The organism is Rathayibacter sp. AY1E2, from assembly GCF_002932325.1.
Lineage (GTDB): Bacteria > Actinomycetota > Actinomycetes > Actinomycetales > Microbacteriaceae > Rathayibacter.
This window is the reverse complement of the sequence record NZ_PSVO01000021.1, coordinates 1-54,348: the sequence shown is the minus strand read 5'-3', so window position 1 is coordinate 54,348 and position 54,348 is coordinate 1. Positions and strand designations below refer to the sequence as shown.

The following is a 54,348-nucleotide window of genomic DNA, read 5'->3' as shown; positions in this document are numbered from 1 at the left end:
GGGGGGGGGCGGGGGGGCGGGCGCGGGGGGGGGCGCGCGGCTGGCGGTGGGCGCCGCCGGTCGAGCCGACGAGGGTGCGCAGCGGCGCCAGGGTGTCGTTCGTGACGAGCCCGGCCCAGACCAGCTCCCACAGGGCCTCGACGAGGCCCGCGTCGTCGGTGGAGCCGACCGCGTCGGAGAGCTGGCGGAAGAAGTAGCCGCCGCCCGAGCCGAGCACGCCGACGATCTCCTGCTGGAGCTCGGTCAGGGTCACGGACTCGGCGGCGGGGACGGGGAGGGTCAGCCCTGCCGTGTCGGCGAGATGGAGGCTCACCCAGCCGTCGTTGCCGGGCAGGGTGCCCGCGCCGGCCCAGAGGACCTCGCCGGTCGCGGTGAGCTCGTCGAGCATCGCGGGGGAGTAGTCGCGCACCCGGGCGGGCAGGATCAGCGACTCCCAGGCGGACGCGGGGATGGGCGCGCCGGCCAGCTGGTCGATCACGGAGGCCACGCCGTCGATACCGCGGAGCGAGCCGCCGACGTGCTGCCAGGCGGGGAGGAAGCGGGCGTACGCGGCCGCGTCCACCGGCTCCACCTCCTTGCGGAGCGCGGCGAGAGAGCGGCTGCGCAGGCGGCGCAGCACCTCGGCATCGCACCACTCGGTCCCGGTGCCTGTGGGGCGGAACTCGCCCTCCGAGACGCGGCGCTCGCCCGCGAGGCGGCGCAGGGTGTCGGTGACGACCGCGACTCCGAGGCCCAGGCGGGTGGCGACGGCGGCGGCGGTGAAGGGGCCGTGGGTGCGCGCGTAGCGGGCGACGAGGTCGCCGAGCGGATCGCGGACCGGGTCGATGAAGGCGACGGGGACGCCGATCGGCAGGGGCACGCCGAGAGCGTCGCGGAGCCGGGAGGCGTCCTCCATCGCGGCGTACCGCTGCTCACCGCCGAGGCCCACGGGCAGGACGCGCTTGGCCTTCACGAGCGCGGCCACGTCGGCCTCGAGCACCGCGCGCTCGATCGCGGGCGCCTTCGCGACGTCCGCCGAGGCGACCGACTCGTCGACCAGGCGCTCCCCGAGCTCGTCGAGCGTCAGCGGGCCGAGCAGCCGGAGCAGGTCGGCGGCGCCCTCGAGCCCGCGGAGGCGGCGCTCGGGCTCGACGCGCTGCAGCTCGCGCTCGATCTGCGCGAGGACGGCCGGGTCGAGCAGCTCGCGCAGCTCCGCCCGGCCGAGCAGCTCGCCGAGGAGCGTCGCGTCGACCGAGAGCGCCGCGGCACGGCGCTCGGCGAGCGGGCTGTCGCCCTCGTACATGAAGGCCGCGACGTAGCCGAAGAGCATGGACCGCGCGAACGGACTGGCGGTCGGCGTCTCGACCTCGAGGATCCGCAGCTCGCGCCCGTCCAGCCGCGCGGCGAGCCGGAGCAGCGCGGGCAGGTCGTAGACGTCCTGGAGGCACTCGCGGACGGTCTCGAGGATGATCGGGAAGGTCGGGTAGGTGCGGGCGACGTCGAGCAGCTGCGCCGCCCGCTGCCGCTGCTGCCAGAGCGGGGAGCGCTTGCCCGGGTTGTACCTCGGGAGCAGGAGCGCCCGCGCCGCGCACTCGCGGAACCGGGCGGCGAAGAGGGCGGAGCCGCCGACCTCGCTCGTGACCAGCTGCTCCAGCTCCTCGCGCTCGAACAGGAACAGCTCGGAGCCCGGCGGCTCCGACTCCGTGTCGGGGATCCGCACGACGATGCCGTCGTCCCCGGCCATGGCCGCTCCGTCGACGCCGTGCCGCTCGCGGACGCGAGCGCCGATGGCGAGCGCCCACGGCGAGTGCACCTGCATCCCGTACGGGGAGTGCAGCACCAGCCGCCAGTCGCCCAGCTCGTCGCGGAAGCGCTCGAGCACGAGGGTGCGGTCGTCCGGGATCTGCCCTGTGGCCAGGCGCTGCTCGTCGAGGAAGGAGAGGAGGTTGTTGGTCGCGTACTCGTCGAGCCCGGCCGCGGTGCAGCGCTCGCGGGCCGTCTCGGGGGCGGCGGCGCCCACCTCGCGGGTGAACGCCCCGATCGCCTCGCCGAGCTCGGCGGGGCGCCCCTGCGAGTCGCCCTTCCAGAACGGGAGGCGCCCGGGCTCGCCGAACGCCGGCGTCACGATCACGCGGTCGTAGGTGATCTCCTGGATGCGCCAGCTGGTGGCTCCGAGCGCGAAGACGTCGCCGACGCGGGACTCGTAGACCATCTCCTCGTCGAGCTCTCCGACGCGGTTGCCGGTCGAGCCCGGCTCGCCGACCATGAACACGCCGAAGAGCCCGCGGTCGGGGATGGTGCCGCCGCTGGTGACGGCGAGGCGCTGGGCGCCGGGCCGGCCGGTGAGCGTGTTCGCGTCGCGGTCCCAGACGAGGCGCGGCCGCAGCTCCGCGAACTGGTCGGAGGGGTAGCGGCCCGAGAGGAGGTCGAGGGTCGCCTCGTAGGCGGAGCGGGGCAGGGACACGAAGGGGGCGCTGCGGCGGACGGTGTCGAACCAGTCGTCCACGTCGAGGCTCTCGAGGGCGGTCGCGGCGACGGTCTGCTGCGCGAGGATGTCGAGCGGGTTCGCGGGGACGGCGATCGCCTCGATCAGGCCCGAGCGCATCCGCTCCGTCGTCACGGCGGAGTGGAGAAGGTCGGCCCGGTGCTTGGGGTAGAAGGACCCGCGCGAGACCTCGCCGACCTGGTGGCCGGCTCGACCCACGCGCTGCAGGGCGCTCGCGACCGAGGGCGGCGTCTCGACCTGGACGACGAGGTCGACCGCGCCCATGTCGATCCCCAGCTCGAGGCTCGAGGTCGCGACCACGCAGCGCAGGCGGCCGGACTTCAGGTCGTCCTCGATGATCGCGCGCTGCTCCTTGCTCACCGAGCCGTGGTGGGCGCGGGCGAGCAGCGGCTCCTCGTCGGGCGCGGACTGCCCGCTGCCGCTCGTGCCCCCGGCCGCTCCCATCGCCTCGGCCGGGGAGCGGCGGACGGAGGAGGAGCCCGCTTCGGCTAGCAGGGCCCCGACCGCGACGGGCTCACCCGCCTCGCGCGCCCGCTCCGCGGCGAGCTCGCGGCGCTCGGCGTAGATCTCGTTGAGCCGGGCGGTCAGCCGCTCGGCGAGGCGGCGGGAGTTCGCGAAGACGATGGAGGAGGTGTGCGCGAGGACCCGGTCGACGATCGACTCCTCGACGTGCGGCCAGATCGACCCGCTCTGCGGACCGGTGGCCCCCATCGTCGATCCGTCCTGCGGAGCCGCCGTCCCCAGCTCGGACATGTCCTCGACCGGGACGACGACGCTGAGGTCCCACTGCTTCTCGGACGCCGGAGCCACGATCGCGACCGGGGAGCGGCCGGCGAGGAACCGGGCCACCTCCTCGCGCGGGCGCACTGTCGCCGAGAGGCCGATGCGCTGCACCGGCTTCGGAAGCAGGGCGTCGAGCCGCTCGAGGGAGACGGCGAGGTGCGCCCCGCGCTTGGTCGACGCGACCGCGTGGACCTCGTCGACGATGACCGTCTCGACGCCGCGGAGCGACTCGCGCGCCGCCGAGGTGAGCATGAGGTAGAGCGACTCGGGGGTCGTGATCAGGATGTCCGGCGGCGTCTTCTGCAGCACGCGCCGCTCGGCGGCGGGCGTGTCTCCCGACCGCACCCCGACGGTGACCGTGGCCGGCGCGCTGCCGATGCCCTCGGCGCTCAGCCGCAGCGCCGTCTGGGTGACGCCGACGAGAGGCGAGCGGAGGTTGCGCTCGACGTCGACGCCGAGAGCCTTCAGCGGCGAGACGTAGAGCACGCGCGTGCGGTGCTGCGGATCCTCCGGCGGCGGGCCCTGAACGAGCCGGTCGATCGCCCAGAGGAAGGCCGAGAGCGTCTTGCCGGAGCCGGTGGGAGCGACCACGAGGGCGTGCGCTCCGCTCGAGATGGCCGACCAGGCCCCCTCCTGGGCGGCGGTCGGCGCCGGGAACGCGCCCTCGAACCACGCGCGCGTGGCGGGGGAGAAGCGCTCGAGGACGTCCGGCATGCACCCATCCTCCCTGCCACCTCCGACATTGCCGGGGCCGCGGCCCGGGGGCGAGCCCTTGACGCGGAGGAGCCCGCCCGTCAGGCGAAGCCGAGACGCACGAACGTGCCGATGTCAGCGAGCTCGGCCTGCCCGACTCCGTGGGCGACGCCCTCGTAGACCCGGGCGTCGAGCGCCGTGTGCTCCGGGAACCAGGCCGCCGCGTCCCGCACGAGCTCCTCCGGGATCACCGTGTCGAGCGTCCCGCGGCCCCAGAACACCGGAGGACGCTCGCGGGCGAGCCGCTCGTCCGCGTCGTCGCCCTCGGCGAGCGGGACCACGAACCCGGACAGAGCGACCGCGAAGGCGAAGCGGCCCGGCGCGCGCCGAAGCAGCTGCACCGCCAGCGCGGCGCCCTGGGAGAAGCCCAGCAGCCCCACCGGACCCGGGTGCCCCAGAGCGTCGAGCCACTCGATCACCCCCGCCGCCGCCGCCTCGACGGCCTCGGGATCGGCCCGCGGCTCATCAGGCACCAGCGGCACCCGGAGCGGCCACCACGCGTTCGCCCCGCCGCCCAGGGCGAGAGGCGCCCGAAGGGACGCGAGGACCGGCTCCAGCGGCAGGTAGGCGCCGAGCGAGAACAGGTCCCCCTCGTGCGAGCCGTAGCCGTGCAGCAGCACCAGGAGGGGCCTGCCGACGCGGTCGCGCTCGGAGGAGGACCACAGCACCGCGTTCGCGTCGATTCCCATCGCACCATCATCCCCCTGAGTGCGGGATCGCCGCCGCCGGTCGGAACACCAGCCGCGAAGGGTGAGAATGGCTGCATGAGCGTGCGCACCCCTGACCCGAACTCCGGGTGGCTGTCCGACGACGAACTCGCCGAGATCCGCCGGCGGCTCCCGCTGCTGTACGTGGAGGCCGTGCCCGTCCGGGTCGACGGGCTCGGGCAGGTCACCGAGGTCGGCGTGCTCCTGCGCGCGACCCCCTCCGGCCAGATCACCCGCACGATCGTCTCGGGCCGCGTGATGTACGGCGAGACGCTGCGCGACGCGCTGTTCCGCCACCTCGAGAAGGATCTCGGTCCCATGGCCTTCCCCCTCCTCCCGGCGAGCCCGCTCCCCTTCCACGTCGCCGAGTACTTCCCGATGCCCGGCATGGGACCGTTCACCGACGACCGCCAGCACGCGGTCTCCCTCGCCTACGTCGTCCCCGTCACCGGCACCTGCGACCCCCGCCAGGACGCCCTCGAGCTCACCTGGATGACCCCCGACGAGGCCTGCTCCGACGCGATCTCCGCCGAGATGGAGGGCGGGCGGGGCGCGCTGATCCGCGCCGCGCTCGCTTCCGTCGGCCGCCTGTCCTAGCGGCGCGGATCGGCCGCGGTGCTCCCTTCTGCGCGCCGATAGCGGCGCGCCGCGGTCGGCTCGCAGGGACAGCAGGCCGGCTGGAGCATCGTGCGTCCGCCTGGACCGATCCGCCGGCACGCGACTCGGCCGTTCGGCTCGTGGATCCGGCATCCATGGGACCTCTGTGACCGGGCGAGGAGAGGCGGCGCCCCTGCCCGACGACGGCGCAGCAGGGGATCGCCTGATCATGACGCGGTGAGGATTTCCGGAACTCCCTGCGCGGGACTCCGCTCGAAGAGGTGAAGCGTGAACGACGAAGGGCCGGGGCCCGCGACCAGTAGTCGCGGGCCCCGGCCCTTCGTGATGTCGGCGCCCTGATCAGGACGAGCGCTGAGGTGCGATCACCGAACGCTCAGCCCCGGTCGCGACACGCTCTGCGCGTCGCAACCGTGCTTGAAGCCGACCGCGGTGCGCCGCTCCGCGGCTGCCCGCGAGGCGAACGGTCGATCCGCGTGCGAGCGGATCGGCCTAGCCGGTCGCGACACGCTCTGCGCGTCGCGACCGTGCTTGAAGCCGACCGCGGTGCGCCGCTCCGCGGCTCCCCGCGAGGCGAACGGTCGATCCGCGTGTGAGCGGATCGGACCTAGCCGGTCGCGACACGCTCTGCGCAGCGCAACCGTCCTTGAAGTCGACCGCGGTGCGCCGCTCCGCGGCGCACAATCGGACTCAGCCCTGCGCGCGGCGGCCGCCGCGGCGGGCGCCGCCGCCGGCGGACTCGCGGGCGGGAGCGGCCGAGGCTGCTCCGCCGGTCGCGGTGCTGTAGAACGAGCGCGATCCGCCCGAGGTCGAGGGGGCGCCGGCGGCCGAGCGGCTGCGGCCTCCGCGGGCGCCGCCGCGGGCGGGTCCCTCGGCGGCGGTGCGGTCGCGGCGGGGGCGGTCGCCTCCGCCGGTCGCGGCACCCGTCGAGCGTCCGCCGCGGGGTGCGGCGGTGCCCTCGGTGCGGGCCGCGCGCTTGCGCTGCGCGTTGGCGCCCTGCGAGCGTCCGCCCTGCGACTGGCCGCGGACGGGCTCGACGACGGCGCTGGGGGTGACGTACGGAGCGACGTCGCCGACGAGCTTCGCGACGGCGGCCGAGTCGGCCGTCACCTGCTGGGGCGCGACCTGGATCGCGGCCTTGCGGAGGAGGGTCTTCACGTCGCTGCGCTGCGTGGGCAGGACGACGGTGACGACGTCTCCCTCGCTGCCGGCGCGGGCGGTGCGGCCCGAGCGGTGCAGGTACGCCTTGTGCTCCATCGGCGGGTCGACGTGGATGACGAGCTCGACGTCGTCGACGTGCACACCGCGGGCGGCGACGTCGGTGGCGACGAGGACCTTGACGGTGCCGGCGCCGAACGCGGCGAGGTTCCGGTCGCGGGCGACCTGCGAGAGGTTGCCGTGCAGGTCGACCGCGGGGATGCCCTGGCCGGTGAGCTGCTTGGCGAGCTTCTTCGCGTGGTGCTTGGTGCGCATGAAGAGGATGCGGCGGCCGGTGCCGGACGCGAGCGTCTTCACGAGCGCGTTCTTGGCGTCGAGGCCGTCGACCTCGAACACGTGGTGGGTCATCAGCGCGACGGGCGAGTTGGCCTCGTCGACCGAGTGGAGCACCTCGTTCTGGAGGTACTTCTTGACCAGCTTGTCCACGCCGTTGTCGAGCGTCGCGGAGAACAGCAGGCGCTGCCCGCCGCGGGGGGTCTTGTCGAGGATGCGCGTGACGACCGGCAGGAAGCCGAGGTCGGCCATGTGGTCGGCCTCGTCGAGGACGGTGATCTCGACGGCGTCGAGGTTCACGAAGCCCTGCTTCATCAGGTCCTCGAGGCGGCCCGGGCAGGCCACGACGATGTCGACGCCCTGCTTGAGCGCCGCGACCTGGCGCTGCTGCGAGACGCCTCCGAAGATCGTGGTGGTGACGATGCCGTAGGCGTCGGCGAGGGGCTGCATCGCAGCGGTGATCTGCGTGGCGAGCTCGCGGGTCGGCGCGAGGACGAGTCCGAGCGGGCGTCCGGGGCGGCGGCGCCCGCCGGCGAGGGAGCCGCCGAGGCGGGCGATCATCGGGATGGAGAAGGCGAGGGTCTTGCCGGAGCCGGTCTTGCCGCGGCCGAGGACGTCGCGTCCGCCGAGCGTGTCGGGCAGCGTGTCGACCTGGATCGGGAAGGGCTCGGTGATGCCGCTCGCGGTGAGCGCGGCCACGAGGGGGGCCGGCACGCCGAGGGCGCTGAAGGAGAGGGGGGTGTTCGACATGGAGTGGTGCCTTTCGGGGGCATCATGCCGATCGAGGACGCGCAGGCGGTGGCCGGGGGCGCGGGTGATCGGCGTTCGGGCGAAGGTGACGGTGGTCACATCCGTTCGCCGTACGATTCGGTGCGCGCGGCCGGGGGCCTCATGCACGTGCGCCAGATGGTCGGGACGGATCCTCGACGGTCAGAGTCCTAGGGGACAAGGGGCGTTCTACGACGCGGGGGAGCGCAGTCGCTGCGCTCGCACCATCCCACTCTAGTGGATGCCGATCCATCCGCGCATCGCGGCCTGCACGCGGGAGCCGTCGCGGTCGCTCAGCTTGGTCCCGACGAAGTCGCCCGCCCAGTCCGAGGTCTGCACGCGGAAGGCCGGCTCCGGGTCGCGCAGGGTCTTCAGGATGACGGCGGCGACGTCGGACGGGTCCTGCGCGTGGGTCGAGGAGAAGGACGACGCGGCGCGGTCGAGGTAGGCGCCGAGCGCCGGCGCGTAGGGGCCGGCCTGCGCGAGCATCGCCGCCGCGTCGATGCCGACGTTCTCGACGAAGCTGCTGCGGACCGCTCCCGGCTCGATCAGCGACACGTGGACGCCGACGGAGGCGGCGACCGGGGCGAGCGCCTCGAAGAACCCCTCGACCGCGAACTTCGCCGCGCAGTAGTCCTCGTTGAACGGCTGCCCGATCGCGCCGCCGACGCTCGAGACGGTGACGATGCGGCCGCGGGACGAGCGCAGCATCGGCAGCGCGGCGCGGGTGACCGCGACGGTGCCGAAGAAGTTGACCTCCATCACGCGGCGCAGCTCCTCCGGATCCTCCAGCTCGAGGGTGCCGAGGTGGCCGGCTCCGGCGTTGTTCACGAGGGCGTCGAGACCGCCGAGCTCCTCCTCCACGGCGCGGAGGCAGCCGGCGACGGAGTCCGCGTCGGTCACGTCGAGCGCCCGCAGGTCGAGCTCGACGCGGGCCTCGGCGGCGGCGGCGCGCAGGCCCTCCGCCCGCTCCGGATCCCGCACCGTGGCGACCACCCGCCAGCCCGCGCGCGCGGCCTCGATCGCTGTGGCGCGGCCGATGCCGGTGGAGGTTCCGGTGACGAGGAGGACGGGACGGGGCATGCGGCTTTCCTGCTTTCCGGCGCACGACGGCGCCGCCCGGAGGCTATCGGCCGCCCCTCCGAGAACGTCCAGGGTCGGCGTCAGCCCCGGTAGCGCTCGCCGACCGGCACCTCGACCGGCAGCCGGTTGCCCGCCTGGGCGAGCGGGCAGGCCCAGGCCGGGTCGTAGGCGCAGGAGGGGTTGTAGGCGAAGTTGAAGTCGAGCACCAGCGTCCCCGGGGCGGAGCCCGGGCCGAGGTCGGCGCCCTTCACGGTGTCCAGGAGGTAGCGGCCGCCGCCGTAGGTGCCGCCGGGTGTCCCCGCGAGGGCGTCCTTGACCGGCAGGAACAGGCCTCCGCCGTAGGACGCGAGGCGCCAGACGTCGAGGCTGCCGGCGTCCGGCACCTCGACCGTGCCGATCAGCTCGAAGGGGACGGTGCCGTCGGTGCCGGTCTCCACGTCCATCCGCCGCGCCTCCTCGGCGGGGGCCACCTCGAGCTCGAAGCGCCAGGCCGCGTCGTAGGGCGCGATCGGCAGCGAGCGGAAGTGCGCACGGTCGGCCGGGAGGAGGGGGGTGGAGGGGTGCTGCGCGAAGAGCGCGTTGCGCCCGCGGATCCAGGACGCGTGCGCGGCGAGCAGGTCCACGTTCGAGAGCCGGCGCACCTCCGCGTAGAGGGCCTGGACGTGGCGGCGCCAGTCCGACACCTCGACCGCGTTCGTGAGGCGGCGGCGGGGCGAGACGCCGTCGTCGTCCTGCTCCTCCTCGTCGGCGGAGGGCCACTGGAGGCGCAGGAGCTCCGAGCGCGACAGCTCGGTCTCCTCCTCGGCGACACCGTCGGGGCTCATGCGGCGGACTCCCCGCGCGGGCGGGTGTCGGCACCGACATCGTGGCGCCAGGACGGGGCGAGGGAGCGGATGCGGATGCCGCGCCACTGCCAGAACGCCCACATCGACGGCCAGAGCGCGGCCGAGGCGAGGCCCGCCGAGAACTCGAGGCGGTCGCGGAAGAGCGTGCGCCCGTCGGGGAGCGGAGCGACGGCCATGCGGTGGTCCCACGCGGTGATCAGGCGGAGGGAGCCCGTGAGGGGCCCGCCGCTGTCTCGCAGGATCCGCACGTCGGGCATCGAGGGGACGCGGCGGTAGGAGAGGTCGATCTCCTGCGCGCCCATCGGCACGATCCCGAGGGCGTCCATCGCGACCTCGTGGGAGCCGAGCCCCCAGGTCGGGCGGAAGCCGCCCTCGTCCAGCGACGCGGCGGTCAGGAGCGGGGACATCACCTCCCGGAACACGGCCGGACTCTGCAGGGCGCGCCAGGCGGAGTCGGCGTCGGTGTCGAGCACGTGCTTGAGCATCACCTTCACGAGGGACATCCTCCTCCGCCCGCCCCTGCGCGGGAACCGGGTGCGCGCGGAGCCCCGGACGTGTATGCGCCTCCGGTGCTCGCTACCGTGTCAGGGTGACCGCTCCCGCCGCCTCCGTCGACCAGTCGACCTACCAGATCCGCTTCGAGTGGGGCGCCCGCGCCCTCCGCGTGCTCGCCCCCGCCCACGTCACGGTGCTCGTCGACGCTCTGCCCGGAGGCGAGGGCCCCGACCTCGGGGGTGTGGAGGGCCGCGTCGTCCGCGCGGGCCTGGCCGACCGCTCGGCCGTCGCCCGCTGGATCCTGGAGCGCCAGCACGAGAACGGCGGGCGCACCAGCGTCAACGTGATCGCCCTCGGCGACGTCGACGACAGCGGAGCGGCGCGGTTCGCGATGGAGGACCAGCTGGCGGCCGGCGCGGTCGTCGACGCGCTCATCGGGCTGGGCATCGACCACGTCTCGCCCGAGGCCGCGGTGGCCTGCGCGTCCTACGAGGGCCTGCGCCGGGCGTGCGCGCATCTGCTCACCGCGTCCGAGTCCGGCCGCCTGCTCGCCGCCGAGGGGCGGGCGGACGAGGTCCGCGCCGCCGCCCGGGTCGACGCCGTCGACGAGGTGTCGGTCCTCCGCTGACCCGCCGCTCCGGCGGGCGTGGCCTCCGAGCGGTGCAGGGCGTCCGCGGAGCGCACAAGCCCCTGCGGATCCGAGCCGCCGCCTCGACCACTCGCCCGCCCCCGGCGTAGCGTTCGGCGGAGGCGGTCCCTCCGCCCCCGCCCCGACCGAAAGCTGGCCCGCATGAAAGCCGTCCTCAACGACGTCGTCCTCGCCGACGCCCCCGACTCCGACCTGATCTCGATCGAGGGCAACTGGTACTTCCCGCCGTCGAGCATCGCCGAGGGCGTGCTCGTCGAGAGCCCCACGCCCTACACCTGCCCGTGGAAGGGCGAGTGCCAGTACTTCTCGGTGCAGACCGGCGACGGCCTGCAGAAGGACAAGGCCTGGTCGTACCCGCACCCCTACCCGACGGCGTTCGACCGCGTCGGCAAGGACTTCTCGGGCTACGTCGCCTTCGACCGCTCGGTCCGCGTCTCCGACTGATCCGTTCCGCCGCGGCGCCGCTCCCGGTGCCGCGGCGGTCCGTCAGCCGCGCGGGGCGGCGGCGCGCGCCCGGTAGGCCCGGACCTTCGCCCGGTTCCCGCAGCGCTGCATCGAGCACCAGCGGCGCGAGCCGGCGCGGGACGTGTCGAGATAGAGCATCCGGCACTCCGGATCCGCGCAGCGCCGCAGCCGTCCGGCCACGGCCGGGCCCAGCAGTGCCACGGCCTCGCGGGCGATGGACGCGAGCGCCTGCCTGCCCGCCGCGTGCAGCCGTCCTGCCTGCCGCGATCCGCCGCTCAGCACCGGCGGGATGTCGGGCATCGCCGCGACCAGGTTGACCACGTCGACGTCGCGCGGGTCGAGTGCGGTGACGGCCTCGGCCGCGACGGCCAGCCGGGCGATCGCGCCCCGGAGCATCAGCGCGTCGTCCAGGCGCGCGTCCCGGCTCTCGGGGCCGACCGCCTCGAAGCGCTCGGCGAGCCAGGCGGCCAGGGCGGCGTCGGAGTCGAGGTGCTCGGCCGCTCCCGGAGGCAGTGCTCCGGTCGTGGCGAAGTCGAGTGCGAGGCTTCCGGAGTCGAACCACCAGCGCCGGCCGTCGGCCTCGGGGAGCCACTGCCCGGTGACCGGCGTGCGCCCGCCGTGCGGGGCCTCGTCCGGGGTCACGGCGCCGGGACCGGTCGGCGCCGCCACTGGATCGCGTTCGCGGGCTCGAACCGGCGCGCGCAGCGGCCGCAGGCCAGGGGCCGGGTGGGCCGGCGATGGCGGTAGAAGAGGTGTCCGCCCGGGCAGGTGCCGACCCACGGCGCGAGCTCGTCCGCGGTCGGGTTGCTGTGGGTGCGCGATCCCGTGTAGCCGAGCCGTGCCGCGATCCGCCGCCACGGCGGTCCGTGCCCGGCGTCGGGCCCGGCGAGCGCGTGCGCGACCTCGTGCAGGAGGGTCTGCCGGACCTCCTCGTCGCTCCAGCGGGCGGCGAGGTGGCGCGAGACCGTGATCCGGCGGCGCGTCCAGTGGCAGGCGCCGCCGCGGGTGCGCGCGTGGTCGAGCGCGAAGGACCAGGAGGGGTCGAGGTGCTCCTCGATCAGCGCGTCGGCCCAGCGGGCCACGTCCTCGAGGTCGGCCACCGGTGGCGCTTCCTAGGACTCGTCGCCGTCGGCGCGGCGGCGGCCGCGGGCGGTGCCGTCGGTGCGGGCTTCGCGGTCGGTCCCGTCCTGGAACTCGGAGGCGGCGGCGTAGCCCAGGCGGGCGACCTCGAGCTCCTCCTCGGGGACCCCGACGCGCTCGCCGAGGGCGGTCGCGGCGTCGAAGTCGCGCATCGCCCGGCCGTACTCGCCCAGCTCGAAGAAGGTGAGGCCGCGGTGCTTGAGCGCGAAGGAGTGCTCGAGGTGCCACTCGTGCGTGCGGGCCTCCTCGACGCAGAGCGCGAGCTCCGAGAGGGCCTCGTCGGTGCGGCCCCGCAGCTGCATGAGGCGGGCGCGGCGGACGCGGGCGGTGAGCAGCTCGGCGCGGTCGCCGGAGAAGCGGGTGCGGCGGACGGCCTCGTTCGCGAGGTCCCACGCCTCGTCGACGCGCCCGAGCAGGCGCAGCAGCTCCGCCTTCTCGGTGAGCGCGGCGAGGCTGCGCAGCGCGCCGATCTCCTCCAGGCGCTCCTGGGCGGCGTCGACGTCGATCTCCTCGTGGAGGGTCGCGGGGTCGTGGCGGATGATGATGCTCAGGGCGATGCTTCCTCGTGGAGTGCGGATCCGGATCGTCGCGCGCGGCGGACGAGAGGACGGTCGGGGTCGCTGACCCCGGCGTCGAGTGTACCGGCGGGTCCCCGGACGGCGCCCCGACGCGCGGCCCGGGTCAGCCCCGTCGCACCTGGAAGATGCTCCGCGCCGGCAGCGGCGACGGGGTGGCGGTCTCGTCCGTGACGACGAGGGCGCCGGCGATGAAGTTCTCGAGCTCCCGCCCCTGCACCAGCTTGGAGGGCGCGGGGTCGGAGGCGAGGCGCCGCGGCAGGCCGTCGAGCGGCAGCGGATCGGCCGAGGCGAGCATCACCACGTTCCCGAAGCGCTTGGCCTTGAGCATCTGGGTGTCGGTCATGATCGCGGTGTGCGCGAAGACGGAGGCGAGCGTCGCGGCCTGGGCGCGGGCGAAGGCGAGCGCGCCGCCGTCGGCCACGTTCACCGCGACCAGGCCGCCGGGGGCGAGCAGCGGCGCGATCGCCCCGTAGAACTCGGCGCTGGTCACGTGCGCGGGAGTGCGCGCGCCCGAGAAGATGTCGACGACGACCACGTCGACCGTGCCGCGCAGCCCGGGCGGCAGCTTGCCGAGCACCTCGCGGGCGTCGCCCTGGCGGATGCGGATCTGCGCCCCGCGGGGGAGCGGGAGCGCCTCGCGCACCAGCTCGACCAGAGCGCCCTCGATCTCGACGACCTGCTGGCGCGAGCCCGGCCGGGTCGCGGCGACGTAGCGGGGGAGGGTCAGCGCTCCGGCGCCCAGGTGGAGCGCCGTGACGCTCTCGCCCTCGGGGGCGACGAGGTCGATCGCGTGGCCGATCCGGCGGACGTACTCGAACGAGAGGTGCGTCGGATCCGCGAGGTCGACGTGCGACTGCGGAGTGCCGTCGACGACCAGGGTCGCCGCCTCGGGCGAGTGGCGGTCGGGCTCGATCCGCGCGGTGTACCCGCTGGCGAGCACGGCGCGGGGGTGCTCGGAGTCGTCTCCGCGTCGGCGGCCGGTGCGTTCCTGCATCCGATCAGTCTGCCGCGGCGGCGGGACGGCGGGTCTCCGCGCCCGGCCCCGTCGGATCGATCCGGGAGGCCGTGGCCTCGTATACCGGACCCCGCGGGGCGGCGCAAGCATCCGCACTTGCGCGGCGTGGCGCGATGCGGCTATATTCGTACTTTGCGCTCCCGAGTACCCATGCCCTCATATCGCGGTCGGCAGGTCACCGGAACCCGGCATCAGATGGTGGATGCCGTTGCCACACTCTAGCCCCGCCCCCAAGACCGAGTCGCCTCGGTCCGCACGGCGTGCGGGCAGGGGTGGCGGCCCGTCCGGCGGGAGCCCACTCCACACATCCCACAGATTGAGACCCGCGAGGGTCTACGGAGGTTCCTTCCTTGGCTGCTGCGTCCACCGCGACCACCACCTCACCCAAGAACGGACGCGGAGCTTCGCGTCTCTCGTTCGCCAAGATCAGCGACACCCTGACCGTTCCGGATCTGCTCGCGCTGCAGACCGAGAGCTTCGACTGGCTCGTCGGCTCGGAGGCGTGGAAGACCCGCGTCGCCGAGGCGAAGGCCGCCGGCCGGGAGGACCTCCCCGCCAACTCCGGCCTCGACGAGATCTTCGAGGAGATCTCCCCGATCGAGGACCTCAGCGAGACGATGCAGCTGAGCTTCACGAACCCGTACCTCGAGCCCGAGAAGTACACGATCGAGGAGTGCAAGGAGCGCGGCAAGACCTACGCCGCTCCGCTGTACGTCGAGGCCGAGTTCATGAACCACCTCACGGGTGAGATCAAGACCCAGACGGTCTTCATGGGCGACTTCCCGCTGATGACCGAGAAGGGCACGTTCATCATCAACGGCACCGAGCGTGTCGTCGTGTCCCAGCTCGTGCGCAGCCCCGGCGTCTACTTCGAGCGCCAGCAGGAGAAGACGTCCGACAAGGACATCTACTCCGCCCGCGTCATCCCGAGCCGCGGCGCCTGGCTCGAGTTCGAGATCGACAAGCGCGACCAGGTCGGCGTGCGCATCGACCGCAAGCGCAAGCAGTCGGTCACCGTGTTCCTCAAGGCCCTCGGCCTGACGAGCGAGGAGATCCTCGAGCAGTTCGCCGGCTACGAGTCGATCGAGCTGACCCTCGAGAAGGACAACATCCTCACCAAGGAGGACGCCCTCCGCGACATCTACCGCAAGCTCCGTCCGGGCGAGCAGGTCGCCGCCGAGGCCGCCCGCGCGCTGCTGGACAACTTCTACTTCAACTCCAAGCGCTACGACCTCGCGAAGGTCGGCCGCTACAAGATCAACCGCAAGCTCGGCATCGACAAGGCGCTGTCCGACTCGGTGCTCACGGTCGAGGACATCATCGCGACCATCAAGTACCTGGTCGCCCTGCACGACGGCCGCACCGCCCTCCCCGGCGTGCGCGACGGCGAGCCGGTCGAGCTGCGTCTCGACGTCGACGACATCGACCACTTCGGCAACCGCCGCATCCGCGCGGTCGGCGAGCTGATCCAGAACCAGGTCCGCACCGGACTGTCCCGCATGGAGCGCGTCGTCCGCGAGCGCATGACCACGCAGGACATCGAGGCGATCACCCCGCAGACCCTGATCAACGTGCGCCCCGTCGTCGCCGCGATCAAGGAGTTCTTCGGGACCAGCCAGCTGTCGCAGTTCATGGACCAGAACAACCCGCTCGCGGGTCTGACCCACAAGCGCCGCCTGTCGGCGCTCGGCCCCGGCGGTCTCTCCCGTGAGCGCGCCGGCGTCGAGGTCCGCGACGTCCACCCCTCGCACTACGGCCGCATGTGCCCGATCGAGACCCCGGAAGGCCCGAACATCGGCCTGATCGGATCGCTCGCGTCCTTCGCGCGCATCAACTCGTTCGGCTTCATCGAGACCCCGTACCGCAAGGTCGTCGACGGCACCGTCACCTCGCAGATCGACTACCTCACCGCGTCCGAGGAGGACGAGTACCTGGTCGCCCAGGCGAACGCCCCCCTCACGAAGGACTTCCGCTTCGCGGAGGGCAAGGTCCTCGTCCGCCCCAAGGGCGGAGAGGTCGAGCTCGTCGACGCCGAGCGCGTCCACTACATGGACGTCTCGCCGCGCCAGATGGTCTCGGTCGCGACCTCGCTGATCCCGTTCCTCGAGCACGACGACGCGAACCGCGCGCTCATGGGAGCGAACATGCAGCGTCAGGCCGTCCCGCTGCTGCGCAGCGAGTCGCCCGTCGTCGGAACCGGCATGGAGGGCTTCGCGGCCATCGACGCCGGCGACGTCATCACCGCCGACAAGGCCGGTGTCGTCCAGGAGGTCTCCGCCGACTCCGTCACCGTCCAGCTGGACGAGGGCGGCACGCAGACCTACTTCCTCCGCAAGTTCGACCGCTCCAACCAGGGCACCTCGTACAACAACCGCGTGGTCGTCTCGGCCGGCGAGCGCATCGAGGTCGGCGAGGTCGTCGCCGACGGCCCCGCCACCGAGAACGGCGAGCTCGCGCTGGGCAAGAACCTGCTCGTCGCGTTCATGCCGTGGGAGGGCCACAACTTCGAGGACGCGATCATCCTCAGCCAGAACCTGGTGAAGGACGACGTCCTCTCCTCGATCCACATCGAGGAGTACGAGGTCGACGCCCGCGACACCAAGCTCGGCAAGGAGGAGATCACCCGCGACCTCCCCAACGTCAGCCCGGAGCTCCTGGCCGACCTGGACGAGCGCGGCATCATCCGCATCGGCGCCGAGGTCCGCCCCGGCGACATCCTCGTCGGCAAGGTCACGCCCAAGGGCGAGACCGAGCTCTCGGCCGAGGAGCGCCTGCTCCGCGCGATCTTCAACGAGAAGAGCCGCGAGGTCCGCGACACGTCGCTGAAGGTGCCCCACGGCGAGCAGGGCACGATCATCGGCGTCAAGGTGTTCGACGCGCAGGACGGCGACGACGAGCTCGGCTCGGGCGTCAACCAGCGCGTGGTCGTCTACATCGCCCAGAAGCGCAAGATCACCGAGGGCGACAAGCTCGCCGGCCGCCACGGCAACAAGGGCGTCATCTCGAAGATCCTGCCGGTCGAGGACATGCCGTTCCTCGCCGACGGCACCCCGGTCGACATCGTCCTCAACCCGCTCGGCGTCCCCGGCCGCATGAACTTCGGCCAGGTCCTCGAGATCCACCTCGGGTGGATCGCGAAGCAGGGCTGGAAGGTCGAGGGTCAGCCGGAGTGGGCCGCGCGCCTGCCCGAGCACGCCCGCGAGGCGGCGCCCGGCACCAAGGTCGCGACCCCCGTCTTCGACGGTGCGGCGGAGGAGGAGCTCGCAGGGCTCCTCGACTCCACCACCCCGACGCGCGACGGAGAGCGCCTGATCGGCTCGTCCGGCAAGACGCAGCTGTTCGACGGCCGCTCCGGGGAGCCCTTCCCGGACCCGGTCTCGGTCGGCTACATGTACATCCTGAAGCTGCACCACCTCGTCGACGACAAGATCCACGCGCGCTCGACGGGCCCGTACTCGATGATCACCCAGCAGCCGCTCGGTGGTAAGGCGCAGTTCGGCGGACAGCGCTTCGGCGAGATGGAGGTGTGGGCCCTCGAGGCCTACGGCGCCGCCTACGCCCTCCAGGAGCTCCTCACCATCAAGTCGGACGACATCCTCGGCCGCGTGAAGGTGTACGAGGCCATCGTCAAGGGCGAGAACATCCAGGAGCCCGGCATCCCGGAGTCCTTCAAGGTCCTCATCAAGGAGATGCAGTCCCTGTGCCTGAACGTCGAGGTCCTCTCGGCCGACGGCACCGCGGTCAGCCTGCGCGACACCGATGACGAGGTCTACCGCGCCGCGGAAGAGCTCGGCATCAACATCTCCTCCCGGTTCGAGTCGTCCTCCGTCGACGACATCTGATCCGCGCCAGCATCTGACGACCTCCCGTCTCTGACGAGACACCCTGTTTTCCGACAAGGAGAAAACATTGCTCGACGTAACCACTTTCGATGAGCTGCGCATCGGCCTCGCAACGGCCGATGACATCCGTCGCTGGTCGCACGGTGAAGTGAAGAAGCCCGAGACCATCAACTACCGCACCCTGAAGCCCGAGAAGGACGGCCTGTTCGGCGAGCAGATCTTCGGTCCCTCTCGCGACTGGGAGTGCTCCTGCGGCAAGTACAAGCGAGTCCGCTTCAAGGGCATCGTCTGCGAGCGCTGCGGCGTCGAGGTCACCAAGTCCTCGGTCCGCCGCGAGCGGATGGGCCACATCGAGCTCGCCGCCCCCGTCACCCACATCTGGTACTTCAAGGGCGTCCCCTCGCGCCTCGGATACCTGCTGGACATGGCGCCGAAGGACCTCGAGAAGGTCATCTACTTCGCGGCGTACATGATCATCGACGTGGACGACGACGGCCGTCACGCCGACATGCCCGGCCTCGAGAACGAGCTCCGGCTCGAGATCAAGACCCTCTCGGACCAGCGCGACTCCCGCATCGCGGACCGTCTGGCGCGCCTGGAGACCGACCTCGCCGCCCTGGAGGCGGAGGGCGCCAAGAGCGACCAGAAGCGCCGCACCAAGGACGGCGCCGAGAAGGAGATGGGCCAGATCCGCAAGTCCTTCGACGAGGACATCGCGCGGCTCGAGAGCGTGTGGGAGCAGTTCCGCACCCTCAAGGTCGGCGACCTCAAGCCCGAGGACGCGGTCTTCAACGAGCTCGTCGACCGGTACGGCGTCTACTTCGAGGCCTACATGGGCGCCGAGGCGATCAAGAAGCGCCTCGAGCAGTTCGACCTCCAGGCCGAGGCCGAGACGCTGCACCTGCAGATCGCCGAGGGCAAGGGTCAGAAGAAGATCCGCGCCATCAAGCGCCTGCGCGTCGTCAACTCGTTCCTCGCCACCGGCAACTCGCCGGCCGCGATGGTCCTCGACGTCGTCCCGGTCATCCCGCCGGAGCTGCGCCCGATGGTGCAGCTCGACGGAGGCCGGTTCGCCACCAGCGACCTGAACGACCTCTACCGTCGCGTGATCAACCGCAACAACCGACTCCGCCGCCTGCTCGACCTCGGTGCCCCCGAGATCATCGTGAACAACGAGAAGCGCATGCTCCAGGAGGCGGTCGACGCCCTCTTCGACAACGGCCGCCGCGGCCGCCCCGTCACCGGAACCGGCAACCGCGCCCTCAAGTCCCTGAGCGACATGCTCAAGGGAAAGCAGGGTCGCTTCCGCCAGAACCTGCTGGGCAAGCGCGTCGACTACTCGGGACGCTCGGTCATCATCGTCGGCCCGCAGCTCAAGCTGCACCAGTGCGGTCTGCCCAAGCAGATGGCGCTGGAGCTGTTCAAGCCGTTCGTGATCAAGCGCCTGATCGACCTGTCGCACGCGCAGAACATCAAGGCCGCCAAGCGCATGGTGGAGCGCTCGCGCCCGCAGGTGTGGGACGTGCTCGAGGAGATCATCCGCGAGCGCCCCGTCCTGCTGAACCGCGCGCCCACGCTGCACCGTCTCGGCATCCAGGCCTTCGAGCCCCAGCTGGTCGAGGGCAAGGCGATCCAGCTGCACCCGCTCGTCTGCGCCGCGTTCAACGCGGACTTCGACGGCGACCAGATGGCCGTCCACCTGCCGCTGTCCGTCGAGGCCCAGGCCGAGGCGCGCATCCTGATGCTCGCGTCGAACAACATCCTCAAGCCCTCGGACGGCCGTCCGGTCACCCTGCCCACGCAGGACATGATCATCGGCCTCCACCACCTGACGACGATCCGCGAGGGCGCCGCCGGCGAGGGCCGCGCGTTCTCCTCCGTCTCGGAGGCGATCCTCGCGAAGGACCAGGGCTCGCTGCACCTGAACTCGAAGGTCAGGATCCGCATGTCGGACGTGTACTTCGCGCAGGGTCAGGCACCCGAGGGCGTCGAGATCGACGAGAACGGCAAGGTCACCGCGCCGGTCCTCCTCGAGACCACGCTCGGCCGCGCCCTCTTCAACGAGGCGCTGCCGGTCGACTACCCCTACTTCGAGCAGGTCGCCGACAAGACGACCATCTCCGGGATCGTCAACGACCTCGCGGAGCGCTACCCGAAGGTGGAGGTCGCCGCCTCCCTCGACCGGATCAAGGACGCCGGCTTCTACTGGGCCACCCGCTCGGGTGTCACCGTGGCGCTGTCCGACATCCTCACGCCTCCGTCGAAGCCCGAGATCATCGCGGGCTACGAGAAGAAGGCCGCGAAGGTCGAGTCCGAGTACGACAAGGGTCTGACCACGCAGGCCGAGCGCCGCCAGGAGCTCGTGAAGATCTGGACCGAGGCGACCGACGAGGTCGCCAAGGCCATGCGCGCGAACTTCCCGACGGACAACACCATCAACCGCATGGTCACCTCCGGTGCCCGAGGCAACTGGCTGCAGGTGCGCAACATCGCCGGCATGCGAGGCCTGGTGAACAACCCGAAGGGCGAGATCATCGCCCGACCGATCATCTCCTCGTACCGCGAGGGCCTGTCGGTCGCCGAGTACTTCATCGCCACGCACGGTGCCCGCAAGGGTCTGGCCGACACCGCGCTCCGCACCGCGGACTCGGGCTACCTGACGCGTCGACTCGTCGACGTGTCGCAGGACGTCATCATCCGCGAGGAGGACTGCGGCACCTCGAAGGGCCTCGACCTGCCGATCATGCTCCAGGACGCCACCGGCGCCTGGATCAAGGACTCCAACGTCGAGAACTCCGTCTACGCCCGTTCGCTCGCCACCCCGGCGTCGAACGAGGCCGGCGAGCTCGTCGCCGAGGCCGGCGAGGACGTGGGCGACGTGCTCATCGAGAAGCTGGTCGGAGCGGGCGTGCGCCACATCAAGGTGCGCTCCGTCCTGACCTGCGAGTCCGCCGTCGGCGTCTGCGCGGCCTGCTACGGCCGCTCGCTCGCCACCGGCAAGCTCGTCGACATCGGAGAGGCCGTCGGCATCATCGCGGCCCAGTCGATCGGCGAGCCCGGCACGCAGCTCACGATGCGCACCTTCCACACCGGTGGATCGGCCTCGGCCGACGACATCACGCAGGGTCTTCCCCGCGTGCAGGAGCTCTTCGAGGCCCGCACTCCCAAGGGCGCGTCGCCGATCGCGGAGGCCGCCGGCCGGATCACCATCGAGGACACCGACCGTGCCCGCCGCGTCATCCTCCAGCCGGACAACGGCGACGAGGCGGTCATCTACCCGGTGCTCAAGCGCTCGCAGCTCCTCATCGAGGACGGCCAGCACGTCGAGCTCGGGCAGCAGCTGCACGTCGGAACGGTCGACCCCAAGGAGGTCCTGCGCGTGCTGGGCGTCCGCGAGGTCCAGAAGCACCTGGTGGGCGGCGTCCAGGGCGTCTACCGCTCGCAGGGTGTGCCGATCCACGACAAGCACATCGAGGTCATCGTGCGTCAGATGCTCCGCAAGGTCACCGTGGTCGACCACGGCGACACGGAGCTGCTGCCGGGCGAGCTCGTCGACCGCTCGCGCTACAGCGAGGTCAACCGTGCGGCTCTGACCGAGGGCAAGCGGACCGCGTCCGCCCGCCAGGAGGTCATGGGCATCACCAAGGCCTCGCTCGCGACCGAGTCGTGGCTGTCGGCCGCGTCCTTCCAGGAGACCACCCGCGTCCTGACGCAGGCGGCCATGGAGGGCAAGCGCGACCCGCTGATGGGCCTGAAGGAGAACGTGATCATCGGAAAGCTGATCCCGGCGGGAACCGGTCTGCCCAAGTACCGGAACGTGTCGGTCGAGGCGACCGAGGAGGCGAAGGCCGAGCGGTACCCCAACCGCATCTTCGCCGACGACGCCGCGTTCAGCGACGCCGACCTCTCGTTCGTCGACTTCGACTCGTTCTCGAGCGACGGCTACGAGCCGGGCAACTACAGCTGATCCAGGTGAGCTGAACGATCGAAGGCCCCGTCGGGACACCGGCGGGGCCTTCGTCGTCCCCGGCCCGCGGTCACCCGCACGGGGGGCCGCCCGTTCGCGACGAGCGTCCTCCCCCGCAGGAGCGGGGTGATTGACTCGATGCGTGCTCGTCGGGTCGAGCCTGTACCCGTTCCCCGTCCTGGTCGCGGCACGTGAGGAAACGCGCGGATGAGACTCGTGATCGTCGTGCTGGCCGCACTGCTCGTGGTGGTCGGCGTCGTCGTGGTGCCCGCGGGGCGGGCGGAGGCGGGCGAGGCGGTCGCACCCTCGTCCTGCGGCGTCGCGGAGCTGGCTCCCGTGCTCACGGGCGACGACGTCCGGCCGCGCTCCGCCGCCGCCCTGGTCCCCATCGTGATGCTGCACGGCTGGCTGGGCACGGCGACGCACGACGCCGATCGCACAGGGGCCTTCTCCCATCTCGTCGACATGGTGTCGTCGGAGTCGGTGACCGCTCCGCTCGACGCTCCCGAGCCGTCCCTCCTCGGCCGGCTGCAGCAGATCGACGGCGCCGCGGTCTACACCTTCGACTACCGCCGGCTCGCCGCGCGCTGGGTCACCGACCCGGGGATCAGCGACGCGCTCGCCTCCTCGATCGCGTGCCTCGTCTCCGCGACCGGGCACCGCGCCGTCGTCGTCGCGCACTCGATGGGAGGGCTCGCCGCCCGCCAGGCGCTGAGCGGCTCGGTCGACGGGACCGCCGTCGCCTCGATGGTCTCGTCCGTCCTCACCTTCGGCACCCCGAACACGGGATCCGACGTCGCGGAGCGCCTCGGACGGATGGTCGACGACTCCGGTCAGGTCAGCCCCGCGGTGATCGCAGGACTGGACCCGCAGAGCCGGCTGAGCGTCTCGGCGATGCTCGCCTCCTGCGGGGTCGCCGTCTCGGAGGACGCCGAGCACGCGGGGGAGTGCACGGGAGTGCCGATGATCGACGCCCTCGCCTCGGCGGCGGGCAAGGGACTGCGGACGGGGTCGACCGAGCTCGGCTCCCTGCCGCCCTGGCCCGCCGGTGTGCACGTGACGGCGCTGGTGGGTGACATCCAGGTGACCGCCGCGGTGGCGCTCGGCCTGGCCAGCGCCCCGGTCGACCTCGGCGACATCATGGTCGCGACCGGATCGGCGACGGCCGGAGTCGACGACTACGTGGTCTCGACCTGCCGCTACACCTACCTCGCCGCAGCGGACGTGCCGTCCCTCGTCGCCGAGCTCTCGCCGTTCGCGCGGCTCGGCGACGCTCTGCGCTTCGCGAAGCTCGTGGTCGACGTCGACGCGAGCCCGTGCCACCACGCGCGGCTGACCCGGAACGTCGACCTCGTCGAGCACGCCACCGGCGTCGTGTCGGACGTCGTCGCGGGCGAGCTGTCCGCTCCGCACGCCTCTCGAGCGCAGACCGCGGCGAGGCCGCTCCCGGCGGCGGAGGAGTCCCGGAGGCGGTTCTCGTGACCGGTCGGCGGACGCCGCCGAGGAGACATCATGTCGCGTCAGTTGACGGACGTCTGTCGGGAAGCATACGGTCGAACCGGCCCATGGGGAGGCCGCCTGGGGGACAGGCAGCGCGGCCCGCGCGGCACCCGAGCCGCATGCGCGGGCCGCGCCCGTCCCCGATCTCCTCTCACGTTCCGCCCTCCCTCCGGGTACGCTCGGCTGGACAGCAGATGTCGGAGACTCCCTCCGTGCATCCCGGCGCCGGAGGCCTGATGAGCGACGACCCCCTCGATACGGAGGAGTCGGCGCGTCCTCCCCGCCTGACCCGCGAGCAGGTCCGCACGCGCCTGCTGGACGCCGCTCTCGCAGTCGTCCGCGCCGAGGGACTGCGCGTCGGAGTCGCCCACCTGCCCCTCGAGGACGTCATCCGCTCGGCGGGTGTTCCGCGCAGCACCGTGTACCGGATCTGGCCCACCCGCCAGTCGTTCTACGACGAGCTGATCGCCGCGATCCCGGAGAGGGTCCTCGCCACCCGCCTCGACCAGCCGTCCCTGCGGGCCGGGAACTCCCACCTCCACCGCAGCCTCGACCCCGAGCCGACCCCGGCGCAGCGCCGCGAGGCCCTGACCGCCTCCGTCCGGGTCGCCGTCGACGCGAACGTCGACAATGTCTTCTCGTCGCAGCACTGGCGCAACTTCATCGCTCTCGCCGGCGCGGTGGGCTCGCACGAGGAGCCGGCGCGGACCGCCATCGGATCCGCTCTGCGGTCCCGCCAGCTGCACTTCATCGACAACATGGCGAAGTACTACGAGCACACCCTCGCCGAGGCGGGGCTCCGGCTGCGCCCGGACCGCGGCGCCTCCGCTCTCGCCTCCGCCGTCTCGGCCCTGATCGAGGGGCTGTGCATCGCGCGGATCGCGGCACCGGAGCTGGTGACCGGCCCGCTCGACCCGGCCGATCCCGACGGACCGTCGCTCGCGGTGGTGTCGGTGCTGCTGCTGATCGACGGGTTCACCGAACCGGACGAGTGATCCGGGTCGCGGGGTCCGCTCAGTCCTCCACGACCGGCTCCAGCATCCCGTCGACGATCGAGCGGATCGTCCAGGCCGCCAGGGTCCACTCGACCGGCTCGCCGTCGAGGCCGGGGGCGGTCACCGGAGCGTCGAGGTCGTCGTCGAGGAGACGGCCGCGGTGCGCGAGCCCGTCGATCACGATCGCGGTGAGGTGGGCGAGCTGGAGCGTCGTGAATCCCGGGCGCATCGTCCCGCCGAAGACCTGCAGGGTCTCCTCGTAGAAGTCGCGCATCCGGCGAGTGAGCATGCCCTCGATCCGCTTCGCCGTGGCGCGCACGGCGTCGCGTGCAGGCCCCTCCTCCATCGAGAAGGTGCAGGCGAGCAGCGCGTTGTACGAGGACCAGTCGGCGGAGCGGCGGAGCGACTCGGCATTGGCCCGCGCGCCGATGCGGATGGTCTCCCAGGCGACCCGGCGGCGGCCGGCGGCCGTGGAGAGCAGATCGGTGGAGCGCTCGTAGACCTCGCGCATCTCCTGCTGGGCCTCGGGATCGGCGCCCTCCGCGTACCGGTCCCGCACGAAGACCTCGCCGACGAGGTCGGCCACGAACTCCTCGCGCGTGCTCCAGATCCGGTAGACGGAGCTGCGCGGCACGCCGGCCAGGCGGATGTACTCCTCCATGGGCAGGTGCGCGAAGCTCACCGTGAGGCCGTGGTCGGAGACGACGTCGCGCGCCGTGGCGATCATGCGGCTGCGGACCTGCTCCGCGGGGATCCTCCGGGCCCGCCGGGAGCCCTCTGCGCTGTCGTCCATGGAGAGGGACACTAGCCGGAGACGGTGCCGCGGGTGGTCCTCCACGCGCTCCGTGAGCCGATCCGGAGCGCTCTGGGGGCGTCCTCCCACTGAGACGAAATGTCCCATCACGTGCACGACGACGTCGCGGACCGCTACGGTGCAGCCGGGGCGGACCCGAACCTGCCCCTGCTAGGGGACCCCCGTGACCGGATTCGATCGGTTCACGCTGGCCGTTGTCGACGGACCAGCGATCGAGCGCGCCGCGCTGCAGGCGCTGCTCGCGCAGCTGCTGCCGCAGTTCTCGCACGACGAGGAGGGCGTCGACCGCATCGCGGTCCTCGACCTGGACGGCGTGCCCGGCGAGGAGGTGGCCGACACCCTCGAGCGTGCGGCGGCCCGGACCGTCGGCCTCGTCGTGCTCTCCTCCTCCGACTCCCTGGAGCCGGTGCGGGCCGTGCTGCGACGGGAGAGGGCGGCCTACGTCTGGAAGGGCGACGACCCCAGCGAGCTCGCGGCGGCGGTCGTCTCGGTCGCCTCCGGCCGCACCTGGATCTCGGACACCGCCCGCCACCGGCTCGTGCACGGGCGCGAGGAGCGCCGCCCGGTGCTGAGCCCGCAGGAGAGCCGTGTGATGCGCGCCTACGGAGCGGGTGCCGCTGTCCGCACCGTCGCGGTCGACCTCAGCGTCGCCGAGCACACCGTCCGCACCTACATCAAGCGGATCCGCGCCAAGTACCTCGAGACCGGCGTCACTCTCGACTCACGGGTCGACTTCTACCGCCACCTCGGCGACCACGACGTCGCCATCCGCCGCGGCGGAGACCGGGTGCGGGCCGGCGCGCAGCAGGCGGCCGGCGACGTGGTCGGCGAGCGCCGAGCCTGAGGCGAGCAGGATCGCGTTCCCGCCGGTGCGCCCCTCGACGAAGGCCGTCGATCCGACCGCTGCGGTGACCGGGAGCAGCTCCCGGACGACCCCGCGCAGGCGGTCCAGCCTCCGGTGGTCGGCGTCGTCGGCGACGTTGACCGCGAGGAGCCCGTCGGCGCCCACGCGGGCGGCGAGCGGAGCGAGGACGGACGCGCGGTAGAACGCCTCCGGGATCTCGTCCCCGTCATAGACGTCGAGCACGACGAGGTCGGCGCTCCAGGGCGGCAGGGGCCCTGCGGCGTCGGCCGTGAGGAGCCGGACGCGCGCGCCGCGGGGGAGCGGCGCGTGCTCGAGCACGAACTCCACGAGTCCCGCCGCGCTCTCCACCGCGAGCTGCTCGGAGCCCGGCCGGGTCGCGGCGACGTACCGGGCCAGGGCCAGGGCTCCGGCTCCGAGGTGCAGCACGCGCAGCGGCTCGCCGGGAGGGGCGGCGGCGTCGACCACCGCGCCGAGGCGCGCGAGGTACTCGAGGTGCAGAGCCCGGGGATCACCCGGATCGATCAGCGACTGCTCCGCGCCGTCGACCGTGAGCAGCAGTGCCTCCGGCCGCACGGGATCCGGCCCCAGCACGGCTGTGCGGCCTCCCGGCAGCAGGAGGGACGGAGGCATCCCGTCACGCTAGCGCTCCTCGCGCGATCCGCCCCGCCGCCGCTACGGTGACAGGCATGGCCGCCCTGATCCTGCTCGACGTCGACGGCGTCCTGAACCCCTCCGTCCGCAGCGATCGCGCCTCGGGCTCGCACCGCCTGGAGCTCGAGCCGGAGCGGGCGGCGCTCGTCGCCCGTCTGGCCGCGGTCGGCACGATCGTGTGGGCCACGACCTGGCCGCCGCGCTTGACGCGGGTCCTCGCCCAGGACCTCGGGCTGCCGGCGGGCACGGAGGCGATCGTCTTCGACGGCGGCCTCCCGCGCGACCCGCGGTTCCCGGGCCGGACGGGCAAGCTCCAGCCCGTCGCGGTGTGGCTGGAGGCGGCCGCCGAGCGCGGCGCGATCGACGCCGTGGTGTGGATCGACGACAACCTCCACGAGGACGCGTACGACTGGGCCCGCGAGCAGAGCACCCCCTTCCACCTGGTGCGTCCGGAGTCGGCGACGGGCCTCACGAGCGACGAGGTCGCCGGTGCCGAGCACTTCCTGGCCGGACTCCCGGCGTCACACGGCGACATCCGGGAATAGGGCCGCCCCCTCCACTGGTTATCGTCACTCCGGGCGGTTCCGCCGAGCAGCGGTCCGCCCCGGGACGATCCGTCCCCTCGTCGATCCCCGCGCCGCATCCGGCGCAGCGGGACCGCCACGACTCCGTGATGCACCGAAGGACAACACCGTGACCCTCTCCGCCCGCACCTCCCTGCGCGTCCTGCTCGGCACGACCGCCGCCGCCGCCGCCCTGGTCCTCGCCGGCTGCGCGCCCGCCTCGACCGACGACGTGGTCTCCGGCTCGAGCGGCGAGGGCACCGCCTCCGCGAGCTCCGGCCTGACCCTGGCCGAGGTCGAGGACTCGGGGAAGCTCACCATCGGCACCGAGGGCACCTACCCGCCCTTCTCCTTCCACGCCGACGGCGGGACGGGAGCCCTCACCGGCTACGACGTCGACGTGATCACCGCCGTGGCCGAGAAGCTGGGCGTCGAGCCCGACTTCCAGGAGACGCAGTGGGACGCGATGTTCGCGGGCCTGGACGGAGCGCGCTTCGACGTGATCGCGAACCAGGTCTCGATCAACGACGAGCGCGAGGCGAAGTACGACTTCTCGGAGCCGTACTCGGTCAGCCCCGGCGTCGTGATCGTCCCCTCGAGCGACACCTCGATCACCGACCTCGCCGGCCTCTCCGGCAAGACCACCGCGCAGTCGCTCTCGAGCAACTGGTACACCGTCGCGCAGGAGAACGGCGCCGAGGTCGAGGGCGTCGAGGGCTGGGCGCAGGCCATCGCCCTCGTCGAGCAGGGCCGCGTCGACGCGACCGTGAACGACCGCCTCACCTGGCTCGACTGGTCCACGACCTACCCCGACCAGGCCGCGGGCCTCAAGGTCGCCGTCACCACCGACGACACCTCCGAGAGCGCCTTCACCTTCCCGAAGGGCTCGGACGACCTCGTCGAGGCCGTCGACTCCGCCCTCGACGAGCTGCGCGAGGACGGCACCCTCGCCTCCATCTCCGAGCGCTACTTCGGAGCCGACGTCTCCCAGTAGCCCCTCCCCGAGGCGGCTCCTCCCCTTCCGGGAGGGGCCGTCTCGTGCGTGAGCGGCCCCGACGCGGGGGAGCGGCGGAGCGGCTCAGGCAGCGGGTCCGCCCGCAAGGGCGCCCGCCCCGGCGCGAAGCGTGCCAGCATTCCCCAGGAGGCGGAGACGATCCGCCCCCGACGCCACCACCCGATCGAGCCGACCGCGGATCCTCCCGCGAAGGCGGGAGAACACAATGGACCTCGTCCTCCGGTCGTTCTGGCCGATCCTCTCCGGGGGCATCGTCGGGACGATCCCGCTCGCGCTGGCGAGCTTCGCCATCGGGCTCGTGCTCGCGCTGGCGGTCGCCCTGATGCGGCTCTCCCGGGTGCGGATCCTCTCCTGGATCGCGCGTGCCTACATCTCCGTCATCCGGGGCACGCCGCTCCTGGTGCAGCTGTTCGTGATCTTCTACGGGCTGCCGAGCCTCGGACTGAAGATCGACCCCTGGCCCAGCGCCACCATCGCGTTCGCCCTCAACGTGGGCGGCTACGCGGCGGAGGTGATCCGCGCGGCGATCCTCAGCGTCCCGAAGGGGCAGTGGGAGGCGGCGCACACGATCGGCATGAGCCGCTCGCTCTCGCTGCGGCGCATCATCCTCCCGCAGGCCGCGCGCGTCTCCGTCCCGCCGCTGTCGAACACCTTCATCTCGCTGGTGAAGGACACCTCGCTGGCCTCCCTCATCCTGGTGACCGAGCTCTTCCGGCAGGCGCAGAAGATCGCCACCGCGTCGAGCGAGTTCATGCTCCTCTATCTCGAGGCCGCTCTGATCTACTGGCTCATCTGCCTGGTGCTCTCCAGCGGCCAGGGCCTGCTCGAGAAGCGATTGGACCGCTATGTCGCCCGCTGACACTCCGACCGACGCCCGGCCCGTGCTCACGGCCCGCGGCCTCCGCAAGTCGTTCGGCGGGGTGGAGGTGCTGCGCGGCATCGACCTGGAGGTCCACCGCGGCGAGGTCGTCGCCCTGATCGGGCCGTCCGGCTCGGGCAAGACCACCGTCCTGCGCTCGCTGAACAGCCTCGAGGTGCCGGACGGCGGGGTGGTCGAGCTCGCCGACGGCAGTGTCCTCGACTTCGACCGCGGCGTCGGACGGAAGGCGCTGACCGGGCTGCGCGACCACTCCGCGATGGTCTTCCAGCACTTCAACCTCTTCCCGCACCTGACCGTCCTCCAGAACGTGACGGAGGGGCCGCTGCGAGTGCAGCGCCGTCCCGCATCCGAGGTGGTCCCGGAGGCGGAGCGCCTGCTCGAGCGCGTCGGCCTCGGCGGCCGGGGGAGCGCTTACCCCTTCGAGCTCTCCGGCGGTCAGCAGCAGCGCGTGGGCATCGTCCGGGCGCTCGCGCTGCGGCCCGATCTGCTCCTCTTCGACGAGCCCACCTCGGCGCTGGACCCGGAGCTGGTCGGCGACGTGCTCTCGCTGATGCGGGAGCTGGCGGGGGAGGGCTGGACCATGCTCGTCGTGACGCACGAGCTCGAGTTCGCCCGGCAGGTGGCCTCGGAGGTCGTCTTCATGGCCGACGGCGTGGTCGTCGAGCGGGGCGCCCCTGCGCAGATCCTCCGGGAGCCGCGGGAGCCTCGCACCCGGCAGTTCCTGCACCGCCTCCTCCACCCGCTCGAGTAGACGGTCGGCGCTGTCCCCCGTCGACGGGGAGCCGCGCGGCGCACCGGGCGCGGCGGAAGGCGTGCCTATGCTGTCCGGGTGACCTGGAGCAGCGACGCCGAGACCACGCGGATCCCCTCCGCGACCGAGACGTCCGGCGGAACCGGACCCCAGCCGACCCGGGAGTACGTCTGGCCCGAACCCGTGACGGGCCGGCAGCCGACCGTCGAGCCCGTCGCCCCGGCCGTCGCGGCGTCCGCCCCCAGCGCCCTCGGGCCGGTCGAGGCCGAGCCCGAGCCGGTCCGGCGCTCCGGCAACCGCCTCGCGGGCCTCGCGCTCGCCCTCCTGACGACCGCGGTCTTCGCCGTCCTGTACCTCGTCGCCCTGACGGCGATCCGCCTGCTGGTCGACCGCGTCGGCGGCGACCCGGTCGCCCTCGCGCTGGACGCGGCACCGACCGCGCTCTTCCTCGCCCCGGTGGCCGCGTTCCTCGTCGGCCTGGCGCTGATCGTGCTGGTCGTGAACCGCGCGGGCTGGTGGGCCTACGTCCTCGGCGGCTTCCTCGTCGCCCTCCTCACGGCCGCGGCCGCGCTGGTCGGCGGCTGGAGCGCCGTCGGACCGCTCGCCCTGCCGATCGACCGCTCCCTCGCGCTCGACTACGTCCGCGATCCCGCCGTACTCGCGGCGGTCCTCGCCGCCGGCGTCCTCGGCCGGGAGGCGAGCGTCTGGGGCGGCGCCGCGATCGCCGGCCGCGCCCGGGGCGTCAAGCGCCGCAACGCCGAGCGCGAAGCGGCCGCGCAGTCGTGACTCCGGAGGGGCAGGGGCAGGGCCGCGGAGCCGGCCTGGGCTACGGCCTCGCGCTGGCCGGCTTCGCCGCGTTCCTCTACCTCGCCCTGGTCGTCTGCGCGTTCGGGGTCTTCAGCCTCCTGCTGGACCAGGACGTCGTGCCCGAGCGCGACGCCGGCCCGCTGCTGGGGCCGGTGTCGGTGGCGGTCTGCGTCGTCGCCGTGCTGGTCGCGATGGTGACCCTCGCCGCCCGTCCCGCCGTCCACCGCGTCCTCGGCCCGTCGCTGCTGACCGGGGTCGTCGTCTACCTGCTCTTCCTCGTCACGGGCGGAGCGCTCTACGGGCTCGGCCGCCAGGAGCCGGGGGAGATCCTCGGCTGGATCCTCGACCACGCCCCCACTGTCTTCGCGATCGCGACCGGCGTGCTCGCGGCCGCCGTCCAGCTCGTGTTCCTCCTGCTCCTGGCCCGTCGCGACGCCGGCGGCCGCAGCCCCCACTGGGGCTGGGAGGGCGACGAGCGGGAGTGACGATGGAGTCCCGGCGCGGCTCAGCGCGGCGCTGCGGCATCTCCCAGGGCGAACGCCGCTCGGTTGACCGGCCCCGTCACTCCCCGTAATATTCTTCGGGTGTGCGCTTTGCCGTGCGCTTGTGTCGTGCCTCCGGGTCGATGCGGTCGCCGCACTTCGCTCTACCGGGTCCGCGAGGATCCGCGGGTTCGTCCGATCGGGCGGCCCCCACGGCATACCCCTCACCCTCCCGGTCCCGCTCGCGGGGCCGCGGGGTGCGTCGGGTCCAGATGAACTCGGCCGTTCCCGGAGACGGGAGGGCCGAATGTCGACCATCGATCCGCTGTCACCGTGCAGCATTCAAGGAGCAAAACCAGTGCCAACGATTCAGCAGTTGGTCCGCAAGGGACGCACGCCGAAGGTCACCAAGACCAAGGCGCCCGCCCTGAAGGCCAACCCCCAGCAGCGCGGCGTGTGCACGCGCGTCTACACGACCACGCCCAAGAAGCCGAACTCGGCCCTCCGCAAGGTGGCCCGCGTCAAGCTCTCCAACGGCACCGAGGTCACCGCCTACATCCCCGGCGAGGGCCACAACCTGCAGGAGCACTCGATGGTGCTCGTGCGCGGCGGTCGCGTCAAGGACCTCCCCGGTGTCCGCTACAAGATCGTTCGCGGCGCCCTGGACACCCAGGCCGTCAAGAACCGCAAGCAGGCTCGCAGCCGGTACGGCGCGAAGATGGAGAAGAAGTAATGCCTCGTAAGGGCCCCGCTCCCAAGCGCCCCGTCGTCGCAGACCCCGTCTACGGCGCCCCCATCGTCAGCCAGCTCGTCAACAAGATCCTCCTGGACGGCAAGAAGGGCCTCGCCGAGCGCATCGTCTACGGTGCCCTCGAGGGCGTCGCCGGCAAGAACGGCCAGGACGCGGTCGTCACCCTCAAGAAGGCGCTCGACAACGTCCGCCCGACCCTCGAGGTCCGCAGCCGCCGCGTCGGCGGCTCGACCTACCAGGTCCCGGTCGAGGTCAAGCCCCACCGCGCCAACACCCTCGCGCTCCGCTGGCTCACCAGCTACGCGAAGGCCCGTCGCGAGAAGACGATGACCGAGCGTCTCATGAACGAGATCCTCGACGCGTCGAACGGTCTGGGCGCCGCTGTCAAGCGTCGCGAGGACACCCACAAGATGGCCGAGTCGAACAAGGCCTTCGCGCACTACCGCTGGTAGCGCACCCCGCGGCCGCCTCCGGGCGACCGCGACCACCGGGCCCGCGGCGTCACCGCTGCGGGCCCGGTCCCGGCGGCGGATCGCCCGATCCCCGCGACCGGGCGACCGCCACCACCAGAATCCCAGCCATTCGGCCATGAACCCGGTGCGCTGGCTCCATCACCTATCGGAGGAACTCCGTGGCACAAGATGTGCTCACCGACCTGAACAAGGTCCGCAACATCGGCATCATGGCCCACATCGATGCCGGCAAGACCACCACCACCGAGCGCATCCTGTTCTACACGGGTATCACGCACAAGATCGGCGAGGTCCACGACGGCGCCGCGACGATGGACTGGATGGCGCAGGAGCAGGAGCGCGGCATCACGATCACGTCCGCCGCGACGACCTGCTTCTGGAACAAGAACCAGATCAACATCATCGACACCCCCGGTCACGTCGACTTCACGGTCGAGGTCGAGCGCTCGCTCCGCGTCCTCGACGGCGCCGTCGCCGTCTTCGACGGCAAGGAGGGCGTCGAGCCCCAGTCCGAGACCGTCTGGCGTCAGGCCGACAAGTACGACGTCCCGCGCATCTGCTTCGTCAACAAGATGGACAAGCTCGGCGCCGACTTCTACTACACGGTCGACACGATCATCAAGCGCCTCGGCGCGAAGCCGCTGGTCATCCAGCTGCCCATCGGCGCGGAGTCCTCCTTCGAGGGCGTCGTCGACCTGGTCGAGATGCGCGCGCTCACGTGGCGCGGCGACTCGAAGGGCGACGTCGCGCTCGGCGCGAAGTACGAGATCGAGGAGATCCCGGCCGACCTCGCCGACAAGGCGGCGGAGTACCGCGAGAAGCTCCTCGAGACCGTCGCGGAGACCTCCGACGAGCTGCTCGAGAAGTACTTCGGCGGCGAGGAGCTCACCGTCGCGGAGATCAAGGGCGCCATCCGCAAGATGACCGTCAACTCCGAGATCTACCCGGTGCTCTGCGGCTCGGCGTTCAAGAACCGCGGCGTCCAGCCGATGCTCGACGCTGTCGTGGACTACCTCCCCTCCCCGCTCGACGTCCCCGCCATCGAGGCGCACGACGTCCGCGACGAGGAGAAGGTCATCATGCGCCACGCGGACTCGACCGAGCCCTTCTCGGCGCTCGCGTTCAAGGTCGCCGTGCACCCGTTCTTCGGCCGCCTGACCTACGTCCGCGTCTACTCGGGCAAGCTCGACTCCGGCGCCCAGGTCATCAACTCGACCAAGGGCAAGAAGGAGCGCATCGGCAAGATCTTCCAGATGCACTCCAACAAGGAGAATCCGGTCGACTCGGTCACCGCCGGCCACATCTACGCCGTCATCGGCCTCAAGGACACCACCACCGGTGACACCCTGAGCGACCCGGCCGCGCAGGTCGTGCTCGAGTCGATGACCTTCCCGGAGCCCGTCATCGAGGTCGCCATCGAGCCCAAGACGAAGGCGGACCAGGAGAAGCTCGGCACCGCGATCCAGAAGCTCGCGGAGGAGGACCCCACCTTCCGCACCGAGCAGAACCAGGAGACCGGTCAGACGGTCATCAAGGGAATGGGCGAGCTGCACCTCGACATCCTGGTCGACCGCATGAAGCGCGAGTTCAACGTCGAGGCCAACGTGGGCAAGCCCCAGGTCGCGTACCGCGAGACGATCCGCCGCACGGTCGAGAAGTACGACTACACCCACAAGAAGCAGACGGGTGGCTCCGGCCAGTTCGCGAAGGTCCAGATCACCATCGAGCCGATGGAGGTCGAGGCCGACAAGACCTACGAGTTCGTCAACGGCGTCACCGGTGGCCGCGTCCCGCGCGAGTACATCCCCTCCGTCGACGCGGGCATCCGCGACGCCATGCAGGTCGGCGTGCTCGCCGGCTACCCCATGGTCGGCGTGAAGGCGACCCTGGTCGACGGAGCGGCGCACGACGTCGACTCCTCCGAGATGGCGTTCAAGATCGCCGGCTCGATCGCGTTCAAGGAGGCCTCGCGCAAGGCGCAGCCGGTCCTCCTCGAGCCGCTCATGGCCGTCGAGGTCCGTACTCCCGAGGAGTACATGGGCGACGTCATCGGCGACATCAACTCGCGTCGCGGGATGATCCAGTCGATGGAGGACGCCACCGGCATCAAGGTCATCCGGGCCAACGTCCCGCTGTCCGAGATGTTCGGCTACATCGGAGATCTGCGCTCGAAGACCTCGGGCCGCGCCGTCTACTCGATGACGTTCGAGACCTACGCCGAGGTCCCCAAGGCCGTGGCCGAGGAGATCGTCCAGAAGAACAAGGGCGAGTAGCTCCGCCCCTGGGCCGTCGCCGTTCCCCGGAACGGCGGCGGCCTGGTAGTGTCGTGCGGGTTTGCTGCCGAGTGCAGCGCGCCCCCTGTCGCAGCGGGACGGCCGCACGACCACTGCCGGTAACATACGTACACAAAACCCCCGCAAGTCCTCCTGTCCTCGTGCCGCCCCGTGCGGCCGCCCGGATGCGGATGCTTGCACCTAAGTCCTGAGGAGGACCCACAGTGGCTAAGGCCAAGTTCGAGCGGACCAAGCCGCACGTCAACATCGGAACCATCGGTCACGTCGACCACGGAAAGACCACGCTCACCGCGGCGATCTCGAAGGTTCTGGCGGACAAGTTCCCGTCCGCGACCAACGTCCAGCGTGACTTCGCGTCGATCGACTCCGCTCCCGAGGAGCGCCAGCGCGGCATCACGATCAACATCTCGCACGTCGAGTACGAGACGCCGAAGCGCCACTACGCGCACGTCGACGCCCCGGGTCACGCCGACTACATCAAGAACATGATCACCGGCGCGGCCCAGATGGACGGCGCGATCCTCGTGGTCGCCGCCACCGACGGCCCGATGGCTCAGACCCGTGAGCACGTCCTCCTCGCCAAGCAGGTCGGCGTCCCCTACCTCCTCGTCGCGCTGAACAAGGCCGACATGGTGGACGACGAGGAGATCCTGGAGCTCGTCGAGCTCGAGGTCCGCGAGCTCCTCTCGTCGCAGGGCTTCCCCGGCGACGACGCCCCCGTCGTGCGCGTCTCCGGCCTCAAGGCCCTCGAGGGCGACGACACCTGGACCCAGTCGATCCTCGACCTGATGGACGCGGTCGACGAGTCCATCCCGGACCCGGTGCGCGATAAGGACAAGCCGTTCCTCATGCCGATCGAGGACGTCTTCACGATCACCGGTCGTGGAACCGTCGTCACCGGCCGTGCGGAGCGTGGAACCCTCGCTCTGAACTCCGAGGTCGAGATCGTCGGCATCCGCCCGACGCAGAAGACCACGGTCACCGGAATCGAGATGTTCCACAAGCAGCTCGACGAGGCCTGGGCCGGCGAGAACTGCGGTCTGCTCCTCCGCGGCACCAAGCGCGAGGACGTCGAGCGCGGCCAGGTCGTCGTCAAGCCGGGTTCGGTCACGCCGCACACGGACTTCGAGGGCACCGCGTACATCCTGTCCAAGGATGAGGGTGGGCGTCACAACCCGTTCTACGCGAACTACCGTCCGCAGTTCTACTTCCGCACCACCGACGTCACCGGCGTCATCACGCTGCCCGAGGGCACCGAGATGGTCATGCCCGGCGACACCACCGACATGACGGTCGCGCTGATCCAGCCGATCGCCATGGAGGAGGGCCTCGGCTTCGCCATCCGTGAGGGTGGACGCACCGTGGGTGCCGGTACGGTCACCAAGATCATCAAGTAGGTCCGTCCTACCGATCTCTCGAGAGGGGTCGTCCGCTTCGGCGGGCGGCCCCTCTCGTCGTTCCCGGGGACGCCCGGCTAGCGTGGCGGCATGCCCTTCGTGAAGAGCGACCCCCGTGCCCTCCCGCAGTTCTTCGAGTGGGAGGCGGCCGGCCTGGACTGGCTGCGCGAGGCGGACGGCGGTGCGCGCTGTGTCGGGGTGGAGAGGGTGTCGCCCGGGCGCATCGAGCTGGAGGAGATCCGCTCCGTGCGTCCCTCGGCCGAGTCGGCTCGGGCTCTCGGCGCCGCGCTCGCCCGGACGCACGACGCCGGAGCCGCGGCGTTCGGAGCGCCGCCCCCGGGATGGACCGGCCCCGCCTACATCGGCCGCCGCGGGATGCCGTGCCGCCCGGACGACTCGTGGGGGCGCTTCTACGCGGAGCAGCGGGTGCGGCCGTTCCTCGGCCCCGCCGTGGAGGCGGGCAACCTCACGGCAGCCGAGTCGCGGCTCGTCGAGCAGGCTCTGGGCCGGGTGGCGGCCGGAGCCTTCGACGACGGTGCGGGGCCCGCCCGGATCCACGGGGACCTCTGGACTGGCAACGTGCTCTGGACGGCGGACGGCGCCGTCCTGATCGACCCCGCCGCTCACGGGGGACACCGCGAGACCGATCTGGCGATGCTGGCCCTCTTCGGTGCTCCGCACCTCGACGCCGTCCTCGAGGGCTACCGCGAGCAGCATCCGCTGGGGGCCGGCTACGAGGAGCGGGTGCCACTCCACCAGCTGCACCCGCTCGCCGTCCACGCCGCCGGTCACGGTCCCGCCTACGGCCGCGCCCTGGCAGACGCAGCGGAGCAGGTGATCGCACTGGCCGGCTGACCGGCGCGCCCGCACCGTTCCCCCAGCCGGGAGCGCCACACTGAGGCACGCGCCGCCCTGTGCGCGTTTACAAGGAGGCATCATCGTGGATCTCGGGAAGCTCGGACGCCAGGCCGGCGAACTGCTCAACAGCCGGAAGGCCCAGGACGCGCTGCGGAGCGAGAAGGCCGAGCAGGTCTCCGACCAGACCCTCGAGAAGGCGGGCGAGATCGCCAGCCGCCTCACCAACGGCAAGTACGACGACCGCATCGAGGACCTGAAGCGCCAGGCCGACAAGCGGATCGGCAACGAGTAGCGGCTGCCGACCGACTGCTCGTCCCCGCGGTCAAGCGGGTGCGGGCCTCGGATCCGCCGTCCTATCGTCGGATCGATGGCTGACACTCGCGCGCAACGACTCCGCAGGACCGATTCGAGCGGGCGCGGCTACACCCGGGTGCGCGCGGGCTCTGGCTTCAGCTACCGCGACCCGAAGGGCGCGACCGTCGCCGACAAGGAGCTGCGCGCGCGCTTCGACCATCTCGGCATCCCGCCGGCCTGGACGGACGTCTGGATCGCCCCGAACCCCAACGGGCATATCCAGGCCACCGGCGTCGACTCCGCCGGCCGCCGCCAGTACATCTACCATCCGACCTGGCGCGAGCAGAAGGACCGGATCAAGTTCGACCGGGCGCTGCGGCTCGCGGAGGCCCTGCCGGGGGCGCGCCGGGCCGTGACCATCGCCCTCCGCTCGGACGGACCCAGCCGCGAGCGCGCGCTGGCCACCGCCTTCCGGATGCTCGACACCGGATCGCTCCGCGTCGGCAGCGAGAGGTACGCGAAGGAGCACGGCAGCATCGGCCTCTCGACGCTCCTGTGCGCGCACGCCACGACCCACGGGGACCGGGTCGCCCTCGCCTTCCCCGGGAAGAGCCATCAGGCGTGGACGAGCGAGATCCTCGACCACGACCTCTCGCGCGTCGTCCGTGCTCTCAAGCGTCGTGGGCCGAACGCCCGCCTGCTCGCCTGGAAGGACGGGCGGGAGTGGCGGCCGATCTCGGCGCCCGAGATCAACGACTACGTGCGCGAGCGCGCCGGCGACGACTTCACGGCGAAGGACTTCCGCACTCTGCACGGCACGGTCGCGGCCGCGCTGAGCCTGGCGAAGTCGGGCCCGCAGGCCACGCAGCGCGCTCGGAACTCCGCGATCGCCCAGGCGATGCGCGACGCCTCGGACGTGCTCGGGAACACGCCGACGGTCGCCCGCGCCAGCTACGTCGACCCGCGGCTGCTGGACCACTTCCGCGCCGGCGAGACCATCGACGCGTCGCGCCCCGCGTCGGCCGAGACCGCCGTCCGGGCGCTGCTCTTCGAGTAGCGGGGGAGGCGCTCCGACCCGCGCTGCTGCTCGGAACGACCGGCTCCCCAGGGCCGTCACGACGTGCTCGCGGAGGAGCCGTCCGGCGCGACACGCCCGGGTTGCAGGGGTGGGGCATCTGTGGGAGACTCTTCTAGTTCAAAATTTCCTCTCGGGCGGCGTGCTGCTCGGAGGGGGACACTGCCAGGCAGTGCCGAGACGGCATCGCGGAGGCTCGACCCGAGAGGGCGGCCACGCGGATGCGACGTCGAGGCGGCGGGTAGCAGAACGACAACAACCGACATCTCAACGGTCTCTCCGTGCGTCGTGCGTTCTGCACGCCGATCGGAGCGCCCCAGAGGTGCGGTGCTTTTGACAGAAGAACACTGGTTGCACTTTTCCGGGTCACCGGAGTTCCTTCGCGAGCGCGTCCAATGCGAGACGAGTCCGGCTCCGGCCGGGGGAGTCGCGTACGACGCAATAACAAGAGAGTGAGAGATCACACATGGCGGGACAGAAGATCCGCATCCGACTGAAGTCGTACGACCACGAGGTCATCGACACGTCGGCGCGCAAGATCGTCGACACGGTCACCCGTGCCGGTGCAACGGTGGTCGGCCCCGTGCCGCTGCCGACCGAGAAGAACGTGGTCTGCGTGATCCGTTCTCCCCACAAGTACAAGGACAGCCGCGAGCACTTCGAGATGCGCACCCACAAGCGCCTCATCGACATCATCGACCCGACGCCCAAGGCCGTCGACTCGCTCATGCGCCTCGACCTGCCGGCCGACGTCAACATCGAGATCAAGCTCTAAGGAGGAGTGCCACCATGTCTGTCACTGTTTCCCCCACGCTGAAGACCAGCAAGGGCCTCCTCGGCACCAAGCTCGGAATGACCCAGGTCTGGGACGAGAACAACAAGCTCGTGCCGGTCACCGTCATCGAGATCAGCCCCAACGTCGTGACCCAGGTCCGCACGGAGGAGAAGGACGGCTACACCGCCGTCCAGCTCGCCGCCGGTGCCATCGACCCGCGCAAGGTGAACAAGCCCGCCGCCGGTCACTTCGACGCCGCGGGCGTCACCCCCCGCCGCCACCTCACCGAGGTCCGCACCTCCGACGCCGCCGACTACTCGGCAGGCCAGGAGCTGACCGTGGACGCCGTCTTCGAGGCCGGCACCAAGGTCGACGTCGTCGGCACCAGCAAGGGCAAGGGCTTCGCCGGTGTCATGAAGCGCCACAACTTCAAGGGCGTCTCGGCTTCGCACGGTTCGCACCGCAACCACCGCAAGCCCGGCTCCATCGGCGCCTCCTCGACCCCCAGCCGTGTCTTCAAGGGCATGCGCATGGCCGGTCGCATGGGTGGCGAGCGCGTCACCGTGCTCAACCTCAAGGTGCACTCCGTCGACGCCGAGAAGGGCCTGCTGCTCGTCAAGGGCGCCGTCCCCGGTGCCCGCGGTCGCCTCGTGTTCGTTCGCAACGCCGTGAAGGGAGCGTAGTTCCATGGCTACCTCTGTCGACATCATCGACGTCAAGGGCCAGAAGGCGGGCTCCGTCGAGCTTCCCGCCGCGCTCTTCGACGTCCAGACCAACATCCCCCTCATCCACCAGGTCGTCGTGGCCCAGCTCGCCGCGGCGCGCCAGGGAACCCACAAGACGAAGAACCGCGGTGAGGTCTCCGGAGCCGGTCGCAAGCCGTTCAAGCAGAAGGGAACCGGTCGCGCTCGTCAGGGCTCGATCCGCGCCCCGCACATGACCGGTGGTGGCGTGGTCCACGGACCGACCCCCCGCAGCTACGCGCAGCGCACCCCCAAGAAGATGATCGCCGCGGCTCTGCTCGGCGCTCTCTCGGACCGCGCCCGCGGTGCCCGCATCCACGTGGTCGAGTCCCTCGCCCTCGGCGACACCCCCCGGACCAAGGACGTCCTCGTCCTGCTCGACGCCCTCTCGGTGTCGCGCAACGTCCTCGTGGTGCTCGAGCGCGACGACTACATCGCCGAGCTCTCGCTCCGCAACGTGCCGTTCGTGCACATCCTGCCGGCCGACCAGCTCAACGCGTACGACGTGCTCGTCTCCGACGACATCGTGTTCTCGAAGGGCGCGCTCGACGCGTTCATCGCGGCCAAGTCGGGCGTCGAGTCCAACAAGGAAGAGGTGAACGCATGAGCCAGTCCGCCGCGTTCAACAAGGACCCCCGCGACGTCATCATCTCCCCGGTGGTCTCGGAGAAGTCCTACGGCCTGATCGACGAGGGCAAGTACACCTTCGTGGTCGACCCGCGTTCGAACAAGACCGAGATCAAGCTCGCCATCGAGAAGATCTTCGGCGTCGAGGTCGCGTCGATCAACACGCTGAACCGCCAGGGCAAGACCCGCCGCACGAAGTTCGGCACCGGCAAGCGCAAGGACACCAAGCGCGCGATCGTCACGCTGAAGTCCGGCTCCATCGACATCTTCACGAGCGTCGGCTGAGCCGAAGAAGCGTAGAGGAAACAGACAATGGCTATTCGTAAGTACAAGCCCACGACCCCCGGTCGCCGCGGCTCCAGCGTTGCCGACTTCGCCGAGATCACCCGCTCGACGCCCGAGAAGTCGCTCCTGCGCCCGCTGTCCAAGACCGGTGGCCGCAACAACTCCGGCCGCATCACGACGCGTCACATCGGTGGTGGCCACAAGCGCCAGTACCGTCTGATCGACTTCCGTCGCAACGACAAGGACGGCGTCAACGCCAAGGTCGCTCACATCGAGTACGACCCCAACCGCACGGCGCGCATCGCGCTGCTCCACTTCGTGGACGGCACCAAGCGCTACATCCTGGCCCCGAACAAGCTCTCGCAGGGCGACGTCGTGGAGTCGGGCGCCGGCGCCGACATCAAGCCCGGCAACAACCTGCCGCTGCGCAACATCCCGACCGGTACGGTCATCCACGCCATCGAGATCAAGCCGGGAGGCGGCGCCAAGCTCGCCCGCTCGGCCGGCACCTCGGTCCGCCTCGTCGCCAAGGACGGCCCCTACGCGCAGCTCCGCCTGCCGTCGGGCGAGATCCGCAACGTCGACGCGCGCTGCCGCGCCACGATCGGCGAGGTCGGCAACGCCGAGCAGTCGAACATCAACTGGGGCAAGGCCGGCCGCATGCGCTGGAAGGGCGTCCGCCCGACCGTCCGCGGTGTCGCGATGAACCCGGTCGACCACCCGCACGGTGGTGGAGAGGGCAAGACCTCCGGTGGACGCCACCCGGTCAGCCCGTGGGGTCAGTCCGAGGGACGCACCCGTCGCCCCAACAAGGAGAGCGACAAGCTCATCGTTCGCCGCCGCACCGCCGGTAAGAAGCGCAAGTAGGAGTTGTAGAAGATGCCTCGCAGTCTCAAGAAGGGCCCCTTCGTTGACGACCACCTGCTCCGCAAGGTGTTCACGGCCAACGAAGCCGGCAACAAGAACGTCATCAAGACCTGGTCGCGCCGTTCGATGATCATCCCGGCGATGCTGGGTCACACCATCGCGGTCCACGACGGTCGCAAGCACATCCCCGTGTTCGTGACCGAGACCATGGTCGGCCACAAGCTCGGCGAGTTCGCCCCCACTCGGACCTTCCGCGGTCACGAGAAGGACGACAAGAAGGGCCGTCGCCGCTGACGCGGCGACGAGAAGGAGGAGAGAAATGGTGGAGTCGATCGCACGCGTGCGACACATCCGCGTCACCCCCCAGAAGGCTCGCCGTGTCGTGAACCTGATCCGCGGGAAGCAGGCTCAGGAGGCACTGGCCATCCTGAAGTTCGCGCCGCAGGGTGCGTCCGAGCCCGTCTACAAGCTCGTCGCCTCGGCGATGGCCAACGCTCGCGTCAAGGCCGATGCCTCGAACGAGTACCTCGACGACCAGGACCTGATCGTGTCCCGCGCCTTCGTCGATGAGGGAACCACCCTCAAGCGATTCCAGCCCCGTGCTCAGGGTCGTGCCTTCCGCATCAACAAGCGCACCAGCCACATCACCGTCGTGCTGGCCACTCCTGAGGAGGGGACCAAGTAATGGGTCAGAAAGTAAACCCCTACGGTTTCCGTCTGGGAATCACCACCGACCACGTGTCGCGCTGGTTCTCCGACAGCACCAAGAAGGGCCAGCGGTACAGCGACTACCTCGCCGAGGACGTCAAGATCCGCCGACTCCTCGCCACGCAGCTCGACCGTGCGGGCGTCGCCCGCATCGAGATCGAGCGCACCCGTGACCGCGTCCGCGTCGACATCCACACCGCCCGCCCGGGCATCGTGATCGGCCGCCGCGGCGCCGAGGCCGAGCGCATCCGCGCCGACCTCGAGAAGCTCACGGGCAAGCAGATCCAGCTCAACATCCTCGAGGTCAAGAACCCCGAGGCCGAGGCTCAGCTGGTCGCCCAGGGCATCGCCGAGCAGCTCTCCGCCCGCGTGGCCTTCCGCCGCGCGATGCGCAAGGGCCTGCAGGGTGCTCAGCGCGCCGGCGCCAAGGGCGTCCGCATCCAGGTCTCCGGCCGCCTCGGCGGCGCCGAGATGAGCCGCTCGGAGTTCTACCGCGAGGGGCGCGTGCCGCTGCACACCCTCCGCGCGAACATCGACTACGGCTTCTACGAGGCGAAGACCACCTTCGGCCGCATCGGCGTGAAGGTCTGGATCTACAAGGGCGACATCACCAACAAGGAGCTCGCCCGCGAGCAGGCGAACAGCAAGTCGTCGCGCCCCGAGCGCAGCGACCGTCCGCGCCGTGCACCCCGCCAGCAGAGCGAGGCGCCCGTCGCAGCAGGAGTTGAGGCATAACCATGTTGATTCCGCGTCGAGTCAAGCACCGCAAGCAGCACCACCCGGGCCGGTCCGGCCAGGCCACCGGTGGCACCAAGGTGTCGTTCGGTGAGTTCGGCATCCAGGCCCTCACCCCCGCCTACGTGACCAACCGTCAGATCGAGTCCGCTCGTATCGCGATGACGCGTCACATCAAGCGTGGCGGAAAGGTGTGGATCAACATCTACCCCGACCGTCCGCTCACCAAGAAGCCCGCCGAGACCCGCATGGGTTCCGGTAAGGGCTCGCCGGAGTGGTGGGTCGCGAACGTCAAGCCGGGTCGCGTCCTCTTCGAGGTCGCCGGCGTCGACGAGCAGCTCGCTCGTGAGGCCATGACCCGTGCCATCCACAAGCTGCCCCTCAAGGCACGCATCATCAAGCGCGAGGAGGGAGACGCGTAATGGCGATCGGATCCAAGGAGCTCGCCCCCGCCGAGCTCGACACCTACGAGGACGAGCGTCTCGTCACCGAGCTGAAGAAGGCCAAGGAGGAGCTGTTCAACCTCCGCTTCCAGTCGGCCACCGGTCAGCTGGACACCAACGGCCGCCTGCGTGCCGTCAAGCGCGACATCGCCCGCATCTACACGGTCATCCGTGAGCGCGAGCTGGGCATCCGCGCCACCCCCGCACCCGTCGAGGCCCCGGCCCAGGCGGAGAAGAAGCCGAAGACCAAGAAGGCCGCCAAGGCCGAGGTCGAGGCGACCGAGTCGAACGAGGAGGCCAAGTAATGGCAACCGTCAATGACAGCGCCGGCCACGAGTCGGCCGCCCACGACGTGAAGGAGGCGGGCGCTCGCGGATACCGCAAGACCCGTCGCGGCTACGTCACCAGCGACAAGATGGACAAGACCATCGTCGTCGAGGTCGAGGACCGGGTGAAGCACCCGCTGTACGGCAAGGTCATCCGCCGTACGTCCAAGGTCAAGGTCCACGACGAGCTGAACTCCGCCGGCATCGGCGACTCCGTCGTCATCAGCGAGACCCGTCCCCTCAGCGCCACCAAGCGCTGGCGCCTGGTCGAGATCCTCGAGAAGGCCAAGTAGGCCGCGGCCTACTTGAGTTAGCAGGAGAGACACATGCTTCAGCAAGAATCCCGAGTCAAGGTCGCCGACAACACCGGCGCCAAGATGCTCCTCACCATCCGCGTCCTCGGAGGCTCCGGCCGCCGCTACGCGGGCCTCGGTGACATCATCGTCGCCACCGTCAAGGACGCGATCCCCGGTGGCAACGTGAAGAAGGGCGACGTGGTCAAGGCCGTCATCGTCCGCACCATCAAGCAGACCCGTCGCGCCGACGGCTCGTACATCAAGTTCGACGAGAACGCCGCCGTCATCCTCAAGAACGACGGGGACCCCCGTGGCACCCGCATCTTCGGACCGGTCGGTCGCGAGCTCCGCGACAAGAAGTTCATGAAGATCGTCTCGCTGGCACCGGAGGTTATCTAGTCATGGCCAAGATCAAGAAGGGTGACCTCGTCCAGGTCATCTCGGGCGCTACCCAGGCCCGCGGTGGAGACCGCGGCAAGCAGGGCAAGGTCCTCGAGGTGCTGGTCGAGCGCAACCGCGTCGTCGTCGAGGGCGTGAACTTCGTCAAGAAGCACGTCCGCGTCGGCCAGACGCAGCGCGGCTCGAAGGAGGGCGGCATCGAGACCGTCGAGGCCTCGATCCACATCTCCAACGTCGCGCTCGTCGACCCGAAGACCAAGAAGCCGACCCGGGTCGGCCACCGCAACGTGGCCGTCACCAAGGACGGCGTGACCAAGACCGTTCGCGTGCGCTACGCGAAGGCGTCGGGTGAGGAACTGTAATGACTGACACCACCGCAGTGGCTGCGAAGGTTCAGCCGCGGCTCAAGGCCAAGTACCAGGCCGACATCATCCCCGCTCTCAAGGAGCAGTTCGGCTTCGGCAACGTCCACCAGGTCCCCGGCCTGGTCAAGGTCGTCGTCAACACCGGTGTCGGTGAGGCCGCCCGCGACGGCAAGATCATCGACGGCGCGGTCAAGGACCTCACCGCCATCACCGGTCAGAAGCCGCAGGTCACCAAGGCCCGCAAGTCCATCGCGCAGTTCAAGCTGCGCGAGGGTCAGGCCATCGGCGCTCACGTCACCCTCCGGGGCGACCGCGCCTGGGAGTTCCTGGACCGCCTGCTCTCGGTGGCGCTGCCCCGCATCCGCGACTTCCGCGGGCTGTCGGACCGCCAGTTCGACGGCAACGGCAACTACACCTTCGGCATCACGGAGCAGTCGATCTTCCACGAGATCGACCAGGACCGCATCGACCGCGTCCGCGGCTTCGACGTGACCGTCGTGACCACCGCCAAGACCGACGACGAGGGTCGCGCGCTGCTCAAGCAGCTCGGCTTCCCGTTCAAGTCGTCGGACAACGCGTAAGCAGTAAGCCTCGAGGCCGGGGGACGGTGAGAACCGCCCTCCGGCCTCGTCGTGCGTCCGCCGCCGGACCGGTCCGTCCGGAGCCGGCGGCGGGCGCCACGCGGTATCCCCGGATCCCGTGCACGATCGGCCCTCGACCGCAGGACCTCGGCCATGTAGCATGGCTCGTTGGCCTGCGTTAGCGCGGCCGCATGGGCGTCGACGTCGTCGGCGCCGTCCCACACCACAGGTCGTCACTCTTGTAAAGGGTGCCGAAACCAGGCGAGAAAGGCACCATCAGCCATGACCATGACTGATCCGGTCGCAGATCTGCTGACCAGAATCCGTAACGCGAACTCCGCGCACCACGACTCCATCACCCTCCCGGGCTCGAAGCTCAAGGCGAACATCGCCGAGATCCTCAAGACCGAGGGCTACATCGCCGACTGGAAGGTCGAGGAGGCGCGCGTCGGCACGACGCTCTCCATCTCCCTCAAGTACGGCCCGAACCGCGAGCGCTCGATCGCCGGCATCAAGCGGGTCTCGAAGCCCGGACTCCGCGTGTACGCGAAGTCGGCCGAGATCCCCACCGTGCTCGGCGGCCTCGGCGTCGCCATCCTGTCCACCTCGAGCGGTCTCCTGACCGACCGCCAGGCCGAGAAGAAGGGCGTGGGTGGGGAAGTCCTCGCCTACGTGTGGTAACCCCTCATGTCGCGTATTGGAAGACTCCCCATCGAGATCCCGGCGGGCGTCGACGTCTCCGTCGCCGGATCCGCTGTGACCGTCAAGGGCCCCAAGGGCGAGCTGACCGTCTCGGTCGCCAGCCCCATCCAGGTGTCCGTCGAGAACGGCCAGGTGCTGGTCTCGCGTCCCGATGACGAGCGCGAGTCGCGCTCGCTCCACGGCCTCACCCGCACGCTCATCGCGAACGACATCATCGGTGTCACGCAGGGCTACTCCAAGGGCCTCGAGGTCGTCGGAACCGGTTACCGCGTGCTGGCGAAGGGCTCGGACATCGAGTTCGCGCTCGGCTTCTCGCACCCGGTCGTCGTCACCCCGCCCGCGGGCATCTCGTTCACGGTCGAGGGCAACAACAAGCTCACCGTGCACGGCATCTCGAAGCAGGCCGTCGGTGAGGTGGCCGCCAACATTCGTAAGATCCGCAAGCCCGAGCCCTACAAGGGCAAGGGCGTGCGCTACGCCGGCGAGGTCGTTCGCCGCAAGGCCGGAAAGAGCGGTAAGTGATCATGGGACTCGGAACCAGAGGAAAGAGCAAGTCCGCTGCGCGCGGTCGTCGTCACGACCGTCTGCGCAAGAAGGTCGTCGGATCCGCCGAGCGCCCCCGCCTCGTCGTCAACCGCTCGGCCCGCCACGTCTTCGTGCAGGTCGTCGACGACGCTCAGGGCCGCACCCTCGCGTCGGCGTCGACCCTCGAGGCCGACCTGCGCGTGTTCGACGGCGACAAGACCGCCAAGGCCCGCAAGGTCGGCGAGCTCGTCGCCGAGCGCGCCAAGAACGCCGGTGTCGAGGCGGTCGTCTTCGACCGCGGAGGCAACAAGTACGCCGGTCGCGTCGCCGCGATCGCCGATGGAGCACGAGAGGCAGGGCTCAACCTGTGAGCGCCGCAGAGAACAAGGAACCCGAGGTCGCCGCTGTGTCGGAGGCCCCCGTCGAGACCGCTGCGTCCACGCAGCCGCAGCAGGAGGCTCGTGAGCCCCGCCGCGGCGGCCGCGACCGCAACCAGGGTGGCCGCGACCGCGGTGGCCGTGACGCCGAGAAGAGCCAGTTCCTCGAGCGCGTCGTGACCATCAACCGCGTGTCGAAGGTCGTCAAGGGCGGCCGTCGCTTCAGCTTCACCGCGCTCGTGGTCGTCGGAGACGGCAACGGACTGGTGGGCGTCGGCTACGGCAAGGCCCGCGAGGTCCCGACCGCCATCTCCAAGGGCGTCGAGGAGGCGAAGAAGAACTTCTTCCGCGTCCCCCGCGTCGCCTCGACCATCCCGCACCCCGTCCAGGGTGAGGCCGCCGCCGGTGTGGTGCTCCTGCGCCCCGCCGCCGCGGGTACCGGTGTCATCGCCGGCGGTCCCGTCCGCGCCGTCCTCGAGTGCGCCGGCATCCACGACGTCCTGAGCAAGTCGCTCGGCTCGTCGAACACCATCAACATCGTCCACGCGACCGTCGAGGCTCTGAAGCAGCTCGAGGAGCCGCGCGCCGTCGCCGCTCGTCGTGGTCTCGACTTCGACCAGGTCGCGCCGGCACGTCTCGTCCGTGCCGAGGCCGACGCCCTCGCCGCCGCGTCCAACGCGAAGGCAGGTGCCTGATGGCCCAGCTCAAGGTGACCCAGATCAAGTCGAAGGTCAGCGAGAAGCAGTACCAGCGCGACACGCTGCGCTCGCTCGGCCTCAGGAAGATCGGTCAGAGCGTCGTCCGCGAGGACAACGCCCAGAACCGCGGATACGTGAAGACCGTCGCCCACCTGGTGAAGGTCGAGGAGATTGACTAATGGCTGAGACGAAGAAGGCCGCCGCCGCGGAGTCCACGACTCCCGCGCAGGCGACCACCACGAAGGGCGCGGCGGCGCCGGCGACCAAGGAGCACGTGCTCAAGGTCCACCACCTCCGCCCCGCTGCCGGAGCCAAGAAGGCCAAGACCCGCGTGGGTCGCGGTGAGGGCTCCAAGGGAAAGACCGCCGGTCGCGGCACCAAGGGCACCAAGGCCCGCTACCAGGTGCGCGTCGGCTTCGAGGGTGGGCAGATGCCGCTGCACATGCGCACCCCGAAGCTGCGCGGCTTCAAGAACCCGTTCCGGGTCGAGTACCAGGTCGTGAACCTGTCCGCTCTCGCGGAGCTCTACCCCCAGGGCGGCGACGTCACCATCGGCGACCTGGTCGCCAAGGGTGCTGTCCGCAAGAACGAGAAGGTCAAAGTCCTCGGGGACGGCGACATTGCGGTTAAGCTGAACGTCGCGGTCGACAAGGTCTCCAGCTCTGCCGAGCAGAAGATCGTCGCTGCGGGCGGATCCATCAAGTAGCACCAGCAGCTTGTCGGTCGAGCTTGTCACGCCGACTCCCTCCGGGAGCGCGTGGCAAGCTCGACCTGTATCCCGCACCACAGAATTGAGCAGGAGACCTTAGGTAGTGTTTGGCGCCATTGCGCGGATCTTCCGCACCCCCGACCTCCGCCGCAAGATCGGCTTCACCCTCGCGATCGTGGCGATCTTCCGGCTGGGATCCTTCATCCCTGCTCCGTTCGTCGACTTCAGCGCCGTGCAGGCCTGTCTCGCCGGCAACCAGGGCACCTCGGGTCTCTACGAGCTCGTGAACCTCTTCAGTGGTGGAGCACTGCTCCAGCTGTCGATCTTCGCGCTCGGGATCATGCCGTACATCACGGCGTCGATCATCGTGCAGCTGCTGCGCGTGGTCATCCCTCACTTCGAGACGCTGTACAAGGAGGGGCAGTCCGGTCAGGGCAAGCTCACCCAGTACACGCGGTACCTCACCATCGCGCTCGGCGTCCTCCAGTCGACGACGCTGATCACCGTCGCCCGCTCGGGCGCCCTCTTCGGCAATTCCGGTGTCCCGGAGTGCTCGGCGCTCATCATCACCGACGAGTGGTACTCCATCCTCCTCATGGTCATCACCATGACCGCGGGCACCGGGATCATCATGTGGATGGGCGAGCTCATCACCGAGCGCGGCATCGGCAACGGCATGTCGCTGCTGATCTTCACCTCGATCGCCGCCCAGTTCCCCACCTCCCTGTGGTCGATCGCGCAGTCGCGCGGCTTCGAGACCTTCCTCCTCGTCCTCGGCGTGGGCCTCGTGCTCGTGGTCGCCGTGGTCTTCGTTGAGCAGTCTCAGCGGCGGATCCCCGTGCAGTACGCCAAGCGGATGGTCGGCCGCCGCACCTACGGCGGCAACAACACCTACATCCCGATCAAGGTCAACATGGCCGGCGTCGTGCCCGTCATCTTCGCCTCGTCGCTGCTGTACCTGCCCGCGCTCATCGCGCAGTTCAACCAGCCCGCCGCTGGCCAGGAGGCCCCGGTCTGGGTCACCTGGATCACGAACTACCTCACCAAGGGCGATCACCCGCTCTACATGGCGCTGTACTTCCTCCTGATCGTGGGCTTCACCTACTTCTACGTCGCGATCACCTTCAACCCGGACGAGGTCGCCGACAACATGAAGCGCTACGGCGGCTTCATCCCCGGCATCCGCGCCGGCCGCCCGACCGCCGAGTACCTCAACTACGTGCTCACCCGGGTGACGCTGCCCGGATCGGTCTACCTCGGCCTCATCGCGCTCGTGCCCCTCGTGGCCCTCGCGCTGGTCGGTGCGAACCAGAACTTCCCCTTCGGCGGCACGTCCATCCTGATCATCGTCGGAGTCGGCCTGGAGACGGTGAAGCAGATCGACTCCCAGCTGCAGCAGCGCCACTACGAAGGACTCCTCCGATGACGTCGCACCCGATCGGCTTCCGTCTCCTGCTGATCGGCCCTCCCGGCGCAGGCAAGGGGACCCAGGCCGCTCGGCTGAGCGACATCCTCCGGGTGCCCGCCATCTCGACCGGGGACATCTTCCGCGCGAACGTCGCCAACGAGACCGAGCTCGGTCTCCAGGCGAAGGCCTACCTCGACAACGGGCGCTACGTGCCGGACGAGCTGACCAACGCGATCGTGCACGACCGCCTCCAGGAGGCGGACGCGTCGACCGGATTCCTGCTCGACGGCTACCCGCGCACCACGGAGCAGGTCGACGAGCTCGACCGCATCCTCGCCGCGGACGACAACCGGCTCGACGCGGTCGTCCAGCTGACGGCCGATCCCGACGAGGTCGTCGGCCGCCTTCTCAAGCGCTCGCTCGAGCAGGGGCGCAGCGACGACACCGAGGACGTCATCCGGCGCCGACTCGCGCTCTACGAGGAGCAGACCGCTCCGCTCATCGACGTCTACGCGGCCCGCGGGCTCGTGGTCGTGGTCGACGGCCTCGGGCCGGTCGACGAGGTGACCGAGCGGATCGTCGTCGCCCTCGAGGGCCACCGCGTGGGCCGCCTCGACACCCCGGCCGCCTGAGCCGTGGCGTTCCGCTCCTCGCTCTACAAGACGCCCGCGCAGCTGCGGTCGATGCTCGCTCCGGGCCTCGCCACGGCCGCCTCGCTCGATGCGGTCCGCGCGGCGATCCGCCCGGGCGTCACCACGCTCGAGCTCGACGCGATCGCCGAGTCGGCGATCGTCGCACTCGGCGGCCACTCGAACTTCCAGCTCGTCCCGGGCTACCGGCACACGATCTGCGCCTCGGTCAACGACGAGGTGGTCCACGGCATCCCCGGCGGGCGCGTGCTCGAGCCGGGCGACCTGGTCTCCATCGACAGCGGCGCCGAGATCGACGGCTGGAACGGCGACTCCGCGTTGACGGTGGTCCTGCCCGATCCCTCCCGCCCGGAGGAGGTCGCGGTACGCGCCGAGCTCTCGCGGGTGACCGAGGGATCCCTGTGGCGGGGGATCGCCGCCCTCGCCTCCGCCCGCCATCTCAACGAGGTCGGCGCGGCGATCGAGGAGTACATCGAGGACGAGGCCGAGCGCTCGGGCCGCGTCTACGGCATCCTCACCGACTACATCGGCCACGGCATCGGGCGCACCATGCACGAGGCTCCGCCGGTCTTCAACTACCGGGTGCGCCAGCGCGGCCCCGAGGTGAAGCCGGGACTCGTCGTCGCGATCGAGCCGATGGTCACCGCGGGCAGCGCCGAGACCTTCGTCCGCGAGGACGAGTGGACGGTCGCGACCGAGGACAGCAGCATGGCCGCCCACTGGGAGCACTCCGTCGCCGTGCACCACGACGGCATCTGGGTCACCACGCTCGCCGACGGCGGCGCGGCCGGCCTCGCCCCCTACGGGATCGTGCCGACGCCCTTCGCCTAGAGGCCCCAACGCGGAGCTCCTCAGATCCGATGCGGAGGAGGCTCCTCGTGGCCTCTCGCGCCCGGCGGGGGTCCGTCGGGCGCCCACGAAGCGCGGGAGCGGGAGGACGACAGCGCCCTCCGGCTCCACCCGGAGTGCGGGTGTCGGCTAGCTGTCGATCACCCGCACCAGCTCCTCGATGAAGCCGCCGAAGTCCGTGGAGCGCCGGATGAGGCGCTGCACCTCCGCCCGGTCGGCGAACACCTCGACGAACTGGTCGAACACCGACTGGAAGGTGCTGCGGCCGGCCGAGGCGAACGCGATCATCGCGATCACGTTCACCCGCTGCTCGCCCCACTCCATCGCCGTGTCGTTCACGACGATCGCGATCGAGGTGCGGCGGGCGCTCATCGCCATCGCGTGCGGGACCGCGAGGTTGTCGGTGAACGCCGTGGAGCTCATCCGCTCGCGCTCGATGGCGCCGTCGACGTAGTCCTCGTCGATGATGCCGCCGGCGATCATCCGCTCGCCCAGCATCCGGATCATCGCCGCCTCGTCGCGCGCGTGCACGTTGCGGAAGAACAGCTCCTCGTCGAAGAACTGCAGCAGCTCGTCCTTGATCTGCGCGCGGCGGCGGTGCCGGCGGACGCGGGCGATGGCCCGGCGTACCGTCTCGACGTCGTGGTCGGTGAGGAACGGCTGCACGACCACGACGTCATCGGACGCGGGGCGCTCGTCGATCGTGGTGATCACGAGGTCGGCGGTGAGCCGGTCCCAGTCGACGTCGCTCCGCGTGATCAGCGAGCGCACCTCCACCTCGGTGCCGAGCGAGCGCTCGACGCGCAGGCGCAGCATGTGAGCGAGGTCGTAGTAGTTGGGGCAGACGATCACGCAGGACAGACGCTCCTCCCGCCGGGACACCCGCTCGAGGAACGAGCCGACGTGGAGGGCGATGTAGGCGATCTCGTCCTCGTTGACCACGATGCCCCGCCGGCGCTGCAGCCCGCTCGCCAGGAACACCGCGATCTCGTAGGTCATCGGGTAGCTGGTCTTGATCGAGCGGGTGAGCGGGTTGCGCGAGTAACCGCCCTCGGCGGCCCGGGCGATCAGGTTCCGCACGTGCAGGGCGAGGCGGACGATGAAGCCCTCGTCGTCGAGGTCGACCAGGTACTCGCGGTTGACGTCGGCGACGAGCTCGCGGACGACGGCGAGGTCCTCCGGGTCGAGGTAGTTCTCGACCACGGCGGCGACCGGCTCGTTCTGCCCGGGCGTCGCCACCCGCGTCGTCATCAGGATCGCGAGCTGGGCGAGCTCGGCGTCGGTCAGGCGCGTCGCGAAGTGCCGCTCCACCAGCTCCGCCAGCAGGGCCGCGAGCTCGCCGTGGATTGCGGGGGAGGGGCGGGAGCCTGAGGGGTCCCCGATGCCCCGGGCGACGCGGTCGACGGCGATCGCGATGTGGAGGAGGACGCTGTTCACGCCGTAGTCGTTGATGTAGTAGCCGCGGGTCTCGAGCTCGGCCAGCAGCTCGGTCTTGAAGGCGCCGAGGCCGGGGGAGGCGAACTCGCGCTGGACGTCGTCGAGCGTGAAGACGCCCTGCGCGCTCTCGTCGCGGAACATCCGCGAGATCAGGCGGCGGCGGGCCTCCTCGCTGCCCTCGAGGCGCACCGACGGGCCGCGCCGGACCAGCCCGAGGCCGGCCTCGTCGGCGAGGGCCTTCACCCGGCGCAGATCGGCGTCGACGGTCGACTCGCTCACCGACAGCGCGTCGGCGAGGGCGAAGACGTCCAGGCCCTCGTCGGAGTCGACCAGGCGGCGGACGATGCTGTACAGCCGGTCACGCGGTGTGTCGGGCTCGACGTCGCGGCTGCGCTGCGCCTCCAGGTAGGCCGCGTACGCCTCGCGCGCGAGCCGGTAGCCGTTCGCGGAGGACTCGACCGGCTCCAGGGGGGCGGCCTGCGCCTTCACCGCGGTGACGTAGCTCCGGACGCTGCGGGTGGTGACTCCGAGCCTGTCGGCGAGCTCGTGCGCCGTCACCCAGCCGTCGGCGCGGGAGAGGTACTCCAGCAGTCGTTCGCGGTTGTCAGGCATCAGGCTCCAGGCGTGCGGTCGGGGCGGGCGCCGGGAGCGCCACGACCCTGCCGCGGGCCCGCAGGACGCGGGCGGCGAGTCGTACGTCCCGTCAGTCAATCACCCCGGCGACGCGCCCGGGAGCCCCCGCGCCGCGGGTGGAAGGGGCCGTCTTCCGCCCCCGCGGAAGATTGTCTGCTGGAGGGTGCCGCCCCTCCGAGGGGATGCTTGGATGAATCACGACCCGGACGCGAGGAGGCGAACGAGGTGCGGAAGATCCTGATCGTCTGCGGTGCAGGCGCGTCGAGCACGTTCCTGGCCCACCGGCTGCGAGCGGGCGCGAAGGAGCGCGGCATGGATGCCGTGTTCCGCTCCGAGACCCTCACCGGTCTCGACCACTCCCTCCCCGAGGCCGACGTCCTCCTCGTGGGGCCGCACCTCGAGTCGCAGTTCGACGGACTCCGCCACCGTGCGGAGCTCGTGGGAGCCGCGGCCGCCCTCCTCCCGCCCGATGTCTTCGGAGCGCACGGTGCCGATGCCGTGCTCGAGACCCTGCCCGTCCTCTTCGCCGCTCGCGCGGTCGTCGCAGGCGCGGACGGGGACTCCTCCACCCGCCCGGTCCGTCCGGGCGAGCCCGACTCCGGGCACCACTGATGCAGTCGCGACTGCAGGATCAAGGAGAAACGTTCATGGTCGAGCGCACCGTGCAGGTTGCATCGTCGAAGGGCCTCCACGCCCGCCCCGCCTCGCTCTTCAGCCAGGCCGCGGCGAAGTCGGGTCAGAAGGTCCTCGTCGCCAAGGGCGACGCGACCCCGGTCAACGCCGCGTCGATCCTCGGGATCATCTCGCTCGGCATCGAGCACGGCGACGAGCTCACCGTCAGCGTCGAGGGCGACAACGAGCAGGCCGTCCTCGAGGAGCTCGCGACCTTCCTCACCACCGACCACGACGCGTGACGCAGAGCGTCACGCAAGGCGGCCGGCCCCGGCGCCGGTAGCCGCGGCAGCCCCTGGAGCGTGACGGCGACCCTCACCGGGTCGCATCAGGCGCCTGCGAGACCCGGCCCCGCCCTCTGCCGGCCCCACGCCGCCGCCCCCGCCTCCTCT

General features: G+C 70.9%; 58 protein-coding genes. 46 read left to right on the top strand and 12 right to left on the bottom strand.

The window, feature by feature from the left end; translation table 11 throughout:
• Together C5C49_RS13780 and C5C49_RS13775 are read right to left on the bottom strand one after the other, a co-directional pair.
• Window positions 1–3,982 (bottom strand): ATP-dependent helicase (locus C5C49_RS13780; protein WP_104346352.1); only part of this gene is annotated, 3,982 nt, incomplete at its 3' end.
• 80 nt (window positions 3,983–4,062) lie between these two features.
• Entirely contained in the window at window positions 4,063–4,710 is a 648-nt protein-coding gene (locus C5C49_RS13775) for an alpha/beta hydrolase (RefSeq protein ID WP_104226771.1), read from the bottom strand.
• 75 nt (window positions 4,711–4,785) lie between these two features.
• Between C5C49_RS13775 and C5C49_RS13770 the strand changes: the two genes are divergently transcribed.
• A complete protein-coding gene (locus C5C49_RS13770) occupies window positions 4,786–5,325 on the top strand; it encodes an NUDIX hydrolase family protein (RefSeq protein ID WP_104225113.1) in 540 nt (179 codons plus the stop codon).
• 708 nt (window positions 5,326–6,033) lie between these two features.
• Here C5C49_RS13770 and C5C49_RS13765 read toward each other — a convergent pair.
• The 4 genes from C5C49_RS13765 to C5C49_RS13745 all read right to left on the bottom strand — a co-directional run bounded on the left by C5C49_RS13765 (window position 6,034) and on the right by C5C49_RS13745 (window position 10,033).
• Window positions 6,034–7,584, bottom strand: a complete 1,551-nt coding sequence (locus C5C49_RS13765; RefSeq protein WP_104225114.1) for a DEAD/DEAH box helicase — start codon at window positions 7,582–7,584, stop codon at window positions 6,034–6,036.
• A gap of 252 nt (window positions 7,585–7,836) precedes the next feature.
• Window positions 7,837–8,685, bottom strand: coding sequence for an SDR family oxidoreductase (locus C5C49_RS13755; protein WP_104308445.1), 849 nt, complete (start codon window positions 8,683–8,685; stop codon window positions 7,837–7,839).
• Window positions 8,686–8,765: 80 nt separating this feature from the next.
• Complete coding sequence (locus C5C49_RS13750) at window positions 8,766–9,509, bottom strand: DUF1684 domain-containing protein (RefSeq protein WP_104233931.1); 744 nt, start codon at window positions 9,507–9,509, stop codon at window positions 8,766–8,768.
• Window positions 9,506–10,033, bottom strand: a complete 528-nt coding sequence (locus C5C49_RS13745) for a hypothetical protein (RefSeq protein ID WP_104238079.1) — start codon at window positions 10,031–10,033, stop codon at window positions 9,506–9,508. The genes C5C49_RS13750 and C5C49_RS13745 overlap by 4 nt, the downstream gene beginning before the upstream one ends.
• A gap of 86 nt (window positions 10,034–10,119) precedes the next feature.
• On the opposite strand from C5C49_RS13745, the gene C5C49_RS13740 reads away from it, so the two are divergent.
• Both C5C49_RS13740 and C5C49_RS13735 read left to right on the top strand, forming a co-directional pair.
• On the top strand, window positions 10,120–10,653 hold the full coding sequence (locus C5C49_RS13740) for a 2-phosphosulfolactate phosphatase (RefSeq protein WP_104346351.1): 534 nt from the start codon (window positions 10,120–10,122) through the stop codon (window positions 10,651–10,653).
• A 162-nt stretch (window positions 10,654–10,815) separates the two neighbouring features.
• Window positions 10,816–11,118, top strand: a complete 303-nt coding sequence (locus C5C49_RS13735) for a DUF427 domain-containing protein (RefSeq protein ID WP_104224584.1) — start codon at window positions 10,816–10,818, stop codon at window positions 11,116–11,118.
• A gap of 42 nt (window positions 11,119–11,160) precedes the next feature.
• Here C5C49_RS13735 and C5C49_RS13730 read toward each other — a convergent pair whose 3' ends face one another.
• The 4 genes from C5C49_RS13730 to C5C49_RS13715 all read right to left on the bottom strand — a co-directional run bounded on the left by C5C49_RS13730 (window position 11,161) and on the right by C5C49_RS13715 (window position 13,851).
• Complete coding sequence (locus tag C5C49_RS13730) at window positions 11,161–11,808, bottom strand: CGNR zinc finger domain-containing protein (protein WP_258068474.1); 648 nt, start codon at window positions 11,806–11,808, stop codon at window positions 11,161–11,163.
• Window positions 11,778–12,239 (bottom strand): SprT-like domain-containing protein, encoded by a 462-nt coding sequence (locus C5C49_RS13725; protein WP_104233929.1) that lies wholly within the window; start codon window positions 12,237–12,239, stop codon window positions 11,778–11,780. Before C5C49_RS13725 ends, C5C49_RS13730 begins: the two co-directional genes overlap by 31 nt.
• Window positions 12,240–12,251: 12 nt before the next feature.
• A complete protein-coding gene (locus C5C49_RS17110; RefSeq protein WP_181027192.1) occupies window positions 12,252–12,581 on the bottom strand; it encodes a hypothetical protein in 330 nt (109 codons plus the stop codon).
• A gap of 379 nt (window positions 12,582–12,960) precedes the next feature.
• Window positions 12,961–13,851 carry a spermidine synthase gene (locus C5C49_RS13715; protein WP_104226766.1) on the bottom strand — a complete coding sequence of 297 codons (891 nt, stop codon included), beginning with the start codon at window positions 13,849–13,851 and terminating at the stop codon, window positions 12,961–12,963.
• 371 nt (window positions 13,852–14,222) lie between these two features.
• Here C5C49_RS13715 and rpoB point away from each other — a divergent pair, with 371 nt between their 5' ends.
• The 4 genes from rpoB (at window position 14,223) to C5C49_RS13695 (ending at window position 24,176) form a co-directional block, all read left to right on the top strand.
• Window positions 14,223–17,714 (top strand): DNA-directed RNA polymerase subunit beta, encoded by a 3,492-nt coding sequence (gene rpoB / locus C5C49_RS13710; RefSeq protein ID WP_104224581.1) that lies wholly within the window; start codon window positions 14,223–14,225, stop codon window positions 17,712–17,714.
• Between the two features lie 67 nt (window positions 17,715–17,781).
• Window positions 17,782–21,681 (top strand): DNA-directed RNA polymerase subunit beta', encoded by a 3,900-nt coding sequence (locus C5C49_RS13705; protein ID WP_104224580.1) that lies wholly within the window; start codon window positions 17,782–17,784, stop codon window positions 21,679–21,681.
• Between the two features lie 207 nt (window positions 21,682–21,888).
• Window positions 21,889–23,163: a triacylglycerol lipase gene (locus C5C49_RS13700; protein ID WP_104346350.1), complete on the top strand. Its 1,275-nt coding sequence runs from the start codon at window positions 21,889–21,891 to the stop codon at window positions 23,161–23,163.
• Between the two features lie 254 nt (window positions 23,164–23,417).
• On the top strand, window positions 23,418–24,176 hold the full coding sequence (locus tag C5C49_RS13695) for a TetR/AcrR family transcriptional regulator (protein WP_146084888.1): 759 nt from the start codon (window positions 23,418–23,420) through the stop codon (window positions 24,174–24,176).
• Window positions 24,177–24,195: 19 nt separating this feature from the next.
• On the opposite strand, the gene C5C49_RS13690 is transcribed toward C5C49_RS13695, so the two are convergent.
• Window positions 24,196–24,969: a TetR/AcrR family transcriptional regulator gene (locus C5C49_RS13690; protein WP_146079318.1), complete on the bottom strand. Its 774-nt coding sequence runs from the start codon at window positions 24,967–24,969 to the stop codon at window positions 24,196–24,198.
• Window positions 24,970–25,153: 184 nt separating this feature from the next.
• Between C5C49_RS13690 and C5C49_RS13685 the strand changes: the two genes are divergently transcribed.
• The 37 genes from C5C49_RS13685 (at window position 25,154) to map (ending at window position 51,196) form a co-directional block, all read left to right on the top strand.
• Complete coding sequence (locus tag C5C49_RS13685; protein WP_104255699.1) at window positions 25,154–25,834, top strand: LuxR C-terminal-related transcriptional regulator; 681 nt, start codon at window positions 25,154–25,156, stop codon at window positions 25,832–25,834.
• 707 nt (window positions 25,835–26,541) lie between these two features.
• A complete protein-coding gene (locus tag C5C49_RS13680) occupies window positions 26,542–27,051 on the top strand; it encodes an HAD domain-containing protein (protein WP_104224575.1) in 510 nt (169 codons plus the stop codon).
• Between the two features lie 148 nt (window positions 27,052–27,199).
• Complete coding sequence (locus C5C49_RS13675; RefSeq protein WP_374953121.1) at window positions 27,200–28,063, top strand: amino acid ABC transporter substrate-binding protein; 864 nt, start codon at window positions 27,200–27,202, stop codon at window positions 28,061–28,063.
• Between the two features lie 226 nt (window positions 28,064–28,289).
• Window positions 28,290–28,943, top strand: coding sequence for an amino acid ABC transporter permease (locus tag C5C49_RS13670; protein WP_104224574.1), 654 nt, complete (start codon window positions 28,290–28,292; stop codon window positions 28,941–28,943).
• Window positions 28,930–29,715, top strand: coding sequence for an amino acid ABC transporter ATP-binding protein (locus tag C5C49_RS13665; protein WP_104224573.1), 786 nt, complete (start codon window positions 28,930–28,932; stop codon window positions 29,713–29,715). The genes C5C49_RS13670 and C5C49_RS13665 overlap by 14 nt, the downstream gene beginning before the upstream one ends.
• Window positions 29,716–29,793: 78 nt before the next feature.
• A complete protein-coding gene (locus tag C5C49_RS13660) occupies window positions 29,794–30,501 on the top strand; it encodes a hypothetical protein (protein ID WP_104295964.1) in 708 nt (235 codons plus the stop codon).
• Window positions 30,498–31,007, top strand: a complete 510-nt coding sequence (locus tag C5C49_RS13655) for a DUF6121 family protein (RefSeq protein ID WP_104346348.1) — start codon at window positions 30,498–30,500, stop codon at window positions 31,005–31,007. The genes C5C49_RS13660 and C5C49_RS13655 overlap by 4 nt, the downstream gene beginning before the upstream one ends.
• 355 nt (window positions 31,008–31,362) lie before the next feature.
• Window positions 31,363–31,737, top strand: coding sequence for a 30S ribosomal protein S12 (rpsL, locus tag C5C49_RS13650; RefSeq protein ID WP_011186743.1), 375 nt, complete (start codon window positions 31,363–31,365; stop codon window positions 31,735–31,737).
• The gene (gene rpsG, locus C5C49_RS13645) at window positions 31,737–32,207 is read left to right on the top strand and encodes a 30S ribosomal protein S7 (RefSeq protein WP_068251443.1); all 471 of its coding nucleotides are present in this window, start codon (window positions 31,737–31,739) and stop codon (window positions 32,205–32,207) included. The genes rpsL and rpsG overlap by 1 nt, the downstream gene beginning before the upstream one ends.
• 179 nt (window positions 32,208–32,386) lie before the next feature.
• Complete coding sequence (gene fusA / locus C5C49_RS13640) at window positions 32,387–34,501, top strand: elongation factor G (protein WP_104224571.1); 2,115 nt, start codon at window positions 32,387–32,389, stop codon at window positions 34,499–34,501.
• Between the two features lie 224 nt (window positions 34,502–34,725).
• The gene (gene tuf / locus C5C49_RS13635) at window positions 34,726–35,919 is read left to right on the top strand and encodes an elongation factor Tu (RefSeq protein WP_104224570.1); all 1,194 of its coding nucleotides are present in this window, start codon (window positions 34,726–34,728) and stop codon (window positions 35,917–35,919) included.
• A 90-nt stretch (window positions 35,920–36,009) separates the two neighbouring features.
• Window positions 36,010–36,774, top strand: a complete 765-nt coding sequence (locus C5C49_RS13630; protein WP_104346347.1) for a fructosamine kinase family protein — start codon at window positions 36,010–36,012, stop codon at window positions 36,772–36,774.
• A gap of 85 nt (window positions 36,775–36,859) precedes the next feature.
• Window positions 36,860–37,069: an antitoxin gene (locus tag C5C49_RS13625; RefSeq protein WP_159939075.1), complete on the top strand. Its 210-nt coding sequence runs from the start codon at window positions 36,860–36,862 to the stop codon at window positions 37,067–37,069.
• Between the two features lie 75 nt (window positions 37,070–37,144).
• Window positions 37,145–38,128 (top strand): DNA topoisomerase IB, encoded by a 984-nt coding sequence (locus C5C49_RS13620; RefSeq protein WP_104346346.1) that lies wholly within the window; start codon window positions 37,145–37,147, stop codon window positions 38,126–38,128.
• A gap of 484 nt (window positions 38,129–38,612) precedes the next feature.
• Window positions 38,613–38,921, top strand: a complete 309-nt coding sequence (gene rpsJ / locus C5C49_RS13615; protein WP_005050520.1) for a 30S ribosomal protein S10 — start codon at window positions 38,613–38,615, stop codon at window positions 38,919–38,921.
• Between the two features lie 14 nt (window positions 38,922–38,935).
• The gene (gene rplC, locus C5C49_RS13610) at window positions 38,936–39,604 is read left to right on the top strand and encodes a 50S ribosomal protein L3 (protein WP_104224566.1); all 669 of its coding nucleotides are present in this window, start codon (window positions 38,936–38,938) and stop codon (window positions 39,602–39,604) included.
• 4 nt (window positions 39,605–39,608) lie between these two features.
• Window positions 39,609–40,271: a 50S ribosomal protein L4 gene (gene rplD / locus C5C49_RS13605; protein WP_104224565.1), complete on the top strand. Its 663-nt coding sequence runs from the start codon at window positions 39,609–39,611 to the stop codon at window positions 40,269–40,271.
• On the top strand, window positions 40,268–40,576 hold the full coding sequence (gene rplW, locus C5C49_RS13600; protein WP_068209445.1) for a 50S ribosomal protein L23: 309 nt from the start codon (window positions 40,268–40,270) through the stop codon (window positions 40,574–40,576). Before rplD ends, rplW begins: the two co-directional genes overlap by 4 nt.
• Before the next feature lie 27 nt (window positions 40,577–40,603).
• Complete coding sequence (gene rplB, locus C5C49_RS13595) at window positions 40,604–41,443, top strand: 50S ribosomal protein L2 (protein ID WP_068251462.1); 840 nt, start codon at window positions 40,604–40,606, stop codon at window positions 41,441–41,443.
• Between the two features lie 12 nt (window positions 41,444–41,455).
• Window positions 41,456–41,737, top strand: coding sequence for a 30S ribosomal protein S19 (gene rpsS, locus C5C49_RS13590; RefSeq protein ID WP_055787078.1), 282 nt, complete (start codon window positions 41,456–41,458; stop codon window positions 41,735–41,737).
• Window positions 41,738–41,762: 25 nt separating this feature from the next.
• A complete protein-coding gene (gene rplV / locus C5C49_RS13585) occupies window positions 41,763–42,128 on the top strand; it encodes a 50S ribosomal protein L22 (RefSeq protein ID WP_077221988.1) in 366 nt (121 codons plus the stop codon).
• Entirely contained in the window at window positions 42,128–42,886 is a 759-nt protein-coding gene (rpsC, locus tag C5C49_RS13580; RefSeq protein ID WP_068209439.1) for a 30S ribosomal protein S3, read from the top strand. Before rplV ends, rpsC begins: the two co-directional genes overlap by 1 nt.
• A 2-nt stretch (window positions 42,887–42,888) precedes the next feature.
• Window positions 42,889–43,308: a 50S ribosomal protein L16 gene (gene rplP, locus C5C49_RS13575; RefSeq protein ID WP_068209436.1), complete on the top strand. Its 420-nt coding sequence runs from the start codon at window positions 42,889–42,891 to the stop codon at window positions 43,306–43,308.
• A complete protein-coding gene (rpmC, locus tag C5C49_RS13570) occupies window positions 43,308–43,634 on the top strand; it encodes a 50S ribosomal protein L29 (RefSeq protein ID WP_104346345.1) in 327 nt (108 codons plus the stop codon). The genes rplP and rpmC overlap by 1 nt, the downstream gene beginning before the upstream one ends.
• Window positions 43,634–43,948 (top strand): 30S ribosomal protein S17, encoded by a 315-nt coding sequence (gene rpsQ, locus C5C49_RS13565; protein ID WP_104224563.1) that lies wholly within the window; start codon window positions 43,634–43,636, stop codon window positions 43,946–43,948. Before rpmC ends, rpsQ begins: the two co-directional genes overlap by 1 nt.
• A gap of 33 nt (window positions 43,949–43,981) precedes the next feature.
• On the top strand, window positions 43,982–44,350 hold the full coding sequence (rplN, locus tag C5C49_RS13560) for a 50S ribosomal protein L14 (protein WP_104224562.1): 369 nt from the start codon (window positions 43,982–43,984) through the stop codon (window positions 44,348–44,350).
• A gap of 2 nt (window positions 44,351–44,352) precedes the next feature.
• Complete coding sequence (rplX, locus tag C5C49_RS13555) at window positions 44,353–44,712, top strand: 50S ribosomal protein L24 (RefSeq protein WP_104224561.1); 360 nt, start codon at window positions 44,353–44,355, stop codon at window positions 44,710–44,712.
• Complete coding sequence (gene rplE, locus C5C49_RS13550) at window positions 44,712–45,296, top strand: 50S ribosomal protein L5 (protein WP_068209425.1); 585 nt, start codon at window positions 44,712–44,714, stop codon at window positions 45,294–45,296. Before rplX ends, rplE begins: the two co-directional genes overlap by 1 nt.
• Window positions 45,297–45,578: 282 nt before the next feature.
• A complete protein-coding gene (gene rpsH / locus C5C49_RS13545) occupies window positions 45,579–45,977 on the top strand; it encodes a 30S ribosomal protein S8 (protein WP_068209423.1) in 399 nt (132 codons plus the stop codon).
• Window positions 45,978–45,983: 6 nt separating this feature from the next.
• Window positions 45,984–46,520, top strand: coding sequence for a 50S ribosomal protein L6 (rplF, locus tag C5C49_RS13540; RefSeq protein WP_104224560.1), 537 nt, complete (start codon window positions 45,984–45,986; stop codon window positions 46,518–46,520).
• A gap of 2 nt (window positions 46,521–46,522) precedes the next feature.
• The gene (rplR, locus tag C5C49_RS13535) at window positions 46,523–46,894 is read left to right on the top strand and encodes a 50S ribosomal protein L18 (protein WP_056037296.1); all 372 of its coding nucleotides are present in this window, start codon (window positions 46,523–46,525) and stop codon (window positions 46,892–46,894) included.
• On the top strand, window positions 46,891–47,595 hold the full coding sequence (gene rpsE, locus C5C49_RS13530) for a 30S ribosomal protein S5 (RefSeq protein WP_104224559.1): 705 nt from the start codon (window positions 46,891–46,893) through the stop codon (window positions 47,593–47,595). The genes rplR and rpsE overlap by 4 nt, the downstream gene beginning before the upstream one ends.
• Entirely contained in the window at window positions 47,595–47,777 is a 183-nt protein-coding gene (gene rpmD, locus C5C49_RS13525; RefSeq protein WP_181024623.1) for a 50S ribosomal protein L30, read from the top strand. The genes rpsE and rpmD overlap by 1 nt, the downstream gene beginning before the upstream one ends.
• The gene (gene rplO / locus C5C49_RS13520; RefSeq protein WP_104226755.1) at window positions 47,777–48,304 is read left to right on the top strand and encodes a 50S ribosomal protein L15; all 528 of its coding nucleotides are present in this window, start codon (window positions 47,777–47,779) and stop codon (window positions 48,302–48,304) included. The genes rpmD and rplO overlap by 1 nt, the downstream gene beginning before the upstream one ends.
• A gap of 106 nt (window positions 48,305–48,410) precedes the next feature.
• The gene (gene secY / locus C5C49_RS13515) at window positions 48,411–49,733 is read left to right on the top strand and encodes a preprotein translocase subunit SecY (protein ID WP_104288470.1); all 1,323 of its coding nucleotides are present in this window, start codon (window positions 48,411–48,413) and stop codon (window positions 49,731–49,733) included.
• Entirely contained in the window at window positions 49,730–50,347 is a 618-nt protein-coding gene (locus tag C5C49_RS13510; RefSeq protein ID WP_181028829.1) for an adenylate kinase, read from the top strand. The genes secY and C5C49_RS13510 overlap by 4 nt, the downstream gene beginning before the upstream one ends.
• A gap of 3 nt (window positions 50,348–50,350) precedes the next feature.
• Window positions 50,351–51,196: a type I methionyl aminopeptidase gene (gene map / locus C5C49_RS13505; protein WP_104346344.1), complete on the top strand. Its 846-nt coding sequence runs from the start codon at window positions 50,351–50,353 to the stop codon at window positions 51,194–51,196.
• 147 nt (window positions 51,197–51,343) lie between these two features.
• Here the strand turns inward: map and C5C49_RS13500 are convergent, their stop codons facing one another.
• Entirely contained in the window at window positions 51,344–53,263 is a 1,920-nt protein-coding gene (locus C5C49_RS13500; RefSeq protein WP_104255705.1) for a BglG family transcription antiterminator, read from the bottom strand.
• A 207-nt stretch (window positions 53,264–53,470) separates the two neighbouring features.
• Here C5C49_RS13500 and C5C49_RS13495 point away from each other — a divergent pair, with 207 nt between their 5' ends.
• Complete coding sequence (locus C5C49_RS13495; protein WP_181065531.1) at window positions 53,471–53,896, top strand: PTS sugar transporter subunit IIB; 426 nt, start codon at window positions 53,471–53,473, stop codon at window positions 53,894–53,896.
• Between the two features lie 35 nt (window positions 53,897–53,931).
• A complete protein-coding gene (locus C5C49_RS13490; protein WP_104224553.1) occupies window positions 53,932–54,198 on the top strand; it encodes an HPr family phosphocarrier protein in 267 nt (88 codons plus the stop codon).
• The last annotated feature ends 150 nt before the right edge of the window (window positions 54,199–54,348 follow it).

What these genes read in the sequence shown, in the direction of transcription:
- C5C49_RS13775 (WP_104226771.1), bottom strand. Translation starts at nt 4,710, where the DNA reads ATGGGAATCGACGCGAACGCGGTGCTGTGGTCCTCCTCCGAGCGCGAC.
- C5C49_RS13770 (WP_104225113.1), top strand. Translation starts at nt 4,786, where the DNA reads ATGAGCGTGCGCACCCCTGACCCGAACTCCGGGTGGCTGTCCGACGAC.
- C5C49_RS13765 (WP_104225114.1), bottom strand. Translation starts at nt 7,584, where the DNA reads ATGTCGAACACCCCCCTCTCCTTCAGCGCCCTCGGCGTGCCGGCCCCC.
- C5C49_RS13755 (WP_104308445.1), bottom strand. Translation starts at nt 8,685, where the DNA reads ATGCCCCGTCCCGTCCTCCTCGTCACCGGAACCTCCACCGGCATCGGC.
- C5C49_RS13750 (WP_104233931.1), bottom strand. Translation starts at nt 9,509, where the DNA reads ATGAGCCCCGACGGTGTCGCCGAGGAGGAGACCGAGCTGTCGCGCTCG.
- C5C49_RS13745 (WP_104238079.1), bottom strand. Translation starts at nt 10,033, where the DNA reads ATGTCCCTCGTGAAGGTGATGCTCAAGCACGTGCTCGACACCGACGCC.
- C5C49_RS13735 (WP_104224584.1), top strand. Translation starts at nt 10,816, where the DNA reads ATGAAAGCCGTCCTCAACGACGTCGTCCTCGCCGACGCCCCCGACTCC.
- C5C49_RS17110 (WP_181027192.1), bottom strand. Translation starts at nt 12,581, where the DNA reads ATGCAGCTGCGGGGCCGCACCGACGAGGCCCTCTCGGAGCTCGCGCTC.
- C5C49_RS13715 (WP_104226766.1), bottom strand. Translation starts at nt 13,851, where the DNA reads ATGCAGGAACGCACCGGCCGCCGACGCGGAGACGACTCCGAGCACCCC.
- C5C49_RS13700 (WP_104346350.1), top strand. Translation starts at nt 21,889, where the DNA reads ATGAGACTCGTGATCGTCGTGCTGGCCGCACTGCTCGTGGTGGTCGGC.
- C5C49_RS13695 (WP_146084888.1), top strand. Translation starts at nt 23,418, where the DNA reads ATGAGCGACGACCCCCTCGATACGGAGGAGTCGGCGCGTCCTCCCCGC.
- C5C49_RS13690 (WP_146079318.1), bottom strand. Translation starts at nt 24,969, where the DNA reads ATGGACGACAGCGCAGAGGGCTCCCGGCGGGCCCGGAGGATCCCCGCG.
- C5C49_RS13680 (WP_104224575.1), top strand. Translation starts at nt 26,542, where the DNA reads ATGGCCGCCCTGATCCTGCTCGACGTCGACGGCGTCCTGAACCCCTCC.
- C5C49_RS13670 (WP_104224574.1), top strand. Translation starts at nt 28,290, where the DNA reads ATGGACCTCGTCCTCCGGTCGTTCTGGCCGATCCTCTCCGGGGGCATC.
- C5C49_RS13665 (WP_104224573.1), top strand. Translation starts at nt 28,930, where the DNA reads ATGTCGCCCGCTGACACTCCGACCGACGCCCGGCCCGTGCTCACGGCC.
- rpsG (WP_068251443.1), top strand. Translation starts at nt 31,737, where the DNA reads ATGCCTCGTAAGGGCCCCGCTCCCAAGCGCCCCGTCGTCGCAGACCCC.
- C5C49_RS13630 (WP_104346347.1), top strand. Translation starts at nt 36,010, where the DNA reads ATGCCCTTCGTGAAGAGCGACCCCCGTGCCCTCCCGCAGTTCTTCGAG.
- C5C49_RS13620 (WP_104346346.1), top strand. Translation starts at nt 37,145, where the DNA reads ATGGCTGACACTCGCGCGCAACGACTCCGCAGGACCGATTCGAGCGGG.
- rpsJ (WP_005050520.1), top strand. Translation starts at nt 38,613, where the DNA reads ATGGCGGGACAGAAGATCCGCATCCGACTGAAGTCGTACGACCACGAG.
- rplC (WP_104224566.1), top strand. Translation starts at nt 38,936, where the DNA reads ATGTCTGTCACTGTTTCCCCCACGCTGAAGACCAGCAAGGGCCTCCTC.
- rplD (WP_104224565.1), top strand. Translation starts at nt 39,609, where the DNA reads ATGGCTACCTCTGTCGACATCATCGACGTCAAGGGCCAGAAGGCGGGC.
- rplW (WP_068209445.1), top strand. Translation starts at nt 40,268, where the DNA reads ATGAGCCAGTCCGCCGCGTTCAACAAGGACCCCCGCGACGTCATCATC.
- rplB (WP_068251462.1), top strand. Translation starts at nt 40,604, where the DNA reads ATGGCTATTCGTAAGTACAAGCCCACGACCCCCGGTCGCCGCGGCTCC.
- rpsS (WP_055787078.1), top strand. Translation starts at nt 41,456, where the DNA reads ATGCCTCGCAGTCTCAAGAAGGGCCCCTTCGTTGACGACCACCTGCTC.
- rplV (WP_077221988.1), top strand. Translation starts at nt 41,763, where the DNA reads ATGGTGGAGTCGATCGCACGCGTGCGACACATCCGCGTCACCCCCCAG.
- rpsC (WP_068209439.1), top strand. Translation starts at nt 42,128, where the DNA reads ATGGGTCAGAAAGTAAACCCCTACGGTTTCCGTCTGGGAATCACCACC.
- rplP (WP_068209436.1), top strand. Translation starts at nt 42,889, where the DNA reads ATGTTGATTCCGCGTCGAGTCAAGCACCGCAAGCAGCACCACCCGGGC.
- rpmC (WP_104346345.1), top strand. Translation starts at nt 43,308, where the DNA reads ATGGCGATCGGATCCAAGGAGCTCGCCCCCGCCGAGCTCGACACCTAC.
- rpsQ (WP_104224563.1), top strand. Translation starts at nt 43,634, where the DNA reads ATGGCAACCGTCAATGACAGCGCCGGCCACGAGTCGGCCGCCCACGAC.
- rplN (WP_104224562.1), top strand. Translation starts at nt 43,982, where the DNA reads ATGCTTCAGCAAGAATCCCGAGTCAAGGTCGCCGACAACACCGGCGCC.
- rplX (WP_104224561.1), top strand. Translation starts at nt 44,353, where the DNA reads ATGGCCAAGATCAAGAAGGGTGACCTCGTCCAGGTCATCTCGGGCGCT.
- rplE (WP_068209425.1), top strand. Translation starts at nt 44,712, where the DNA reads ATGACTGACACCACCGCAGTGGCTGCGAAGGTTCAGCCGCGGCTCAAG.
- rpsH (WP_068209423.1), top strand. Translation starts at nt 45,579, where the DNA reads ATGACCATGACTGATCCGGTCGCAGATCTGCTGACCAGAATCCGTAAC.
- rplF (WP_104224560.1), top strand. Translation starts at nt 45,984, where the DNA reads ATGTCGCGTATTGGAAGACTCCCCATCGAGATCCCGGCGGGCGTCGAC.
- rplR (WP_056037296.1), top strand. Translation starts at nt 46,523, where the DNA reads ATGGGACTCGGAACCAGAGGAAAGAGCAAGTCCGCTGCGCGCGGTCGT.
- rpmD (WP_181024623.1), top strand. Translation starts at nt 47,595, where the DNA reads ATGGCCCAGCTCAAGGTGACCCAGATCAAGTCGAAGGTCAGCGAGAAG.
- rplO (WP_104226755.1), top strand. Translation starts at nt 47,777, where the DNA reads ATGGCTGAGACGAAGAAGGCCGCCGCCGCGGAGTCCACGACTCCCGCG.
- C5C49_RS13510 (WP_181028829.1), top strand. Translation starts at nt 49,730, where the DNA reads ATGACGTCGCACCCGATCGGCTTCCGTCTCCTGCTGATCGGCCCTCCC.
- C5C49_RS13500 (WP_104255705.1), bottom strand. Translation starts at nt 53,263, where the DNA reads ATGCCTGACAACCGCGAACGACTGCTGGAGTACCTCTCCCGCGCCGAC.
- C5C49_RS13490 (WP_104224553.1), top strand. Translation starts at nt 53,932, where the DNA reads ATGGTCGAGCGCACCGTGCAGGTTGCATCGTCGAAGGGCCTCCACGCC.